Genomic DNA, 57,078 nt, shown 5'->3' with positions numbered 1-57,078 from the left:
CCGCCGGCGCCGTGCGAGGCCTCGCCGCGTGGGCCGCCGAGAGCGGCGCCCTGCTGGTCTCGGACGAGGTGCACGGCGACCTCACCCACCCCGGCCGCACCCACCCCGTCGCCGTCACCACCGCCGATCCGGCGCACCTCCCCCACGTCGTCACCCTCAACTCCGTCGGCAAGACCTTCAACTGCTCCGGCATCCCCAGCAGTTTCGCCCTCGTCCCCGATCCCGGGCTGCGCACCCGGTTCGCCGAGGCGCTCGCCGGCTACGGCCTCTGGGAGGGCGGCCTGCTGGAGCAGACGGTGCAGCACGCGGCACTGGGCGAGGGCGGCCCCTGGCTGGACGCGCTGCTGGCCCACCTGGCCGCCGCCCGCACCCGGCTGACCGCCCGCCTCGGCCCCGCCGTCCGCTCCGACCCGCGCGCCTCCTACCTGCTCTGGCTGGACGCCGCCGCGCTCGGCCTGCCGCCCGCCGACGCCCGCCGGGCGCTGCTGGAGCGCTGCGGCCTGGAGGCCTCCGACGGCGCCGACTTCGGCCCCGCAGGCCGGGGTTCGCTGCGGCTGAACTACGCCCTGCCGGAGCCGGCGCTGGCCGCCGTTCTGGAGCGCCTGGAGCGCCTGTGACCCCGGCACATGCCCCGGCACGGCGCCGCCCCCGGCCCGCCCGCAGGCGGCCCGAAAGCCCCCGTCTCACCCGTTCGCCACACCCCTGACCTGCGGGAACGAACGTTCACACGAATTTTGCGGGGCGCCCCCGCATGCTCCGTAGCAGACTGGGCAAAGTAGACCGGGCCGCAATCGTGATCCCGAGGATGGTGAGTCCGGTGATACCGGTATCCCGCACCACTCCGCCCGAACGGCAGAGCACGCCGGCACCCCCGCCGGGGGTGACCCCGTTGACCGAATCGGGGGCGCGCAGCCACGTGTCGGGCGTCTGCTTCAAGATCGGACCGCCCCGGCTGGTGGGAGTGGAGGTCGAGTGGTTCGTCCATGACGATCGATGTCCTTCCCGGCCCGTACGGCCGGAACTGCTCCACGCCGCACTGGAGTCGCTGCCCCTCGGCGGCCCGGACGGCGTCTCGCTCCCCTCCGGTTCGCGCCTCACGCTCGAACCCGGCGGACAGGTCGAGCTCAGCTCCCCGCCCGCCACCGGCCTCCTGGCCTGCGTCGAGGACACCCGACGCGATCTGACCGCCCTGCGGGCCGCCTTCGCGGCGCAGGGCCTGCGACTCACCGGCACCGGTACGGATCCGCTGGCGCGCCCCCGCCGGATGGTGCTGGACCACCCCCGCTACCTCGCGATGGAGCGCTTCTTCGAATCCGCCGGGCCCTGGGGCCGCGTCATGATGACCGACACCGCGTCGGTGCAGGTGTGCCTGGACGCCGGCGAGGCGGACGGGCCGCACGCGGTGGAGCGCCGCTGGCGACTGGCCCACCTGCTGGGCCCGGTACTGGTCGCCGCGTTCGCCAACTCCCCGACCCTGGACGGGAAGACGACCGGCCACCGGTCCACCCGACAGGCCGTCTGGTCACGGATGGACCCGACCCGCACGCTCGCCCCGGCGCCGGACCACGGCGATCCGCGCGAGGCCTGGGCGCAGTACGTGCTGGACGCCCACGTGCTGTGCGTACGAAGGCCCGAGGGCTTGCCCTGGACGGCCCCGGCCGACCTGACCTTCCGCGACTGGATCCACGGCGCGGGCGAACGCCCGCCCACGCTGGACGACTTGGACTACCACCGCACGACGCTCTTCCCGCCGGTGCGCCCACGCGGCCATCTGGAGCTGCGGATGATCGACGCCCAGCCCGGGGACGGCTGGGTGGTCGTCACCGCACTGGTCACCGCACTGCTGGACGACCCGGTGGCCGCCGACGCCGCGCTGGCCGCCCTGGAGCCGCTGGACGCCGCCGACCGGCGCGCGGGGACGAACGGTCCGCGGCCGCCGCGCAGCGAGGCGTGGCTGCGCGCCGCCACCCTGGCGATGGCCGACCCGGAGCTGCGCCGGGCCGCGCTCACCTGCTTCGCCGCCGCCGACGCCGCACTGGGCCGACTGCCCGGCGCCGGGCGGTTGCGCACCGCCGTCGCCGAGTTCGCCGAGCGCTACCCCGCGCGCGGGCGCTGCCCGGCCGACGACCAGCTGGACGCCCTGCGTTCCGGCGCCCGACGCACTCCCCCGGAGGAGACCGCACCATGACCGACGTCCGTCCCCACGAGGGCACCGGGGCGAGCACGGACCGCACCGCCGACACCGCCACCGCCGACACCACCGCCGCCGCCGCCACCACCGGCACCGCCGCCCGCGGCACCGAGGCGCTGCGCGAGAGCATCGCCGCCGAGCTGCTGGCCGCCCGCGCCCGCACCGCCGCGCTGACCGACTGCGTCGAGGACGCCGACCTCACCGCCCAGCACTCCCCGCTGATGTCCCCCTTGGTCTGGGACCTCGCGCACATCGGCAACCAGGAGGAGCTCTGGCTGCTGCGCAACGTCGGCGGCCGCGACCCGATGCACCCCGAGATCGATCCGCTCTACGACGCCTTCCAGCACCCCCGCGCCGAGCGCCCCGCCCTGCCGCTGCTGCCGCCGACCGAGGCCCGCGCCTACGCCCACGAGGTGCGCGGCCGGGTGCTGGACCTGCTGGCCGCCAGCCCCTTGGAAGGCGCCCCGCTGCTCGACTCCGGGTTCGCCTTCGGGATGATCGCCCAGCACGAGCAGCAGCACGACGAGACGATGCTGATCACCCACCAGCTCCGCCGCGGCGAGCCGGCCCTGGCCGCGCCACCGCCGCCGCCGGCGCCCGCCGACGCGGCCACCCTGCCCGCCGAAGTCCTGATCCCCGCGGGCCCGTTCACGATGGGGACGGACACCGAGCCGTGGGCGCTGGACAACGAGCGCCCGGCGCACGCCGTCGACCTGCCGGCCTTCCTGCTGGACACCACCCCCGTCACCAACGCCGCCTACCAGCGGTTCATCGCGGACGGCGGCTACGACGACCCGCGCTGGTGGACGCCGGAGGGCTGGGAGCACCGCCGGCGCGCCGACCTCACCGCCCCGCTGTTCTGGCGCCACGAGGACGGCCAGTGGCTCCGCCGGCGCTTCGGCACGGTGGCTCCGGTCGAGCCGGACGAGCCCGTCCTGCACGTCAGCTGGTACGAGGCGGACGCCTACGCCCGGTGGGCCGGACGGCGGCTGCCGACCGAGGCGGAGTGGGAGAAGGCGGCCCGCCACGACCCGGCCACCGGCCGCTCCCGCCGCTACCCCTGGGGCGACGGGCCGCCCGGCCCCGAGCACGCCAACCTCGGCCAGCGCCATCTGCGTCCGGCCCCTGCGGGCAGCTACCCGCAGGGCCAGTCCCCGTACGGGGTGCGCCAGTTGATCGGCGACGTGTGGGAGTGGACGGCCAGCGACTTCCGCTCCTACCCGGGCTTCCGGGCGTGGCCGTACCGGGAGTACTCGGAGGTGTTCTTCGGCCCCGAGTACAAGGTGCTGCGCGGCGGCTGCTTCGCGGTGGCGCCGGTCGCCTGCCGGGGCACCTTCCGCAACTGGGACTACCCCATCCGGCGGCAGATCTTCGCCGGGTTCCGCACTGCCCGCGACCTGGAGCACACCTGATGTGCCGTCACCTCGCCTACCTGGGCGAGCCGGTGGCCCCCAGGGAGCTGCTGGTGCACCCGCCGTACGGGCTGTACCGGCAGTCCTGGGCGCCCCGGGCCCAGCAGTACGGCACGGTCAACGCGGACGGCTTCGGGCTCGGCTGGTACGCGGACGGGGACGAGGCGCCCGCCCGCTACCGCCGGACCGGGCCGATCTGGGCGGACGGGACCTTCGCCGACCTCGCCCGGGTGGTGCGCACCCGGGCACTGCTGGCCGCCGTCCGCTCGGCCACCGAGGGCTGCGCACCGGGCGAGGGCGCGGCCGCGCCGTTCGCCGCCGAGCGCTGGCTGTTCAGCCACAACGGCGCGGTGGCCGGCTGGCCCGGCAAGCTGGAGGCGCTGGCCGCCCTGCTGCCCCCGGCCGAGCTGCTGGAGCTGGAGGCGCGCACCGACTCGGCGCTGCTGTGGGCGCTCACCCTGCACCGGCTGCGGGCCGGCGCCGAACCCGGCGAGGCGCTGGCGGGCACCCTGGCGGACGTCACCGCGCACACCACCGGGCGGCTCAACCTGCTGCTGACCGACGGCGCCACGATCGCCGCGACCACCTGGGGCGACACCCTCTACCACCGCACCCTGCCGGGCCTCGGCACGGTGGTGGCCTCCGAACCCTACGACGACGCGCCGGGCTGGAAGCCCGTCCCGGACGGGTCGCTGCTGTCGGCCGACCGCCACGGCGTCACCGTCCGGCTCCTCCCCGGCCGCGACTGAACTCCACTCTCCCTTCATCTTCTGAACAGAGGAACCACCCTGTCATGGACACATTCGATCTCACCCGACTGCTGCCCGCCGACCACTTCAGCACCGCGCTGCGCCACGACGTGCGGCACGGGCTGACCGCGCGGCCCAAGTGGCTGCCGCCGAAGTGGTTCTACGACGCGCGGGGCAGCGAGCTGTTCGAGGAGATCACCCGCCTGCCGGAGTACTACCCGACCCGCGCGGAGCGGGCCATCCTGACCGCCCGGGCCGGCGAGATCGCGGCCTCCACCGGCGCCCGCACCCTGGTCGAGCTGGGCTCCGGCTCCTCCGAGAAGACCCGGCTGCTGCTGGACGCCCTGCGCGCGCTCGACACCCTGGAGACGTACGTCCCGGTGGACGTCAGCGAGAGCGCGCTGACCGCGGCCGGCGCCGCGATCGCCGCCGAGTACCCGGGCCTCGCGGTGCACGGGGTGCTCGCCGACTTCACCGCCCGGCTCGGACTGCCCCCGGAGGGCGGCCCGCGCCTGGTCGCCTTCCTCGGCGGCACCCTCGGCAACCTGCTGCCGCCGGAGCGCGCGGCCTTCCTGCGCGGCCTGCGCGCCGCCCTCGGCCCGGGCGACTTCCTGCTGCTCGGCACCGACCTGGTCAAGGACCCGGCGGTGCTGGTCGCCGCCTACGACGACTCCGCCGGGGTGACGGCCGAGTTCAACCGCAACGTGCTGAACGTGCTCAACCGGGAGCTGGGCGCCGACTTCGACCCGCAGGCCTTCGAGCACGTCGCGCTCTGGGACGCCGAGCAGGAGTGGGTCGAGATGCGGCTGCGCTCGCTGCGCGCGCAGTCCGTGAAGATCCCGGCCCTGGACCTGCCGGTGCACTTCGCCCGGGGCGAGGAGCTTCGCACCGAGGTGTCGGCCAAGTTCCGCCGGGAGGGGGTGGCCGGCGAGCTGGCGGCGGCCGGGCTGCGGTTGAGCCACTGGTGGACCGACCCGGAGGGCCGGTTCGGGCTCTCACTGGCCACGCCGGCCTGACCACCGCCCGCGTAACCCCAATTTGCTTGTTCACCTTACGAATTCTCAGAGCGAAAATTGAGGTTCCCGGTGTACAAGACTTAAACGAATTGGGGTTACGATCTCGGCACCGAGCTCAGCGTTGAGTACCAGGAGTCAGATCGTGAGCGTCACCCAGAAGCCCTCCGGGGCGGTCGAGGCCCCCGTGCCCGGCCGCCTCGGCTTCGTCGTCTTCATCACCGCGGCAGCGGCCCTCGGCGGCTTCCTGTTCGGCTATGACAGCTCCGTGATCAACGGCGCCGTCTCCGGGATCCAGGAGAAGTTCGGCGTCGGCAGCGGCGTGACCGGACTGATCGTCTCTTCCGCCCTGCTGGGCTCGGCGGTCGGCGCCGCGCTCGCCGGGCGGTTCGCCGACCGGTACGGCCGCATCAAGGTCATGAAGGCCGGCGCGCTGCTGTTCGCGGTCAGCGCGGTCGGCTCGATGCTGCCGTTCTCCGCCTGGGACCTCGCCCTGTGGCGGGTCCTCGGCGGCGCGGCCATCGGCATCGCCTCCGTGATCGCCCCGACCTACATCGCCGAGGTCGCCCCGACCAGGTACCGGGGCCGGCTGGCCTCCTTCCAGCAGGCCGCGATCGTGCTCGGCATCGCGATATCCCAGCTGGTCAACTGGATGCTGGCGAAGGCGGCCGGCGGCGAGACCCGCGGTCACCTGCTCGGCCTGGAGGCCTGGCAGTGGATGCTCGGCATCTGCGTCGTCCCGGCCGCCGTCTACTTCGTGCTCGCCTCGGTGATCCCCGAGTCCCCGCGCTACCTGATCCAGGCCGAGCGCCTGGACGACGCCCGCAAGGTGCTCGCCGAGGTCGAGGGCGAGGGCGTGGACACCGATGCCCGGATCGCCGAGATCAAGGCGCTGATCGCCTCCGACCACCGCCCGCGCTTCCGGGACCTGCTCGGCGGCCGCTTCGGCCTGCTCCCGATCGTCTGGGTCGGCATCGGCCTGTCGGTCTTCCAGCAGCTGGTCGGCATCAACGTGATCTTCTACTACTCGTCGATCCTGTGGCAGTCGGTCGGCATCGACCAGAGCAACTCGCTGCTGATCAGCTTCGTCGGCTCGGTGATCAACATCATCGGCACCGTGATCGCGATCCTGCTGGTCGACCGGATCGGCCGCAAGCCGCTCGCCCTGATCGGCTCGGCCGGCATGGCGGTCGCGCTCGGCACGGCCGGCTGGGCCTTCTCCTCGGCCACCGGCAGCGGGGACAACCTCACCCTGCCGGACCTCCAGGGCACCGTGGCCCTCGTCGCCGCCAACGCGTTCGTGCTGTTCTTCGCGATGTCCTGGGGCGTGGTCGTCTGGGTGATGCTCGGCGAGATGTTCCCGAACCGGATCCGCGCCGCCGCGCTCTCCGTCGCCGCCTCCGCGCAGTGGATCGCGAACTGGGCGATCACCGTCTCGTTCCCGTCCATGTCGCGCTGGAACCTGTCGGCGACGTACCTGGTCTACGCCGCCTTCGCCGCGCTCTCCATCCTCTTCGTGGCGAAGTTCATGAAGGAGACCAAGGGCATCCGGCTGGAGGACATGGGCTGATCCGCCCGGTCGGACGCCCGGCCCCCGCACCCCGACGCGCTCGGCGCAGGGGGTGCGGGGGCCGCGTCGTTCCCGCTGGGCCCGCACCGGAGCTGCTCGGAGTCGCCACCGGGCCTTTCGCCGTGGCGGCCGGGGCCGGGGCAGCGCCTCAGGGCCGCTCGGCGAGCCGGGCGTAGCGCAGCGCCAGCCCGTCCAGCAGCGCCTCCAGCCCGGTCTCGAACGCCCCCTCGTCCACCGTCCCCCGGTGCCCGGCCAGCCGGTGGGCCTCGCCGAGGTGCGGGTAGTCGGCGGCGTCGTAGACCTCGGCGTCCGCCGGGAAGCCGGCCGCGAAGGACGCGAGCGCCGAACCGGTGACGAAGTAGCGCATCAGCGCGCCGATCCTGGTCGCCTGACCGCGCGGCCAGCCGGACTCGACCAGGTGCCCGAAGACCGCGTCGGCCAGCCGCAGGGCGTTCGGCCGTCGGCCGGGGCCCTGGGCGAGCACCGGGACGATGTTGGGGTGGGCGGCCAGCGCCGCCCGGTAGGAGCGGGCCCAGTCGCGCAGTGCCTCCGGCCAGGGGCTCCGGCCGGCGCCGTCCGCGCCCACCCCGCCCTCCGCGCCCTCCGCGCCCTCGGCGCCCTCGGCCCCGGGGCCGCCCCGGGCCGCGAACATCGACAGGTCGACCTCGCCGATCACGCTGTCCACCACCGCGTCCAGCAGCTCGTCCTTGGTGGCGAAGTGGTTGTACAGCGAGGGCCCGCTGACCGACAGCTCGGTGGCGAGCCGGCGGGTGGAGAGGGCGTCCAGCCCCTCGTCGTCGATCAGCCGCAGCGCGGCGGCGACGATGCGCTCGCGGCTGAGCAGCGGGGTGCGTGGACGGGCCATCGCGGCGGGTGCCTCCGGTTCCTCCGGTCGGGTGCGTCGGGGACCGATTCTGGCAGGTGCCCCTTCCCAGCGCGGCCCGGCCGGGGCTACAGTCCCCTCATAAAACTTGCAGCGCTAGTTTAACGGGGTCCGCCCGGGCGTCGGGCCCCGGACACCGGATTCGGGAGCCGCCGTGAACCTGGAGTTGTCCGAGGAGCAGAGCGCCGTCCGGGACCTCGCCGCCTCCTTCACCGACCGTGAGATCGTCCCGTACGCCGCCGGGTGGGACCGTGCCGAGTCCGTCGACCGGGCGGTCATCGGCAAGCTGGCGGAGGTCGGCTTCCTCGGGCTGACCCTCCCGGAGGAGTACGGCGGCAGCGGCGGCGACCACCTGGCGTACTGCCTCGTCCTGGAGGAGCTCGGGCGCGGCGACTCGGCCGTGCGCGGGATCGTCTCGGTCTCGCTCGGCCTGGTCGGCAAGTCGGTCAACGCCTTCGGCACCGAGGAGCAGAAGCGGCACTGGCTGCCCCGGCTCACCTCCGGCCAGGCGCTGGGCTGCTTCGCGCTCACCGAGCCGGGCACCGGATCGGACGCCGCCAACCTCACCACCCGGGCCGTCCGGGACGGCGGTGACTGGCTGATCAGCGGTGCCAAGACCTTCATCACCAACGGCACCTGGGCCGACGTCGCCCTGGTCTTCGCCCGCACCGGCGGCGACGGCCCCGAGCAGCGGGGCCACCGCGGGATCACCGCCTTCCTGGTCCCCACCGACCTGCCCGGCTTCACCCGCACCGAGATCCACGGCAAGCTCGGCCTGCGCGGCCAGGCCACCGCGGCCCTCTCCTTCGAGGAGGTCCGGGTGCCGGACAGCGCCCGGCTCGGCGAGGTGGGCAGGGGGTTCACGGTGGCGATGGCCGCACTGGCCAAGGGCCGGATGTCGGTGGCGGCCGGCTGCGTCGGCATCGCCCGGGCCTGCCTGGAGGCCGCCGTCCGCTACGCGGGCGAGCGCGAGCAGTTCGGCCGGCCGATCGCCTCCCGCCAACTCGTCCAGGAGCTGCTGGCCGGCATCGCCGTGGACGTCGAGGCCGCCCGGCTGCTCACCTGGAAGGTCGCCGACCACATCGAGCGCGGCCTGCCGTTCGCCACCGAGTCCTCCGTCGCCAAGCTGTACGCCAGCGAGGCCGCCGTCCGCGCCGCCAACAACGCGCTCCAGGTCTTCGGCGGCTACGGGTTCATCGACGAGTACCCGGTCGGCAAGTACCTGCGCGACGCGCGGGTGATGACCCTCTACGAGGGCACCAGCCAGATCCACCAGTTGCTCATCGGGCGCGCCCTCACCGGCGTCAACGCCTTCTGACGGCGCCGACGCCCGGGCCCGGCCCACCCCGCCCCGCCCCGACACCCGACAAGGAGCCCGACGACGTGCGTCCCGTCTACTTCGCCGCCGCCCGCCGCACACCCATCGGCCGGCTGCGCGGCGTGCTCGCCGCGGTCCGTCCGGACGACCTCTCGGCCACCGTGCTGCGCGCCCTGCTCGCCGACGCGCCCGCGCTCGACCCGGCCCGGATCGACGACGTCTACTGGGGCGCCGCCAACCAGGCCGGCGAGGACAACCGCAACGCCGCCCGGATGGCCGTCCTGCTGGCCGGCCTGCCGGAGACCGTCCCCGGAGCCACCGTCAACCGGCTCTGCGCCTCAGGCCTGGAGGCCGTCACCCTCGCCGCCCGGGCCATCGGCTCCGGCGAGGCGGACGTGGTGCTGGCCGGCGGCTGCGAGTCGATGACCCGCGCCCCCTTCGTCCTGCCCCGCCCCGACGAGGCGCTGCCGCACCGGATGGAGACCTTCGACACCCGGCTCGGCTGGCGGCTCACCAACCCCCGGATGGCCGAGCTGCACGGCGTGCTCAGCATGGGCGAGACCGCCGAGGAGGTGGCCACCCGTTACGGCATCGGCCGGGAGCGCCAGGACGCCTTCGCGCTGCGCAGCCACCGGCTGGCCGGCGCCGCCCGCAAGGACGGGCACTTCGACGCGGAGCTCGTCCCGGTCGAGCGGCCGGACGGGGTGACGGTGAGCCGGGACGAGGGCATCCGCGAGGACACCAGCCTGGCCAAGCTCGCCGGGCTCAAGCCGGTGTTCCGGCCCGGGGGCACCGTCACGGCCGGGAACGCCTCGCCGATGAACGACGGCGCGGCCGGGCTGCTCCTGGTCGGCGAGGAGGCGCTGCGCGACCTCGGGCTCCAGCCGCTCGGCCGGTACGTGGCCGGCGCCTCGGCCGGGGTGCACCCGGACGTGATGGGCATCGGCCCCGTCCCGGCCACGGCGAAGGTGCTCGCGCGGGCCGGCTGGTCGCTCGCCGACCTGGACACCGCCGAGCTGAACGAGGCCTTCGCCGCCCAGGCGCTCGCCTCCGCCGACGGCATCGGGTTCGACCCTGAGCGGGCCGAGGAGGTGGTCAACCCCAGTGGCGGGGCGATCGCGCTCGGCCACCCCCTGGGGGGCTCCGGCGCCCGCATCCTCACCACCCTGCTGCACCGGATGCGCCGTACCGGTGCCCGGCGCGGGCTCGCCACCATGTGCGTGGGCGTGGGGCAGGGTACGGCCGTGCTGGTCGAGAAGGTCTGAACGGCCGACGGACGTCCCGGACGTCGCGGACGTCACCCGTCGGTCCACACTTCGAAGGAGTTCGCATGACGCGGTTCGTGGGGAAGGTCGCCGTGGTCACCGGCGCGGCGCAGGGCATCGGGGCGGCCACCGCCCGCCTGCTGGCGCAGGAGGGCGCGGCGGTCGCCGTCGTCGACCTCACCGCCGAGCGCGCGGCCGGGACGGTCGCGGAGATCACCGCCAAGGGCGGCACCGCCCGGGCGTACGGCTGCGACGTGGCCGACTACGACGCGGTGGAGTCGGTGTTCGCGCAGGTCGCGGCGGAGCTCGGCGGGGTGCACATCCTGGTCAACAACGCCGGGATCACCCGGGACAACCTGTTCTTCAGGATGCCGAAGTCCGACTGGGACGCGGTGCTGACGGTCAACCTGACCAGCGCGTACAACTGCAGCCACGTCGCGCAGAAGTACATGGTGGCGCAGAAGTACGGGAAGATCGTCTCGCTCAGCTCGCGCTCGGCCCTCGGCAACCGGGGCCAGGCCAACTACGCGGCCGCCAAGGCCGGCATCCAGGGCCTCACCGCGACCCTGGCGATCGAGCTCGGGCCGTTCAACATCAACGTCAACGCCGTCGCCCCCGGGTACATCGCCACCGCGATGACCGCGGCCACCGCCGAGCGGGTCGGCAGCAGCCCCGAGGACCACCAGGCCGAGGTCGCCGCCCGCACGCCGCTGCGCCGGGTCGGCCGACCGGAGGAGATCGCCTCGGTCGTCGCCTTCCTGGCCAGCGAGGAGGCCTCCTACGTCAGCGGGCAGACCCTGTACGTCAACGGCGGGGCGCGCTAGCAGGCGGCCTGACGTGCCGTCACCCGGCCGTCCCGGACGGGGGGTTACCTTCCCCTGGGACGGCCTTTACCTTTTCGCGTGGCCGAGCATGACCATCACCTTGATCACATGACCCCACCAAATGACTATGGCATGATCATGCTGTGATCGATGGGATGGCCGGACCGACCCGACCGAACCAGGTCGGGCCCTGCGCCCCAAGGAGTCCCATGGGCAGCCCCGCCACCCTCCGCCGCGCCCTGGCCCTGCTCGCCGTGGGGGCCACCGCCCTCACGGCCGGGACCGTCGCCGTACCGGCCGCCGGCACCGCGATCGCCGCCCCCACGCACGACCTCACCGGCGTCCACGTGCGCCCCGCCTCCTTCGGACAGCACAGCACCCAGGGCCGCCCCGCCCCGCTGAGCACCGCCCAGTGCGTCAGCCAGGTCGGCATCCACTGCTACTCGCCGCTCCAGTACCGGACCGCCTACAACCTGAACCCGCTGTACCAGGAGGGCATCACCGGCAAGGGCCGCACGATCGTCATCGTCGACTCCTTCGGCTCGCCGACCATCCAGCACGACCTGGAGGTCTTCGACAAGCAGTGGGGCATCCCCGACACCAACGTCGAGGTGGTCAAGTGGGGCAACGTCCCCACCTGGGACCCGAAGAACCCCGACCACACCGGCTGGGCCGGCGAGACCACCCTGGACGTCGAGTACGCCCACGCGATCGCCCCCGACGCGCACATCATCCTGGTCGAGACCGGCGTCGCGGAGACCGAGGGCACCACCGGCCTGCCCGAGATGATGGACGCCGAGAAGGCCCTCATCAAGGCCGGGCGCGCCGACGTCATCTCGCAGAGCTTCGGCGCCACCGAGAACACCTTCCCGGGGTACGACAAGGGCGACTTCAAGTCGCTCACCGACCTGCGCTACGCCTTCCAGGCCGCCGCCGAGCACAACGTGACGGTGCTCGCCGCCTCCGGCGACAACGGCGCCACCGACGCCCAGGAGAACGGCTCCGACCTGTACCCGTACAAGGTCAACTCCTGGCCGTCCTCGGACCCGCTGGTCACCTCCATCGGCGGCACCCAGCTCACCCTGGACGACGCCGGCAACCGCACCGCGCCCGACAAGGTGTGGCACGACAAGTCCGGCGCCGGCGGCGGTGGCGTCTCGGGCGTCTTCGAGCGCCCGTGGTACCAGGCAGGTGTCGCCGGCGTGACCGGCAACCACCGCGGCACCCCGGACATCAGCATGAGCGCGGCCGTGGACGGCGCCGCCTGGACCTACGAGTCCTACGACCCGACCTCGGTCGGCTGGCACCTCACCGGCGGCACCAGCGAGGCCACCCCGCTGTTCTCGGGCGTCGTCGCGCTCGCCGACCAGCTCGCCGGGCACCGCCTCGGCCAGCTCAACTGGCGGCTGTACGGCCTGAACCTGCTGCCGGGCAAGTGGAGCGGCATCGTGGACGTGAAGCAGGGCGACAACGGCTGGAACGGCGTCACCGGCTACGACGCGACCGAGGGCTACGACCTCGCCAGCGGCCTGGGCACCATCGACGGCGCGCAGTTCGTGCACGCGATCGCCGGCCGGTGAGCGGGCGGGCTGCGGGGCACGGCCGACAGGCGAGGCGTAACAAGTAACAAGTAACGGACGACAGCGAACAGCTGACAGATGTTGAAATCTGTCAGCTGTTCGCTGTCTGCTGTTCGCTGGCCTCCGACCGCCGGGCGGCCGGGGCCGGTCAGCCCGTGGCGGCCAGCTGGGCGAGGTAGCGCTCGGCGGCCCGGAGCTTGCGGCCGTCGGGGCCCGGCAGGTAGGCGCGCAGCTCGATGATCTCCGGCGCGATCCGGATCGCCTCCGCGCGGTCGGTGATCGCACGCCAGCAGGCCTCGGCGTTGGTGGCCGCCCGCTGGGTCTCCACGTGGTCCGGGCCCTGCGAGCGGAGCAGCGTCAGCGCCACCTCGCGGTAGATGTCCGCGGCCTCGGCCGACCGGCCCGCGAGCCGGCAGACGTGCGCCCGGACCTGCCGGACCTGGAGCACCGGCTCGGAGACGGCGCCGTGCTCGGCGATCGCCTCCAGTTCGAGGGCGAAGGCCAGGTCGGTCGCGGCGGCGTGGTCCCCGGCGTCGGCGCTCCGGACGATCCGTCCGATGACCTCGCGGTAGTCCGCGCGGGGCGGAGCGGCCGCGGCGGCCCCGTCGGCCTCGGCGACGGCGGGAGGCTCGTCGGACGGGGCGGCCGCGGCCGGCGCCTCGCCGACCGGGGCGTCCGCGGCCGGCGCCTCCTCGCGCGGCACGAGGTCGGTCGGCACCTCGGCGGCAGGCTCCTCGCCCGTCGGCGCCTCGGCCGCGGTCGGCTCCTCCGCCGGAACGGCGCCCGCCGGCACCTCGTCCGCGGGCTCCTCGCCCGAAGGCACCCCGTATGCCGGGGCGGCGTCCCCGGGCTCCTCCGCGCCCTCGGGTGCCTCCGCCACGGCCTCCTCGCCCGCGCCCCCGTCCGTCTTCTCCTCCACCCGCGCGGCGGACTCCGCAGCGGCAGCCCCGACACCCTCGGCGGCCTCGGCCGCCCCGACGCCCTCGTCGTCCACCGCGGGCTGCTCCTGCGGGAGTTCGGGCCCGGCGGCGGCATCCTCCGTCGGCTCCGGCCGCCCCTTGCGGAGCGAGACGCCCGCCAAGGGCGCGCCGCCCTCGGGCACGTCGCCCGCCGGAGCGGTCTTGAGCAGGGTCACGCCCGGCGCCTCCTCGCTCCCGCCCGCCTTCAGCAGGCTGACCGGGCGGGCCCGCCGTGGCGTGGCCGGTACGCCCGGCTTGACCAGGCTGACCGGACCGCCCGCGACCACCGGGGGCCCGGCCGGGGCGACGGAGGGGGCCACACCGGCCGGCTCGACCGCCGCCGGGGCCGCCACCGGCCGCTCAGGGACGGCGTCCCGGGGCTCCGCCGGACGCGGCAGCGGCGCCACGGGAGCCGGCGCCGCCTCGGTCGGCGATCCCTCGCCGCGACGGGCGGTGTTGCGGAAGAACGGCCGGTCCGGGGCGTGGGTGGCCAGGATGACCACGTCCGGCCGCAGCACCGAGTACACCTGCTGCCGCAGCTGCTCCGGCGCGAGCACCTCGCCCGCGCCGGGGCGGCCGCCGTGCAGCGCCTCGATCAGGGCGCGGGTGAAGGTGCCGATCTGCTCAGGGTCCGGGCTGACCACCGCCCACAGCGGAATGCCCTCGCTCAGCGGCGAGACGGTGCCCTGGAGGTACGGCCAGGCGTTCTGGTCGGCGCTCAGGTCCGCGATGACGAGGGTCTGCCACTCGGCCGGACGGTGGCTCAGCTCGGCGGCGACGGCCTGCCAGGGGAGGCCGTCCTGCTTGGCGTCGCGCAGGGTCAGCTGGAGCTGGCCGCCGCGCTTGTCGGCGACGATGTGACCGCCCAGGTGGATCAGCAGCGGCCCCGGGTGCCGCGAGGCGGCGCGCAGGTGGGCGAGGACGGTGTGCGGGTCGCCGGCGCCGGGGAGGTGGACGGCGTCCACCGCGTCCGCGGCGAGCAGCACCTGCGGCGAGACGGCGGCGAGCATCGCCGAGAGCACCGGCGCCTGGGCCGGTCCGCCGCGGCCCCAGGTGCGGCGGCCGGAGCTGCCGTACCCGCCCTCGACCACCAGGATCCGACCGCGCGGCGCGGCACCGAGCCCGCCCGCGCCGGCGGCCCCGGGCGCCGCGTTCTGGACCGGGAAGGGCGGCGGGGTCGCCGCGGCCGCGGCCCCGGCGGCGGGCAGCCCGGTGAGGGTCCATCCGGTGGGGGCGACGGGCGGCGCGCTCGGCGGCACGACCGGGGGCGCGGGAGGGGCGGCCGGGGGCGCCGGCGGTTCGTACAGCGCGGCGGGACCGGGCGGGTGCTCCTCGGCCGGGAGGCGCGGGGGCGGCGGTACGGCGTCCCAGGGCCCCCCGTCGGCTACCGGGTCGGGGCCTCCGGAAACCGCTGTCGTCTCCGCCATCTCCTGGTCACCGCCCCGCCCCGCCGCTCCCGCGGCGTCTGATGCCCTTGCCTGCGTGGTGCCTGCCACCACACTCCGTGCGCGCCACCCTACGAGATCCCGGCTCACCCGTTCCAGGCCGGGTGGCCGATCGGCGCGCCACGCCGCCCGCGCGGCCCGTACCGGGCCCGTACCGGGCCGCCGGACCACCCCCTAAGGTGCCGTCATGACCGGTACTGACCGCCCCCTGGTCTTCCTCGACGTGGACGGGCCGCTGATCCCCTTCGGGGACCCTCCGCCGGGCGGCTACCCCGTCCACCGCAGCCCGTACGTGCGGCCCGGCACGGTGCCCGGCGGGAATCCACTGATCACCCGGGTGGACCCGGAGTTGGGGCGGCGGCTGCTCGGCCTGCCCGGCGATCCGGTGTGGGCCACCACCTGGTTCGAGGACGCCAACGAGTGCCTGGCGCCCTGGCTCGGCCTGCCCCGACTGCCGGTCGTGCCCTGGCCGGTGGACGAGCCGGCCCCGGCGGACGGACCGGACGGGCCGACCGGTCGGGCCGGCCTGCACGGGAAGACCCGCGCGCTGGTCGCGTGGGCCGACGGACGGCCGTTCGCCTGGGTGGACGACGAGATCACCGCCGCCGACCGCCGCTGGGTGGCCGCCCACTCCCCCGCCCCCGCCCTGCTGCACCGGGTGGACCACCGACGCGGCCTCACCGAGGCCGACTTCACCGCCCTGGACGCCTGGCTGCGCACGGTCTGACCGACGCCGCGCCGCCCGCGCCGCCCGCTCCACCCGCGGCCCGTCGCCGGCCCGTCGCCGCCGGCCCGTCAACGCCGCTGCCCGGCCGCCCCCGTGGGCGCGGCCGGGCAGTCGGCGGTACGGGTCAGGAGCCCGCGAGCAGGTCCCGCAGCAGGGCGACGGTGTCGGCGTCCAGGTCCCGGCCGGTACGACGGCTGAGCGCGTCCAAGCGGTTGACGGCGCGCAGCAGTTGGTCCCGGGCGCCGGCCGAGGCGTAGGCGTAGAACAGGTCCCGGTGCAGCAGTTCGACGTCCGGGGCGACGGCGAGGCCGCGGAAGACGGCGGCCTCGGCGCTGCGGTGGTCGCCGTACTGGAGGCGGCGGGCGGCGAGTTCGTGGGCCGTGTCGACGATCGCCGCGATCATGTCCTGCCGCTCGGCCTCGGCCCAACCGTACGAGGCCGGCGGGGCCTCGGCGAACGGCGCACCGCGGACCAGCGCCAGGGCGTGGGCGAGGGCCGCGTCGGCGGTGGCGCTGGTGCTGCGCATGCCGCGCCGGTAGAGGCTGCGGAACTCGTCCCAGTCGCAGGTGACCGCCGGGGCGAAGGAGTAGCCCTCGGTGCCCTCGGTCGCCAGGAAGGCGAGGCCCTCCGAGGAGGTGCCGAACCACGCCGCCAGGTCGGCGAGTTTGGCCCGCAGCGGGCTCTCGGTGCCGGCCGTGGTGGGGTGCGGGTCGAGGTGTGCCGCGCCCGGGTGCAGGTCGTGGTCGAGCGCGTGGTGGTCGGCCCCGGGGCGCAGTGCCAGGTAGACGGCCAGCTCGGTGAGCCGGGGCAGCGCTCCGGGTGCGGCGGCGCCGAGGGCGCCCGCGACGTCCACCGGCCCGAGCAGCCGGATCCGGGGCGCGTTGCGGGGCGCGTGCGCCTCCGGGGAGCGGAGGATCGCGAGCAGGTCGTCGCTGTCGCTGCGGCCGGGCGTCGTCCGCGCGACCGGGGCGGCGGCAGGGCCGGGTTCGACGCCGGGCTCGGAGCGCTCCGTGCCGACGGCCTCCTCGGCTCCGACGGGCTCCGCCACCACGGCGGCTCCGGCGGGGCCGGCTCCGGCCGCGGCAGCGACGGCGGGCTCGGGGGCGGCCGCAGCGGCGGGCTCGGCCGACGGCGCCGGGCTCCCGGTCGTCGTCGATCCGTCCGGCTCCGCGACGGCGGGCTCCCCCGGGGCCTGCTGCGGCACGACCGGCTGCGGCACGACCGGCTGGACGGCGAGCACGACCGTCGCCGTGGACTCCGAGGAGCCCTCCCCCGGCTCGGCCGCTCCCTCGCCCTGCGGCCCGCCCGGCCGCCGCAGGTCACGGGTGGTCTCGTCGGTGGCCGCCTGCCGTCCCTGCCCGTTGACGGCGAACCGCGCCGGTCCGGCCGGTACCGGCCCCGAGGCCAGGGTCGGGGTCGGCGCCGACGCCGCGGGCGGCAGCGCGGCCGGGGTGGCCGGGGTGGGCGCGGGGGCGGGCGTCACCGGGTCGGTGCCCGCGAACGGGCTGGCCCCGGTGCCGATCACCCGGGCGAGCAGCCGGGGACCGGCGGCCGCGTCCGAGCCCTCCTCCGCGGCTCCGGCCGACGCGCCACCGGCCGGGGCGCCGTCGGCCGACACACCGCCGGCCGGGGCGCCCCCGGCCAGGGCCCCGACCGCCGCCGACGCCCCGACGGCGGCCAGCACCGGTACGGTGGCGGGCAGTTCGGTGGTGTCGGTGTCGTCCTCCGGCCCGTCCAACGTCCAGGCCGGAGCCGGGTGCTGGGTGGTGTCGTCGGCGACCCGGAGCAGCTCCGCCACCTGGTCGTACTGCCGGCCGGTGAGCCGCTGGAGCTCGACCGTGAGGTGCAGGCCCGGGATGGCGGCCTGGCCGACGGTCGGCAGGGTCCAGCGGGCGACCGGCCCGGTGCCGCGCTCGGGAGCGCGGGTGACGACGGCCACGCAGGTGCGCGGCCGGGCGTCCAGCAGGCGTCCGAGCTCGGCCGGGACGTCCCCGCCGGGCTGGTGAGCGCAGAGCACGATCTCGGGCGTCCAGGACTCGTCGGCCTGGCCCCGGCTGCGGGCCTCGCGCGGGCTGGTCGCCTCGGCCGCGACGAGGGTGGCGCGGGCCTTGGCGGTGCGCGGGCCGAGGGCCGCGAGCGCGGCCTCCAGGGTGGGGTGGCGGTGCACGCGTTCGGCGGCCGGGCCGGTGATCGGCACCTCTTCGGCCAGGTCGACCAGGTGCAGGTGGAGCCGGTCGGCGAGCGGGCTGTGGGCCAGCTCGATGGCGAGGGTGCGCAGCACGTCGCGGGCGTCGTCCGGATGGCCGGACAGGTGCAGCAGCCGGACGGCCTCCAGGTCGGCGAGGACTACCGAGCCGTCCGGCGAGGTGCCGAGGGTGACCAGCGCCGGGTAGGGCGCGGCGGTCTTCCGGGCCTGGGCGGCACCGAGCAGGTCGCCGGAGTCGGCACTGCACCACCACACGTTGGCGGCGTGCGCGGCGCGGAACGGCGCGATCGGGGTGGCCGGGCCGGACAGGTGCAGCTCGATGGTCTGGTCCGGGGTGATCCGGGCGGCGACGATGGCGGGCAGCCGCTTGCCGCCGCGCACGGTGTTGCGGGCCAGGGTGCGCAGGGCGCGGTCCAGCAGCTCCAGTCCGGCCTGGTCCTGCCGGGCCATCAGCTCGTTCTCGAAGGCGGCGGCCTCGGCCTCGGGCATCGCGATCCGGTGCCGGGGGCGGCGGGCGCGCTGCTGGGTGCCGCGCTTGTGGGCGACGGTACCGACCATGATCGCGGCGAGCAGCACACCGACCGTGGAGGCCGAGAGGGCGACGGTGTAGTCGCCGCTGGGGGCCGGGGCGGCGTGCGCGGCGGGGGCGGGCGCGTGGGTCGGCGCGTGCGTGGGCGCGGGCGCCGGGGCCGACTGCGGCGCGCCCGGCGCGGGAGCCCCCGGCGCCGGAGCCTGATCGGCGGGCGCCGGTGCCGGGGCCTGGGCCTGATCGGCGGGCGCGGGCGCGGGCGCCGGGGCCGGGGTCTGATCAGCGGGCGCGGGCGCCGGTGCCGGGGCCTGGTCGGCCGCAGCCGGAGCGGCACCGCCCGTCCCCGGCACCGCGAGCACCATCCCCGGCACGACCACGTCCGGGTCCGTCAGCCGCTCGCCGTCCGGGGCCTGCACCCCCTTGTTCGCCTCGAACAGGGCCGGCCACTGCTCGCCGTCCCCCAGCTCCCGCTGGGCGATCGCCGACAGGCTCTCCCCGGCCTGGACGGTGACGGTCCGCTGCCCGCCCGCACCACCGGGCGCCCCGGCCTCCGTCCCGGCCGGCGGGGCGCTCTGCGGCGCGCCCTGCGCCGTTCCCCCTCCCGGAGCCGGAGCGGGAGCCGGTGCCGGTGCACCCGCGTCGTCCGGCTTGGCGTCCGCCGGCATCAGCAGCTCCCAGCCGGGCTGGATCGGCCGGTCGGCGTCGAAGCGGATGCCCGAATCGCCCATCACCCGGCCGTCGTTGAGCTTGGCGATCTCCACCCACCGCTCCCCCGAGCCCAGTTGGCGCTCGGCGATGGACCACAGGCTGTCGGCCGGGCGGGAGTCCCGCACCGTGTACGTGGGCTGCTGCTGCTCGGCGGCCGGGGTCAGGGCCGGTGCGGCAGGCGCGGCAGGCAGCGCGGCGCGCTGCACGCCCGACGTCAACTGCGCCTGGGCCACGGCGGCGTGGGACAGTTCGGGGACGGCCGCGAACGCCGAGCCGGCCACCGGGAGCAGCGCCAGCACCGAGCCGACCAGCCCGGCCGCGAGCCGCTGGCTCCAGCCGAAGGCCGGGATGCGGCGGGCGATCCGGCCGCGCAGCTGGGCGGGGACCTCCAGCAGGACGGACAGCGCGAAGCAGGCCCAGGCGAGCCAGCCGACCACCACCAGCGCCCACAGGAACAGGCTTCCGTCGTCCGGACCGGTGAGCGCCTCGCCCACCCCGCCCGAGGCGACCTCGCCCATCCCGGCGACCGCGTCGGTGCCGTAGAGCAGCAGCGCGGGGACGCCGAACAGCAGGGCGACCAGGGCGACCAGCGCGCCGAGCGCGGTGATCACGGCGCGGCCGCGGCCGCGGGGTGGTCGGGGCGCCGGGGCGGCGGGCCTCCGGGCGCCGCCGGCGCGGTGGGACGTCCCGGCCCGGCCGCTCGGGGCCTGGGCGGTACGGGCCTGGTCCTTGGCACGTGGCGCGGCCATCAGTCGGTCTCCGCTTTCTCGACTCCGTGGACGAGGGTCGCACTGCCCTTGCCCGTTACCTTCCGTTCCCCGAGGGCGCCCAGCAGCACCGGGCGGTAGTCGGCCTGCACGGTGACGGTGACGACCTTGCCGTCACCGGAGAAGGCGACGTCGCCCGCCCGCAGGCCGTACAGGGCGAGGTAGGCGTCGGCGGCGTCCCGGACGTACTTCTCCTGGACCTTGAAGCCCTGGCCCTGCAGGACGGCGGCCCGGTCGAGTTGCTGCCCGCCGACCCGCGCGGCCTCCAGGGCGTAGGCGTCGGTCCGCTCGGCGACCCGCAGCCGGCCGCCGGCGTCGATCACCAGGGCGATGACGAGCACGACGAAGGCCGCGCAGATCGCCACGAAGAGGGCCACCGCGCCCCGGTCGGACCGGCGCGCCGACAGCCGTCGCCGCAGACGGCTCACCACTTCCGTCCCCTCCCCCCACTTCGCACGACGCTCTCCCCACCGGCCCCCACCGGGCGCCGCTCGGTACCGTTGTGTCATCCCCCGAGCGCTCTCCGCTTGCGTCTCCCCCGCACGGGCCGTCTCCAATCCCCCGTCTTGCGGGGGACGGCACCGCGCGCCGTCACGTGCCCCGGTAACGGTCCACCACCGAGGTGAACTCGCCGACGAGGTGCTTCGTCACGGGCACCCCGGACGGCCCGCCCAGCAGGTCGGCGAGTTCCACGTCGCAGACCACCCTGACCGTCACGGTGGTGACCGGTCCGCCCGGCAGCTCCAGCTCCCCCCGGGCCACCCGCACCTCCCCGTCGCGGCAGGACACTCCCTGCTGGCGCAGCGTCGCGAGGGCGGACTCCCTGGCCGGCTGGTCCATCCCGTCCACGCTGCGCTGGAGCGAGGCCGTCCTGGCCGCGGCCCGCGCGGCGGCCTCCACGGTGCCGGCCGTGCTCTGCACCCGTCCGGCGGCGACGGCCAGCAGGACCAGCCCGACCACCCCCGGCACCACGATCGCCGCCTCGATGGCGATCCCGCCGCGGTCCCGCCGGCGCCGCCACGGCCGGAGCCGGTGGCCCGCCGACCGCGCCGTGCCCGTCACGGCTTCACCACCGGCGGGACGAAGCGCTCGCGCGGTGCCTCCGCGAACTGGGTGATGTCGGGCGCCTTGAGCCCGGGTATCAGCAGCGGCGGGGCCAGCCGCACGGTGACCCGGATGGTCTGCGCCGTGCTGCCGTCGGTCCGCACCGTGTACCCGTGCACCCCCTGCCGGTCGAGGAAGTCGCGGGCCTGCCGCTGGGCCGCCTCGTTCTTCTCGCCATCCGTCGCGCTGCCCTGCACCCGTCCCGCGTCCACGCCCTCGCGGGCGGCGGTGAGCGCGACCTGCCGGTCGTACCACCACAGCGCGGCCTGGACGACGAGCATCAGGAGCACCAGGACGACCGGGAAGACGATGGCGAGGCTCACGCTCATCGACCCCCGGTCGCCCCTGCGGCGCAGAGCGGCACGCATCACGGGGTGGCGCCGCCCGCGCCCGCGCCCGGCATGTTCGGGTCCTGCTCGACCTTCTTGACGACCTTCTCCTTCAGCAGGTACAGCGCGCCCGCCACGGCACCCGCGACGAAGACCAACGCGATGATGGCGAGGGCGAGTTCGATGCTGATCGCGCCGCGGTCACCGCGTGCCCGGGCGGCCCGCAGCCGGCCGACCCGGAAGGTGAACATCAGCAGCGCGAACTGCACGGGTAGCAGGAGGGGGCGCAGCGCCCGGCCCGCCAGCTGGACGAGTCGTACGGTCATCGGGTTCTCCCGGGGGGTGTCACGGTGTGGTGTGGTGTGCTGTGGTGCCGACTGCTCCGGTACGGAGGCCGGACGGGCGGGCGGACGCGGTCAGTTGAGCATCTGGTGCAGCGCGGGGAAGACGATCAGGACGGTCATCAGCAGGGTCAACGCGGCCCCGGGCGCGACCATCCGCTCGCTGTCGGCGTTCGCCCGGGCGAGGTCCTCGGCGAGGAGTTCCCCGCGCAGGCTCCTGGCACGGGCCCGCAGGGTGTCGTACACGGCGGCGCCGTCGGTGCCGGACAGCCGCATGATGTCCGCCACGTCCTGGAGCGGGCTGAGCCCCAACTCCTCGGCCAGCGCGTCGAGTCCGGCCCACGGCGGGAGCCGGTCGGTGGCCGCGCGCTCCAGGGCGTCGCGGATCCGCCGGAACACCGCGCCCTGCCCCACGGCGGCGGCCCGGCGCAGCGCCTCGGCGGGGCCGCAGTCGGCGGCCCGCTCCATCGCGACGAGCTCCAGGTAGGCGGCGATGCCGTGCAGGTACTCGGTGCGCGCCTCCTTGGCCTCGCCGCGCACGATGGCGTCCGGCACGAACCAGAGCAGTCCGGCCAGCAGCGGCCCGGCGACCAGCGGCAGGGCGAACGGCAGTCCGACGTCCATCAGCGCGGCCATCGCGCCCAGGTAGGCGGGCAGCACCAGGCCGAGCGCGGCGAACAGCAGCTTGTGCACCATGAACCGGGCCGGGGTGCGGCCGATCAGGGCGAGTTCGCGGCGCGGGACGGTGACCCAGCGCAGGTGGGCGGACCGCTCGCCGATCCGGTCGTACCAGCGGGGCCGCTCGTCCGGGTCCTGTTCGCGGTCGGCGGGGGTGGCGTGCAGCCGGTCCAGCGCCTGGCGCAGGTCCGGCGGGGCGGGCCGCAGTTCGGCGACCAGCAGGGCGAGGCCGCCGGCCGCTGCGGCTCCGGCCAGCACGGACCAGGGGGAGATCACCGGACCTCCCCGAGCTGCTCGGCCGGCTCCGGCCGGGCGGCCGGCTCCGGCCGGGCGGCCGGCGCGGCGCTCCGCCGTCCGCTCCTGCTGCGCCGGTCGGGCGTCAGCAGCCGGGGCACCAGCGGGTGCGAGGCCAGCGCCCGCATCCAGGCGATGATCGCCACGAACAGCAGGGCGACCACGGCGAGCACCACCTGGCCGAGGAGCGTCCCGTACGGCCGGGTGTACTCGGTGTTGAAGGAGCCGACCGTGACGACCAGCACGATGATGCCGACCAGCCAGCGGATGGTGGTCCGGTGCTTGGCCCGGTCGGCCTCGATGGCGCGGCGCTGACGGACCTCCTCGCGGACCGAGTCGGCCATGTCGGAGAGCGTGCGGGCCAGGCCGGGGCCGCTGTCGCCGGCCCGCAGCACCAGCGCGGCGAGCACCTTGTCGGCGGTGGCGTCGGCGAGGCTGTCGGCGAAGGAGCGCAGCGCCTCCTCGGGCCGCCAGCGGGCCTGCAACCGGGCGGCCAGCTCGCCGATCTCGTCCTCCAGGGCGGCCGGGGCGGTGCGGCGGCTGGTGACGATGGCCTGGTTGAGGCCGACGCCGAGCAGCAGCACGTCGGCGATCCGCTGGGTCCACTCGGAGAGCGCCTCCAGCCGCTCGATCCGGTGGGTGTCGGGGCGGGTGGTGTCGAACAGCCAGGGCAGGCCGAAGACGGCCAGCGGCACCAGCAGCGCGGTCAGCGGGATGCCGGTGAACAGCCAGGCCAGCGGCGCGCCGACGAGCGCGGCCGGCAGCTGGACGCGGCGCAGCCGCACCATCCGGTGGGCGGCCGTCCCGGGGGCGCCGTACCAGAACACGTGGATCCGGCCGGCCAGCGGGTTCTCCGCCCGCTCGGCCGCGTCCTCGTCGCCGGGCCCGCTGCCGCGCGCCCAGGCCACCAGGGCGACCAGGCCGCCCGCGACGGCCAGCCCGCACAGGGCGAAGAGCAGCATCACCGCGTGCCACCGCCGATCCGCAGCTGGAGCGGGCCGGCCCAACTCCCGTACCGGGAGCCGAGCAGCGAGGCGTCGAAGCCGGCCCGGCGCAGGTCGTCCAGGCACTGCGGCGGGGTGTGCGGGACGGCGCGCGGCTCACCGAGGTCCGGCCGGGGGCCGAAGACGGTGTTCATCGCGGGCCGCCCGCTCTCCCCGAGGCCGGTGACCTCCAGGACGTGGGAGACGAAGCGGTGCCGGCGGCCGCCGACGGCGGTCTCGTCGACCATGGTGACGTGCACGATGAGGTCCAGGGCGTTGGCGGTGAGCCGGTAGGCGAGCGAGTCGGTCATGTGGGAGCCGTACTCCAGGCAGAGCTCGGCGATGCGGTCGACGACCATGTGCGGGCCGCGGGCGTGCAGGGTGCACATCGAGCCGCCCTCGCCGTTGGTCATCACCCGCAGCATCGGGACGACCTCGCCGGAGCGGACCTCCCCGACGATGATCCGGGAGAGCGTCATGCGCAGCGCGGCCGGGATGAGGTCGCCGATGCTCAACTCCCCGGCCAGGCGGCCCTCGACGCGCTCGCCGTTGCCCTCGCGGGCCTCCATCGGGACGACCTGGCGCAGGTGGCCGAGGGTGTGCAGCCAGAGCTCGAACTCCGACTCCAGGGTGCCGATCCGTTCGTCCGGCGGGATCTCGGCGGCCATCGCGCGCAGCAGGCTGGTCTTGCCGACGCCCTGGGTGCCCGTGATCATCACGTTCTTCCGGGCCCGGATGGCGGCGGCCAGGAAGGCGGCCAGGGTGGCGTCCAGGGTGCCGAGTTCCACCATCTCGGGCAGCGTCGCCGAGGCCACCCGGTGGCGCCGGATCGCCACGTACGGGCGGGGCGTCACCTCGGTGAGCGCCTGGAGGCGCATGCCGCCCTCCAGGCGCAGCGCGAGGGTCGGGCTGGCGGTGGACAGGCTGCGCTCGCCGCCGCCGTGCTGGCGGGCCAGGTCCTGGAGCAGCTCGACGAGTTCGGCGTCACTGTCGGCCACCGGCGGTACCTGGCGCAGGGGTTGGTGCACCTTGGAGACCCAGACGTCGTCGCAGCCGTTGATCAGGATGTTCTCGATCTCGGGGTCGTCCAGGTACGGCTGGAGCCGCCCGGCCCGGAACAGCAGGTCGAAGACGGCCTCGGCGAGGGCGCGGTCCTGCTCGCGGGTGGGCGGGATGCCGTGGGTCTGCGCGTAGGCGTCGGACCACCGGGCCACCGCTTCCTCGATCAGCGCCCGGCCGCGCTGGCGGCGGGTGGCGCGGTCGGGATCGGTGCCGGAGGACGCCGTCAACCGGATGATCTGCTGGTGCAGTTCGGCCGCGACCTGGCGCTTGAGCTCGCGGGCGACCTGCGGGTCGACGGCGGGCCGGGTGGCGGCGCCGCGCAGGTCCAGCGAGGGCAGCTGGGAGGGTACGGCGGTCGGCCCGGCCGCGCCGGGCGGGCCGGGCTGGGGCGCGGCGGGCTGCGCGGCGGCGGGCTGGGGTGCGACCGGGCCGGGCCGGTACCCGTGCGGCGGAGCGACCGGGCCGGGCGCCGCTGCGGGTGCGGGCGCGGGTGCGGCCCACGGCAGCGCGGCCGGGTCGGCGGAAGGACGCTGGTGCAGGGGGCTACCGCGCACGGAGCACCTCCCCGGGATCGTGCGGGAACGGTCCGCCGGGGTCGTCCCGGCGTTCCGTCACCACCGGTTGCTGGAGCCGGTACTGGTCGTCCTGCTCGCCGTACGGAGCGTGCTGGACGTGTGCCGGGAACGGCGCCGGCGCGGCCGGCTGCGGTGCCAGCCCGGCCAGCGGCGCCACCGGCCCGGTGGTGATCACCGGTGGGACGGGCTGCGGCGGGGCGTACGAGGGCGGCTCGCCCTCGGGCACCGGGTGGCCGGACCGGCCGGGCGGGTACGGGTCCTGGAGCTGACCGCCCTGGCCGTACCCCGCAGCAGGGGCGTACCCCGGTGTGCCGTACCCGTGCGGGCCGTGCCCCGGCCGCCCGTACGGCCCCGGAACGGACACCGGCGGCTGCGCCTGCTGCGGCGACTGCGAGGGCTGCGCTGCCATCGGCACGGGCGGGGCCGGTACCGGCGGGGCGGCCGCCGCCGGCGCCGCCTCCCGCACCGCACCCGGCGCGAGCCGTTGGCGCCGCCGGCGGACCAGCAGTTGTACCTCGTCCGCCGCCGACCGCGCCGTGCGCATCAGCTCCGAGCGGATGAACCGCCGGTCGGTGGTGTCCCCGCCGTCGGAGAGCACCCTCGCCGTCCGGGGGGCGTGCGGCAGCACCGCGAGCACCGGTAGCCCGAGCTCGCGGGACACCTCCGCCCGGGTGTACGGCCCCTCGGCGACCAGCAGCAGGCCGAGCGCGTCGGCCCCGGTGCCGGCGGCGGCCAGGTCCTCGGCCAGGGCGGCGAGCCGGGGCCGGACGGAGCTCAGCCCGCGCAGCGTGGTCCGCACCGTCGCCACCACCGCGTCGGCGCGGCGGGCCAGCACCGCGCTGTGGCCGCCGGCACCGGAGCGGCCGAGGTCCACGATGACGTCGTAGCCCTGCTGTTCGATGCCGTGCAGCAGCTCGGCGAGCGGCTCCCAGGTGTAGGCCAGGCCGGGCGCCTGGGTCGGGTCGGTCAGCCCGGGCAGCAGCAGCCGCTCGGCATTGCCCTCGGGCGAGAGGTCGATCAGCTGCTCCCAGATGGTCTGCGCGAGCAGCCCGCGCCGGTCGGCGACGGCCAGGTTGCGCAGCCCGTACACCGCCTCGACCCGGCCCTCCAGGGCGCCGGCGAGCACCGCGCCGCCGTCCGGGTCGGCCTCGACCAGCAGGATCCGCCGGCCGGGCGGCAGCGGCCAGGACAGCAGCAGTGCCAGGGCGGTGGTGGTCGCCCCCGGTGCTCCCGGGCCGCCGACCACCGCGATCACGGCCATCAGGCGCCGCCCGTCGCGGGCGGCGTCCCGGGGGCGGCACCGCCCGGCGTGGCAGCGCCCGGCGTGCCCGCGCCGGGGGCGGGAGCGGCCGAGGGCGCTCCGCTCGGCGCCGGAGCCGGTGCGGCGCCGCCGGCCGCCCCGCCGCGCGGCGCGAGCAGCACCTGGATCCGCCCGCTCGCCACCCACTGGGCCAGCCGGGGCCCGTCCGCGGTGCCGACCGCCACGTCGACCACCTGGCTGCCGTCGGTGTCCACCCGGCCGACGGTGATCACCGTGGCGGGCAGCGAGTCGGCCCGGCCGTTGTCGGGGGTGAAGACGATGACCAGCTGCACCCCGGGCTGGAGCCGGCTGGCCGGCAGCTGGCTGCGCTTGGCCGACACCCCGACCACGATCTGCCCGGGCTGCACCGACAGGCCCTGCGCGAGGTCGGAGCCGGTCAGCATCGCGCCGCGCTTGAGGTCGGTGGCGGCCCGCATGCCGACCGCCCTGGCGCGGTCCTGGGCCGACACCGGGTGCAGCGCCGGGTCCCCCGCGATCCGGGCGACCACCAGGTCGTCCTCGGTGATCACCTGGCCCCACGGCACGTCCCGGGCCAGCGCCAGCACCGCGACCCGCTGGCCGGTGCTGTTGTAGAGCACGGCACCGCCCAGCCCCCCGGCCGCGATCAGCGCGACCGCCATCGCCAGCACCGCCGGACGGCGCCGCCGCGCCCGCATGGTCCGCCCGGGGGCGTGCGGCACCGCCCGGCCCCGGCCCTGGCCGCCGCCCTGCTCCGGCTGCTCCGGGAGCGCCACGGACGCCGCCGCGCCCGCGGAGGTGCCGGATCCCGGCGTCGCGAACGTACGGTTCTCCACCGGGTTCCGCCCTTCCCTCGATCGTCTCTGGCTCGTCTGGTGGCTCGTCTGGCTGGTCAGTGTGCGCGTCGCCCTGCCGGGGCGCTCAGTTGAGCACCTGCATCTCGGCGACCTTGAGCTCGAAGGGCTTGCTGCTCTGGTTGATGCCGCGGATCGTGAAGGTGCGCGGGTTCGGCCCGCCGGTGACCACCACGGTGGCCTCCCAGTTCATCGTCACCGTGGCGCTGAAGACGCCGTTCTTCTCGCGGGCCGAGCTGGTCCTGAACTCGTAGCCGCAGTCGGGGGACTTCGCGTCGCCGTAGGCGGCGTCGTAGGGCGTGCCGGGGGTGGTGCAGGAGGTCTGGAGGCCGGCGCCGAAGCTCCAGTCCGCCCTGACCAGCCGGGGCGTGACGGTGACCGCGATGCCCGCGACCTCCGCGTGGCCGACGGCGGGCAGCGCGGCGTCGTCCGCCCAGAGCCAGACCGGGGCGTTGACCACCGCCGTGTTCCGGGGCGCGGCCCGGCCCACCGGAGGCCGGAAGCGCACCTGGTCGTAGGCCTTCTGGATGACCATGGCCTCCACGTTGACGTTCTGCCCGCCCGGCTGGGTCTCCTCGAAGACGATCTCCGCACCGCTCATCCCGCCGTCGCTCTGCGGGCAGACCTTGGTGTACAGCGAGCCCTTCGCGGGGTCGTTGCCGCCCCACTTCTCGTCCCCCGCGGGCGGCGGGTTGTCCAGCGGGCGGTAGTAGCAGCCCTTCTCGTTGCTGAACCAGCCCCGCTCGGGGTCGTGGCAGGCCCACTGGACGTCGTGGTAGCCGCACAGCTGCGGGCCGGCGTCCGAGCCGCCGCCACCGCCGGGCTGGGCGCCGCCGGGCTTCGGCTTGGAACCGCCGGAATTGACGTCTATGCAGATGACGTTCGGGTAGCACTGTTCGGCACCGCCGCCGGACGGTTCGTCCGCGCTCGCACCCGCCCCCGAGGACAGCAGCAACCCGGCGGACATCGACGCGGCGAGCGCGATTCGCCGGGCCGGTTTCCGTGCGTTCAGCATGTCCGGTCCACCTCCCGCTTGAAGTCGTGGATCAACCAATGTGCTTGGAACCAGCGCAGGGAGGCGGTTCCGACGTACCGGTCCAGGCGCGACCCCGGATCCTTGGCGGCCCCGGTGACGGCGTCGACGCGGTGCCAGGCCGACAGGTCGACGCAGTCCTCGATCACGGCGGTCTGCGGATCGGCTTCCAGGTCGACGGCCTTGACCACCGGGGAGTTGCGCGGCGTCCCGGTCATCACCACGTGGGCGTCGCGCAGTTGCCGGAGGCTGACCAGGCCGTCGGACAGCGCCCGCCCGGAGGCGTACTGCTCGAGTGCGTAACCGTCCGAATCCGAACGCCCGAAGACCTGGGCCTGGGCCTGCCACCAGTCCTGATAGGTCTTCACGGCCAGCCGTCCCATGGCCCCTTCCGACCCGCTGGTCGGCGCGATCGAGCCGTTTGCCGAACCACCCGAAGGAGTGAGCGGGTTCACTCCCGCGACGGTGGGCGCGGCCGACCCGAGGCGATCGACGGAACCGCCCGCACCACCGCCCGCACAGCCGCCGAGCAGCAACACCAGAACCGCCCCGCAGACCCCAACCGCCCCAGGGCGCAACACATTTCCGCGCTGCCGCATGGCCCCACCTCGTTGCGACCGACCTGATCCGTGATCCACGGCCGCCAGGAGAATTCCGCCGTCCCACCGGTGTTTCCGCTGGGGATCGATTCTTCGCCAACCCACCCCATCACGGCAACACCTCAGGCCCCCTGACCTTACGCGGAAGGCGGTTCCGTCGGGGCACTTTCCCGCCACAGAACGGCCAACAGTTCCTCGGAAAGCGACAATCCGGCCAATGCGCCCCGAACCGCGGCCCGATTGCGCATCAGGAGCCGCCCGGCGTGCGGCGGAACGAGCAGGCGCGCGCCGGGCGCACCCGAACTACCGACCGGGTCTCCACCACCCGTCAGCGCGGCCACCGCCGGCTGGAGATCGAGCGGGGCGACGGCCGCGGGGGCACCCGGGACACCCTGGCTCAGGACGGTGGTCAGGGCCCGGCTGAACGAGCCCTCCCCGCCCGGCAGGACGGCGTCCCGGCCGCGTCTGCCCGGAGCGTGGCGGTTCCCCGGGACGTAGCGGCTCCCCGGGGCGTAGCGGCCGATCCGGCCCCACAGCGGGACCCTGGAGTAGCTCAGCAGTTCGCCCGCGCCGTCCTCGCCGCGCTCCAGCGCCGCCCAGGTGTCCCGGTCGGCCGCCGCGTCGACCAGCAGCAGCGCCTCCTCCTGGTCCCCGTGCACCATCGCGCTGACCACCCAGTCCCAGGCCAGGCCCCGGCGGTAGGCGTTGTCGGCGGTGCTTCCCGCCGTGACCAGGGCGAGCCGGCGGCCGCGCGGATCCGCCACCAGCTGGCCGACCAGGCAGACCAGCAGCCAGCGTCCGGGGTGCTGGGCGGCGGCCCGGACGGCGGTGAGCATCGCGTTGGCGTCCGCCTCCGGCGGGACGACGGTGACCCGGCAGCCGGCCGCGCCGGTGTCGAAGCACATCCCGGGCAGCACGTCGGCGAGCAGCCGGGCGCCGTCCGGTGCGAGCGCCGCACCGCCGAAGGCCCGGTCGGGGCCGCCGTCCGCCCCGATCACCACCAGATCGACCCCGCCCGCCATCCGGTCGTCCCCCTCCTGCACCGTTTCTCCACCCGCCGGGCAGGCTACCGCTCCGGACGGACGCCGACGGGGCTCCCGGCCCGTCCGCTCAGGGACCATGGGCCCTATCGGCGCGCGCACCGACCGAGGACGATCGGACGCATGGAGCGTGAGGACCGTGTGGAGACCCTGAGCGAGGCCGAGTGCCTGCGGCTGCTCAGCACCGTGCCCGTCGGGCGCGTGGTGTACACCGAGCACGCGCTGCCGGCCGTCCTGCCGGTCTCCTTCGAGGTCCTGGACGGGCGGCTGGTGCTCGCCGTACGCCGGGGAAGTGCCACCGCGCGCGGGCTCGACGGCACGGTGGTGGCCTTCCAGGCGGATCTGCTGGACCCGGTCACCCGCACCGGGTGGAGCGTCCTGGTGCACGGGCGGGCCGACGTGGTGAGCGACCCGGAGCAGGTCCGGCGGGTGCTGCGCTCCGGCCTGCGGCCCTGGGTGGGCGATCCGGAGCCGCTGTTCGTCGCGCTGGTGCCGGAGCTGGTGAGCGGCCGCAGGCTGTTCCCGACCGGGCCCGGCGCCGCGGCGCGCCGGCCGTGGCGGCCGACGGGTGCCGGCTCCGTGAACACCGGCTCCCTGAACACCGGTTTTCCGTTCGGCTCCTGACAGACACCGAGGGGTAGGCATACGCTTCCGGCGTCCTGATCCCTCCGGGCCCGGCCCCCACCAGGAGCGCACCGTGACGACCTTCGCCTCCCTCGCCGAACTGACCGCCGCCGTCGGCACCGAGCTGGGCACCAGCCGGTGGCACACCGTCGAGCAGCGGCAGATCGACCTGTTCGCCGAGGCCACCGGCGACCACCAGTGGATCCACGTGGACCCGGAGCGGGCGAAGGAGAGCCAGTTCGGCTCGACCATCGCGCACGGCTACCTGACCCAGTCGATGATCCCGGTGTTCGCGAAGGAGTGCTACGCCGTCGAGGGCGTGCGGATGGCGCTCAACTACGGCTCCGACAAGGTCCGCTTCCCGGCGCCGGTGCCGGTGGGGACGGCGATCCGGGCCACCGCCGAGCTGCTCTCGGCCACCGAGGTGCCGGGCGGCGTCCAGGCGGTGGTGCGGTTCACGGTGACCAGCGAGCGGAGCGCCAAGCCGCACTGCGTCGCGGAGACGATCACCCGCTTCTACGCCTGACGGGGAGCACGCGGGGGCCGCACGCCCGCGCCCGGTCCCACGGGTGCGACTGCCGGGGTATGCCTGCCCGGGTACGCCTGCCCGGGTACGCCGATTGGACCGCACCGGGCCCTCCACCAGGTCCGGACGGCCCGTGGCGAGTAATCTCCGACGAGATGGTTGTCGTATCGCAGCAGCCCCATCCGTCGCTGCGGCGCGCGCCCCGGCCCGCCCGGTAGCCGTGACCGTCCCTGGAGGAGCCGTGCCCCGCCCCGCCCCGTGGTTCTCCCGCCTCGCCGGTCTGTCCTCGCAGCTCGCCCCGCCGGCTGCCGGTCCTGGCGCCGGGCCGGGCACCGAGCGCGCCGTCCCCGGCCTGGCCGGGCTGCCCCGGTCCGCCTGGCACCGGATCCGGACCGACGCCTTCGGCGCCGAGCCCAGGGGCGAGCGGCTGGCCCGCATCCGCCGCTCCCCGCAGTTCGCCGACGGCGCCTTCCGCAACGCGGTGCCGACCCGCCGCCTGGTGTACGAGCGCAGCCCGCTGGAGATCACCCGCGCCCAGCTGACCGGGGACAAGGCCCGCCGGACGCCGAGCGCCGCGGTACCGGTGCACCGGCTGCTGCCGGTCGACCTGGCCGCGCCGCCGGAGTCCGGACTGCGGCTGACCTGGCTGGGGCACGCCACCGTCCTGGCCGAGATCGGCGGACGGCGGGTGCTGATCGACCCGGTCTGGGGCGAGCGCTGCTCCCCCTTCTCCTGGACCGGGCCCAAGCGGCTGCACCCGGTGCCGCTGCCGCTGTCCGAACTCGGGGCGGTGGACGTGGTCGTGGTCTCCCACGACCACTACGACCACCTCGACATGGGGACCGTCCGGGCGCTGCTCGGGACGGACGCGGTGTTCGCCGTCCCGCTCGGGGTCGGGGCCCACCTGGAGCACTGGGGGGTGCCGACCGGGCGGATCGTCGAACTGGACTGGTGGGAGTCGGCCGAGGTCGCCGGGCTGACCCTGACCGCCACGCCGGCCCGGCACTACTGCAGCCGCGGGCCGCGCACCAGCGCGCTGTTCCTGTGGGCGTCCTGGGTGGTGGCCGGCGGCGGGCAGCGGATCTTCCACAGCGGGGACACCGGCTACTTCCCCGGCTTCGCCGAGATCGGCCGCCGGCTCGGGCCGTTCGACGCGACGATGATGCAGGTCGGCGCGTACAGCGACTTCTGGCCCCAGGTGCACATGACGCCTGAGGAGGGCGTACGGGCGCACCTGGACCTGGGCGGCGACCTGCTGCTGCCGATCCACTGGTGCACCTTCAACCTCGCGCCGCACCCCTGGGAGGAGCCCGCCGAGCGGGTGGTCGCCGCCGCGCAGGCGCTCGGCGCCCGGCTGGCGGTGCCCCGCCCCGGCAAGCCCTTCGAGCCCGCCTCCCCACCTGCCCTGCGGCTGTGGTGGCGCGCCGTCGCCGGCGCCCCGCGCGGCAGCACGCCGTCGACCGACGGGCAGCCGGGCACCGTGGGGGCCGCGGCGGCGACCGCGGGGGCATCTGGGGCATCTGGGGCATCTGGGGCAGCGGGGACCGCCGCGGAACGGACGGGGGCGGGCGAACAGACGACGACTTTCAGCGAACAGATTTCAAAATCTGTTCGCTGAAATCTGTTCGCTGAAAGTCGTGCGCTGAAAGTCGTGCGCTGAAGTCTGTTCGCTGAAAGCCGTCAGCTGACCCCTGTCCGCCGCCCGCCGACCGCCCCCACCCGTCCGCGCCGGCGCCGGATCAACGCCCAGGCCCCCTGCTGGACCGTCAGCGTCAACACCCCGGCCAGCACGATCCCCAGCAGGTTCAGCAGCAGTTGGACACTGGAACCCCAGAACTGCCGGACGTCGCCGTAGCCGAGGGCGACGGCCGCGTTGGCCGCCGCCGGAACGGTGGTGACCGAGATCGCCACGCCGACCAGCGTCCCGGCCTTCGAGGAGGTGAGCGAGAGCAGCCCCGCGATCCCCGCCAGGAAGGCGACCACGAACGAGGTCGCGTCGGGCTGCCAGATGAAGGAGGTGTTGGGCCGGGCCGCGTCGAACTGCGCCTCGCTGAACAACCCGAGACCGTCCATCAGCACGCCGAAGCAGACGGTCAGCCCCATGGCCACCACGAACCCCGTCACCAGCGCGTTCAACGAGCGCAGCGCAGGGCGCAGCCGCCGCTGGACGACCGCCACGCAGAGCCCCGCCAGCGGCCCGAACTCCGGCCCGACGGCCATCGCGCCGACGACCAGGATCGCGCTGTCCAGCACCGCGCCGCAGGCCGCGAGCATGGTGGCGACGGTCAGGAAGGCCAGGAACACCCAGGTGAGCGTGGACTCCTCGTGGGTGATCTCGGAGACCGACTCCCACACCAGCGCGTCGGCCCCCTCCCCGGGGGCCGACCGCTCGGCCTCGTCGGCGGCCGCCGAGAGGGTCAGCTCGACCGAGGAGACGTCGATCGCCCCGCGCTCGGCCAGCCCCGTGCCGCGCAGCACGCCCAGGACCTCGTCCGCCGCCTCCCGGGCCACGTCGCAGAGCACCACGTCCCCGGCGGGGCGGACGGCCGCGTCCGGGAGCAGGACGACGTGCGTCACTCCGACGGCCTCGTCCAGACACTCCAGGACGGCCGCCCGCAGGTCGGGCGGGACGATCAGGCGAAGGTGCAGCACGGGCACTCCGGTGGGGCAGGGCGGGCGGGATTCCCGCCCACCCTAGGCACTCCCGCCCGACCGGCGCCCCGCCCCCCGGCCCCTCACCGCTCCGGCCCTGCCCTCACCGCCCCGATCCCCACCCCCTCAACCCGCGAGGACGTCCCGCAGCGCGCGGGCCTCCTTGACCACCCGGCCCGCGCCGCCACGCCCGGCCACGGACGTGACCTCGGCGATCGCCCCGCGGGCCCCGGTGCGCCGGGCGCAGTCGGCGGCCAGCGCGACGAGGTCGCCCAGCCCGCGCGTCGCCGGGGCCTCGCCCAGCAGGCCCGGCAGGGCCGCCGCCAGCACCGGCCAGACCGTCGCCCGGGCCCCGGCCTCCGCCGCCAGGGTGAGCGACGCCGCCAGCCGGCCGACCGCCACCGTGCCGCAGTCCACCAGCGCGCCGAGCTCGCGGCCGAGCAGCGCGCCGTCCAGGTCCCCGCGCGCGGCGAGCACCAGCAGCGCGTCCACCGCCGCCGTCCGGTCCTCGGCGTGCCGGGCGCCCAGTCCGTACGCCAGCGCCAGGTGCAGCGCGAGCCCGGCCGGCCCGCCGGCCTCGGCGAGCAGCGGGAGGCGGCGGACGGCGCCGCGCTCGTCCCGGTCGGCGCACTCGGCGAAGGCGTCGAGCCAGCGCGCGGCGAGTTCCTCCCGGTGCCAGGGCAGCATCGCGAACCAGTGCCCGACGGGCCGGCGGCTCCAGCCGTACACCGCCCGGGCCCGGTCGACGCTGGGCCCGGTGGCGTCCAGCAGCGCCCGCAGCTCGGACGCGAGCCGCTGCCCGCCCGGCCCCTTCGGCCCGCCGCCGAGGCCCGGCTGGGCGACGGCGATCCGCTCGACCTCCTCCCACCAGCGGTTCCCGTCCGCGTTGACGCGCCGCAGTCCCTCGCCGGGGGCGAACAGCACCCGCTCGGAGGGCTGCCCCGGCAGGCCGCCGGTGCGCAGCCAGTGCGCCACCCAGCGCCCGGCCGGGGAGCCGAGCGCCTCGGCCGCGCGCAGCACCGCCGCGTCCGCGGGGCCGACCCGCAGCAGGGCCTGGGACAGGTCGGCCTTCCCCGGCTTGGCGCCCACCGCCTCGTACCCGGCGATCCGCTCGACCAGCACGCCGGCGTCCAGGGCGCCGGTGGCGTCGCTCGGGGTGGCCAGCAGGTACGGCAGCCGGGCGTGGAACACCTCCCGGGCCGCCTCCTCCAGCCGGGCGGCGAGGACGGCCCCGGGCACGCTGGTCCGCGGGCCGCGCAGGGCGGAGCGGCCCATCCGGGTGAGGTAGTCCCAGATCTTCCACGGCGGCGTCCCGCCGTCCACCGCGGACACCACGTAGAGCACCTCCCGGGGCGTGCAGTCCCCCCGGTTCGTGATGCCGCTCCACCGGTGCACCCGGCGGACCGGCTCCAGTGCCTCGGCCAGCGCCCTCCGGTCCCGGTGGGTCAGCCGGACGATCCCGTCCAGCACCCGTTCGAAGTCCGCCACGCCCGGCTCGTCCGCGGCGAGCAGGGCGGACAGCTCCTCGGCGAGTTCGCCCGCCGAGCCGATCGGCGCGCCGAGCCGGCGCGGTTCGGGGGCCGGCGGGAGGCACCCGTCCCCCTCGGCGCCCGGGCCGTCCCCGCCGCCGACCGGCGCGCCGAGCAGCTCGCCGGCGCGCTGGCGGTGGGCCGGGTCGAGCGCCGCGGCGGCGGCCCGCAGGTCCGCGACCACCGCCTCGCCCGCCGCTGCCAGATGACGGGCCACCACGTTCAGCGCCCGCTCCTGGAGGGCCGCGTCCGGGTGCCCGAAGGCCCCGGCGGCGGCCAGCACCACCGGGCCGGAGCGCTCGGGCGCGCGCCGGGCCGCCCGGTCCAGCCAGGTCAGCTGGGCGCGGACCAGCTTCTTCTCGGCCCGGAAGAGCACCACCGCCGAGGCCTCGGCGAGCACCCCGGGCTCGATCAGCCCGGCCTCGTCCAGCCCGGCGAGCACCTCCTGGGCGTGCCCGGCGAGCACCGACGGGCCGTCCAGCAGGGCGATGACGTCGCGCACCCGGGCCGCGTACTCCCCGGGCGTCGGGGCGAGCCCCCGCAGCACCGCCAGGAACGCCCGCTGGTCGGCCGCCCTGCCACCGCGCAGCAGCCGGGCCAGGCAGCGGCCGAGCACGTCGGCCCGGTCCACCACCCCGGCCGCGGCCAGTTCGCCGATCGCCTCCGTCCAGACGTCGCCGGGGCGCGGGCTGAGCCGGAAGGTCAGCGGCCAGCCGACGTCCGCGAGGTCGAACAGCTCGGGCAGCAGCAGCGGGGTGAAGGCGTCCTCGCGCAGCGTCTCGGCCAGCGTCCGACGCGGGCCGCCGACCTGGTTCGTCCGGTCCATCCAGCCCCGGACGAAGGACTCGCCGCGCGGCACCTCGCAGCCGGTGCTCCGGACCACGGCCTCGACCACCGGGTACGTCGACGAGCCCCAGGAGCGGCTCGGCCGGGCGGCGAGCCGGGTGGCCACCTCGACCTGCCACTCCACCGGCTGCGCCCGGATGACCTGGTGCAGCACCGAGTTCGGCACCCACTGGCCGCTGCCCCCGAAGTCGCCGCCGGCCAGCCAGGTGGCGGCGCCCGCCGGACCGGTGTGGCAGCCGGCCCCGGCGGCCAGCAGCCGCTCCCTGGTCTCGGCGGCCTCCCGCGACCAGTCCGCGCGCAGTTCCCGGCGCAGCTCCTTGAGGACGGCCAGGGCCGCCCGCCGCTGGGCCGCGTCCAGTGCGGCCAGCAGCTCCGGTATCCGGGCCAGCCGGCCGGACCGGACGGCCGTCAGGAGTTCGTCCACCGGCCCCTGCCGGTCGGCACCCGCCGTGCTGCTCACGCTCCGGCCCCCTTCTCCACTGCGGCCCTCTCCACTGCGGCCCTCTCCACCGCGGCCGCGGCAGCCGCCCCGGCCACCCCGGCCGCGTCCGCCGGCTCCCGCACCATGGCGACCGCCAGCGCGTGCTTGCACGGCCCGCGCCCGCCCCGGTACCTGGCCCACCACAGGCAGGTGCAGCTCAGCCGCCCCGACGCGTCCGACCGCACCCGCTGGAGGTGGTCGTCCACCGTGACGACGGCCGTCGCCCCGCCCGCCTCCAGCCGCACCGCGCCCGCCTCGACCAGCGCCCGGGCGGCCCGCAGCCGGGGGTTGGCCGCCTCGGCCCGCCCGGAGTCGTACGGGAGCTGCCGGTGGAAGTGGGCGGCCTCGGCGGTGTCGTAGCCGATCTGCCCGGCGGTGCCCAGCCGGGTGAGCGCGGCGCGCACCCGCTCGGGGCTCAGCCCCGAGTCGGCGGCGAGGTCCCCGACCTCGATCCGGGGCTCCCAGGCGAGCAGCACCGCGACCAGCTCGGCGTCCCGCTCGGCCGTGCCGGTGGCGAGCGCGTCGAGCACCCCGCCCTCACCGGAGAAGCCCCGGGAGGCGTCCGGCGACAGCGTCAGTGTCAGCCGCATGCCGGGCAGCACCACCTCCCAGGCGGAGGCGGTCGGCTCCCCGGCCGCGACCGGCCCGTACACCCGCAGGGCGAGCGCGTGCCGCAGCACCCGCTGGAGCGCCACCAGCCGCTCGGGCCCGGGCAGGCACACGGCGCCCGGGGCCGGACGGGTGGTCGGCCGCAGGGCCTTCCCGGCCGGGACGACCCAGCCGACGCCGCCCCGCCCGCCCCGCGGCAGCGAGCGCAGGAACCGGACCGCCTCGGCGGCGGGCAGCTCGGCGCGCGGCTCGAAGCCGGCGGCGACGACCTGGGTCTCGGCGAAGCCGCGCAGCCAGCGCTCCGGCAGCGGGACCTTCTTCTCGACCAGCGGGCCGTCGAAGGTGGTGACCTCCAGCGCGTCCGGCCCGACCGCGAGGTGCAGCGGATCGGCCGGGCCGATCCTGGTCAGCGCCTCGCGCTGCGGGTTGTTGACGTCCACGTTGGTGGTGCCGTGGCCGATCTCGTCCCCGTCCAGCCCGGCCCCGAGCACGTCGAGCCGGGCGTAGACGCCGCAGCAGCCCGAGAAGGACTCGAAGCGCAGCCGGTCCCCGTTGGCCGTGACCACCGGATCGAGCGAGGCGCGCAGCCGGGGCTGGTGGTAGCGCGCGGCGGCGACGTCCGCGACGGCGAGCAGCGCGGCGGCGGCCGGGGCCGGATCGGCCAGGAAGCCCGCGAAGAAGCGCGGGTTGGCGGCGGCGCCGAGCGGGGTGGCGCCGCCGGAGGTGGCCAGCGCGAGGCGCCGGCCGTCGGCGCCGTCCAGGACGGCCGACGGGCGCAGATAGGCGTACGCGTGGGCGGATTGCGTCATGCCGGGCACGCTAGGTGAGGGCACTGACACTCCGTCCGCCCGGCGCCGCCCGGGGCCCGGACTGGAACGTGTTCTACGGCCTCGGCGCTGCCCGGGACGGCGTTACCCAGGTCACACCGCGGCGCGGTCGGCTTCTGCCACTATGGCCTCGTGACCGACCTCACCGAACCGCACGTCCGGGCCGACCGGCGCGCCCGGCCGACCGCCCCGTTCGCCGGACTGCTGGCGATCGAACGCCTGGATGAGAACACGTTCCGCGGCCACTGCCACGCCGGCGCCCCGATGCGCGCCTTCGGCGGCCACCTCGCCGCGCAGGCGCTCGTCGCCGCCGGGCGGACCAGCGAGGACCGGCGGCCGGTGCACTCGCTGCACGGCTACTTCCTGCTGCCGGGCTCCCCGGCCCGCCCGATCGACTACCTCGTCGACCGGGTCCGCGAGGGCATGTCGTACACCACCCGCCGGGTGACGGCGGTCCAGAACGGGAACGAGATCTTCACCCTCTCGGTCTCCTTCAAGCACCCGGAGCCGGCGCCCGACCGCCAGCGCCGGATCCCGCAGCTGCCGCCCCCGGAGTCCCTGCCGAACGCCGTCGCCCAGCTGCCCGAGGAGGTCCGCCGGGCGTTCGCCGCGGCCGGCGGCTTCCGCGACCTGGACGTGCGGTTCGTCCCGGCGGACGCCCCGGGACTGCCGCCGACCGCGCCCGGGCTGCTCCAGCAGTTCGTCTGGATGCGCACCGCCTCCCCGCTGCCGGACGGGGACCCGCTGCTGCACGCCGGCGCCCTCACCTACCTGTCCGACCTCACCCTGGCCTCCACCGCCGGGCTGAACGTGCAGCCGAACTTCTTCCAGCGCACCGAGCCGCCCCGGCTGCTGATGGCCTCGCTGGACCACGCGATGTGGTTCCACCGCCCGTTCCGGGCCGACCGGTGGCTGCTGTTCGCCCAGCGCAGCCCGTCCTCCTCGGACGGCCGGGGCCTGGCGCTCGGCGAGTTCTACGACCTGGACGGCCGGCTGGTCGCCTCCGCCGTGCAGGAGGCGCTGATCCGCGACCCCTCGTGAGGCCACCGCGCGCCCGCCGCCCGCCCGGTCCGCCCTGCCCGCCCTGCCCGCCCGCGGCACCACCCGGCCCCCACCCGACCACCTCCGGCACCCCGGTGACCACCGGACGAACGGAAGGGGGCCGGACGGCGTCATACTCCTGAGCGGTCCCGGCCCGTATCATGGTGCGGGTGACCAAGGTTGACCTGTCACCACGGCCGGTGGAGGCGATGTCTCCGCGTCAGCTCGAACGCCGCGAGGGCCTGATCGCGGCCGCGCTCGCCCTGGTGAACGAGATCGGCGTCGAGCGGATGCAGATGAAACAGGTCTGTGAGCGGTCCGGAGTCGCCCTGGGGACGGCGTACCGCTACTTCTCCTCCAAGGACCACCTCCTGGCCGCCGCGATCGCCGAATGGCACCGCAGGCTGCTGGCCGATCTGGTGGCCGAGCTGCGCGGGCCGCGGGCCGGCCCGGGCGCCACCGACCGGGCGGTCCGGTTCGTCCGGGGCGGGATGCGCGCCTACCAGCGGCAGCCCGAGCTCGCCCGGCTGCGGGTGGCGGTGGCCGCCTCCACGGACCCGTTCGCCAGCGAGGCCCTCCAGGGCATGGCCCGGGCCGACAGCACCGCCCTTCAGGCGGTGACGGCCGAGGTGCCGGCCGCCGCGAGCGACCTGGTGCGGCACATCGTGGCGCACGCCTGGCAGGGCGAGCTGACCGCCTGGGTGACCGGCCGCACCACCCTCGGGGACGCCCGGCGCCGGCTGGAGGACGTGGTGCGGCTGGTGCTGACCCCGTACGAGACCCGGTACCCGGCCCCGTACGAGGTCCAGTCCACCGGCTGAGCCGTGCCCCGCGCCGCCGGGCCGGACCACGACGCGGTGCGTCCGCGACCCGGCCCGGTCCGGACCGGTTCGGGCCCGGTTCCGGACCGGCTCCGCTCAGACCACCGTCACCGGGTGGGCCACCACGGCACCGAACAGGTAGCCCTCCCGGTTGAACACCGCCCGTTCCGGCTGGGTGTTGCCCCGGCGGTCCGTCGCGCGGGCGCGCAGCTCGTACGGGCCGGGCCGCTCGGGGCGCCAGTCGAGGCTCCAGCGCGTCCAGCCGTCGGCCCGCGGCTCGTCGCGCAGGTCGGCCTGCCGCCAGCTCCGGCCGCCGTCGGTGCTCACCTCGACCCGGCGCACCGCGGCCGCGCCGGACCACGAGCGCCCGTGCAGCCGGTGCCGGCGGCCCGCGGCCAGCCGGGCTCCGACGGCCAGTTCGAAGGCGCTCTTGACCACCTGGGTGGTCAGCGGGTCGCCGCCGCCGGGCGGGTAGTCCGGGCCGAACATCCGGTAGAAGTCGGTGTTCCACGGCGAGTGCAGCGGGTGGTCGGCGACCTCCACGCTGCCCACCCACTTGATCGAGGCGATGCCCACCCAGCCGGGCACCACCAGCCGGGCCGGGGCGCCGTGGTCCGGGGTCAGCGGCTCGCCGTTCATCTCGTACGCGAGCAGCACGTCGTCCAGCGCCTTGGCGATCGGCAGCGGCCGGCGCACCGGGCCGTAGTTGGTGCCGTCGACGACGTAGTCCGGGTCCAGGCCGGTGGGCAGCACGTCCACCGCCGCGCCGGTCAGCCCCGCGGCCCGCAGCACCTCGGCCAGCCGGACGCCGCGCCAGCTCGCCGAGCCGACGCCGCCGAGCGTCCACGGCGTGCCCGGGACCGGCTGGCCCTGCTGGCCGGAGTAGTAGCTGCGGGCGTTGCCGGCGCACTCGATCAGCGCACTGATCCGGGTGGACGGCAGGGCCCGCAGGTCGTCCAGGCCGAACTCGACCGGGTGCTCGGCCGTCGGGGCACCGCGCAGCCCGCTGCCGAAGAGCCTGAGGCTCCAGGTGGCCGGGTCGATCAGCGGGGTGCTGGTGTGGTTGCGGACGAAGAACCGCTCGACCGGTACGTGCCGGCCGACGGTGGCGCCGCCGTCGGCGTCACGGAAGGCGTCCCAGCGGGTCTCGGCGTTGGTGCCGCGCGGCACGAACCACTCGGCGGGCAGCGGCTTGACGATCCCGGGCGAGAGCGGGAGCGAGGGCGAGGGCACGGGGGAGGGCGCGGAAACCGGCCCGGGCGCGGGCGCGAGCACCGGCGCGGGCACCTCTTCGGCGGCCGCCCGGCCCGCGGCCGGCAGCGGGACGCCCGGCACCGGCGCGGCGAGCACCCCGGCGGCGGAGACCGCCCTCAGCAGCGTCCGGCGGTTCACGCCGCCGGTGCGGGCGCCCTTCCGCGCAGCGTTCCGGGCGGCCCTCCAGGCGGCCCCCGGCGGGACGGCTTCGTTCGGGGTGCGGACCTCGTCGTCCATGAACGGCGTTCCTTCCGTGTCAGCGTGGGCGGTTCGGCGCTGCGCGCGACCGCGGCCGGGCCCGGGAGCCGCCCTGGGGCGGCCTCCCGCTCCCCCGTCCCGACCTTCTCACCAGTGGGGCTCCTACCGTTCCCCGGCGCGGCGAAACCCCGGCCCGCAGCGGAGCGATCCGTGTCAGCCACCCCGGCCGCGGCCGCCCGCCCGCCCCGGTGCCCGGCCGGCCGAACTGCGTGCCGCCGCCGTGGTGTTCCCCGCCGGCCGAGCCCACCGGGGGATCGCCGCCGAGGGAACACCCCGCTCCGCAGGGGCGTTGGCCCGGTCATGCTGATCGGAGAACTCGCCCGCCTGACCGGGGTGTCCACCCGTCTGCTCCGTTACTACGAGGAGCAGGGCCTGCTGCGACCGGACCGCACGACGGCCGGCTACCGCGCGTACGGCGAGGAGGACACCGTCCGGGTGTGGCAGATCCGCAGCCTGCTCGCGGCCGGTCTGAGCACCCGGGTCATCGCCGAGCTGCTGCCCTGCGCCACCGGCCCCGTCCCCGCCCTGGAGGCCTGCCCGCACCTCGTCGCCACCCTGCGCGACGAACTCGCCGACCTGGACTCCCGGATCGAGGACCTCACCCGCAGCCGCCGGGCACTCGCCCACTACCTCGCCTCCGCGCACGACTCCGGGCCCGACTCCGGGCCCGACTCCGTGCGGGACCACGGGCAGGCCCACGGGCACGAGTACAGCGAGGGGCGCGCGGCCTGACGGGACGTAGGTCCCGACCCGGCGCCTCTCCGGCGCGGCGTACCGCCACTCGCGGAGCGTTCTGGACATAGTGCGACATACAGCCTGACGCCGAGCGCTCCGACGCGCGCCGAGTATGTCGAGAGGTCCATCCGATGAGCAGCCAGCCGCCCCCGCCCGAGCACCCCGTGGAGGAGCCCGACGAACCCGCCGTGACCCTTCCGGCCGACCGGGCGGTGTTCGGCATCGGCGCCGTCGTGGTGCTGGCGGTGGTCGCCTGGGGCGTGTTCGCCGAGGACTCGCTCGGCCGGACGTCGAGCACCGCGCTCGGCTGGGTCCTGCACAACTTCGGCTGGCTGTTCGTGGTGGCCGGCGACGTCTTCCTGGTCGTCGCGCTGCTGCTCGCCTTCAGCCGCTTCGGCCGGATCAGACTCGGCCGCGACGAGGACGAGCCCGAGTTCTCCACCCTCGCCTGGGTCGCCATGATGTTCAGCGCGGGCATGGGCATCGGCCTGATGTTCTACGGCGTCGGCGAGCCGCTCCAGCTCTTCGCCACCCCGCAGCCCGGCTCCGGCCTGGCGCCGCAGAGCGCGGCCGCCGCCCAGCAGGCCCTGGAGTTCTCGCTCTTCCACTGGACCCTGCACCCGTGGGCGATCTACGCGATCGGCGGCCTGGCCCTCGCCTACACCACCTTCCGCAAGGGCCGGGGCAACCGGATCTCCGCCGCCTTCGTCCCGCTGATCGGGCAGCGCGGCGCGGACGGCTGGGCCGGGCGGACGATCGACCTGCTGGCCGTCTTCGCCACCGTGTTCGGCTCCGCCACCAGCCTCGGCCTCGGTGCGCTCCAGGTCGCCGACGGGCTGGGCTACATCTCCTCCCTCCGCAACACCCAGAGCGCCCAGCTGATCATCATCGGCTCGCTGACCGCCGCGTTCGTGGTCTCGGCGTTCTCCGGCGTCCACAAGGGCGTGAAGTGGCTCTCCACCGCGAACGTCGTGATGGCCTCGCTGATCATGGTCTTCGTCTTCGTGGTCGGGCCGACGGTGTTCGCCCTGGACGCGATCCCCTCCTCGGTCGGCGGCTACCTCTCCGACCTGCTCGCGCTGTCCACCCAGACCGGCGCCTTCACCGACGAGGGCTGGCTCGGTTCCTGGACGATCTTCTACTGGGCCTGGTGGCTCTCCTGGGCACCCTTCGTCGGCACCTTCATCGCACGGATCTCGCGCGGCCGCACCGTCCGCCAGTTCCTGCTCGGCGTGCTGCTGGTGCCCAGCGGGGCGACGGTCGTCTGGTTCTGCGTGATGGGCGGCACCGCGATCCGGCTGGTCACCACCGGCGCGGCCGACCTGGTGGCGACCATCCCGCAGGGCCCGGAGGCCTCGCTGTTCGAGATGCTGCGCTCGCTGCCGCTCGGCTCGGTGACCAGCGTGGTCGCGGTGCTGCTGGTGATGACCTTCTTCATCACCAGCGCCGACTCGGCCTCGCTGGTGCTCGGCTCGCTCTCCAGCCGGGGATCACTGCACCCGCGCACCTGGCTGGTGGTGGTCTGGGGCGTGCTGATGGGCGGGGTCGCGGCGGCCCTGCTGCTGGCCGGCGGGCTCACCGCGCTCCAGAACGCCACGATCCTGGTCGCGCTGCCCTTCGTCGTGGTGATGCTGCTGCTGTGCGTCTCGCTGGTGAAGGAGCTCCGCGAGGACCCGGCTGCCGCGCCCGCCCGGTTCCACCCGCGGCACGGCCTGCGGGACGCCGTCCGGGAGACCGTCGGCGAGCCGGGCACACGCCGCTGACCAGCGCGTACGCCCCACCCCGTGACGGGTGGGGCGTATGCGGCCAACCGACGCCCAACCCCCGTCCGGACTTCACCCGCGCGTACCGACCGTTCACGCCGCCCTGGAAACCTCCCGGTCATGAACGCCAACCCTCAGGCGCCCTACCAGGACCCGCGCTTCCCCCTGCCCCAACGGCACCGCCGGCTGCTCGCCGTCACAGCCGTCCTCGCCTCCATCGCCCTCGGCACCCTGGGCGTCGGCGCCACCGTGGAAACCGTCGCACACGGACCCCTCACGAGCGCCTCCGCCGGCAAGTAACGCCCGCCCGCCCCGGCACCGCGGTCCGCCACCGGACGCGGTGCTTCTTGCTGTTCCCCTCCACGGCGGCGGGCCGAGCCGGAGCGGGCGCCCCGGCCCCGCACGCTGTCCGGCGCGAGGGCCGGCCGGAAACGGGCCCCGCAGGCCGAGGCCGCCCGGGCCCGCACCGGAGCCGCCGCACCGACGACACACGCCGTCCGGCACAGGGCCACCGGAGGCCGCCCCGACAGGCCACGGCCGAACGGGCCGCCCACCGACCGCCCACGCTGTTCCGCGCGACGGGGCAACCGGAGGCGGGATCAGCAGACCGAGGCCGCCCCGCGCCGACTACGCCCGCTGCCCCGTGCGGGGCCCGGCCGGGGGCGGGATCAGCGGGCCGGGGCGGGAGTGGCGGCCGGTGCCGGGGGTGGGGTGGAGGTCGGGGGCCGGGGCGTAGCGGGCGGCCGGGGGGCGCAGGCGCCAGGCCGGCGGGCGGGTCGGGTGGGGGGTGGGGGTGATCAGGGCGAGGCGCTGGAGCAGGTCGAGGGCGTCGCGCCGCAGGGCGGTGCGGTCGGCGAGGTAGCGGGCGGGCAGCCCGTACTCGTCCGCGATGTCGCCGAGGACGCCGTCTATCAGCGCGTCGGCGATCGGGACGTCGCCGTCCACCGGCTCGCCCGGCAGCGGACGGACCTCTTCGACCAGGCGCTCGACCAGCAGCTGGGCGGCCTGCGCGAGGGTGCCCGTGCCGGGCAGGGCGACGTCGGTGAGTTCGGCGGCCGGATCGAGCAGGGCGACGCCCTCGGCCCGCAGCTCCGCCTCCAGACCGAGGAACTCGGCGAGCGCCGCCGGGCCGCTGAGCCGGTGTTCCCGCAGCCAGGCGCGGTGGTCCTCGGGGAGGTCGGCGGCCAGGACGACGGGCGTCTCGGCGAGCAGGCGGCGCACGGCGGTGGCGGGCTCGGCCTCGGCGGCGCGGCGGATCAGGTCGGCGGCGTCGTCGGCGAGGGCCGGCGGGCCGGCCGGGACGGCCCGGGCGAGCTCGCGGTCCACGGTCAGCACGAAGGAGTCGTCGGCCGGTTCGGCCGGCAGCTCCCCGAGCACCTGCCAGCCCGCCAGCGCGGCCAGCGCCATGGCGAGGTCGGCCGGTTCGGCGGCGAGTTCGGGGGCGGCGGCGTCCATCGCGTCGAGCAGCCTGCGGTAGCCCAGCTCTTCCGGTGCGTCGACCAACAGGGCCAGTGCAAGGGCGAGTTGGGCATACCCGGCGGGAGTGAACGGCTCGCCGGTGACGGGGTGTTCGAGGCGGCGCGCGGCGTCGGGGCCGAGGCCCGCCTTGCAGAGCCGGGCGTGCCAGGGGCCGACCACGAGGCGGTAGCCGAGCAGGGTGTCGAAGCGCTCGGCCAGCCAGTCGCGGTGACGGCGGATCAGCGGGAAGCCGTCGGCGTGCGGGCCGGAGGCGGTGACCAGCGGGTGGGCGAGCAGCAGCCGGGCGGCGATCCGGCGCTCGGCGGCCGGGAGCTCCTCGCCGGACCGGTCCGGTGCGATGACGGCGGGCGGTGCCACCCGGGTGCGCTCGGGCCTGCGGTGCCGCCCCGGCCTGCCCGGCTTGGCGCCTGACCGGACGACGGGCAGCGCGGCGTCGTCGCGCCGGGCGCGGCGCAGCCCGCCCTCGCCGCGGCCCTCGCGGGGGCGTAGGGCCGCGGCGGAGTGCGCGGTGGGGCCGTGCCACCAGCTGACGTCGGGGTCGGCGGCGGGCTCGGCGGCGGTGCCGAGGTGGCGGGCGGGGTAGAGGCCGAAGGAGGCGGTGCAGAGGTCGTCGGCGGTGCCGGGGGTGGCGGCGGCGAACCAGTGCGCCAGGCGCAGCAGGCCCGGGTCGGGCGAGAGCGTCACGGCGGAACGGCCCGGTTCCTGCGGGTCGTCAGCACCGCGTGCCGCGGCAGCCCCAGGTGCCCTGTCAGCGGGGCCGCTTCCGCAGCCCCCGGCGGGGTCGGCGTCGGCGGCGGCACCGTGACCGGCAGCCTGACCGGCACCGTGCCCGGCTTCGCGTACGGCGAGGACGGCGTCGGCGGTTCCCCGTCCTGCCCCGCCCGTTCGCCCGTCCGGCCTGCCGGCGGCCACCCGGGTGGCGCCGACCGCGTAGTCCTGCTGATCCATGTCGGAGTCCAGACTAGACGGTGCCCGGGCCACCCGACGGCAGCAACCGCCCTCCCGGGGAACTCTCCGCAGGAGCCCTCGAAGCGGGCGCCGGCGCTCCGCTCGGCGGCCGCCCCGTCGTCCGCCGCTCCCTGACGGGGTTACGCGCCGGTAACCCACCCTTCCGCCGCCGGTCCGGCTCCTCTAGGGTCGGTCCGAAGCAGCGGATTACCGGGAGGCGCACGCATGACTGTCCGTACCACCACCCGCGTCGGCCTCGGGGCACGCCTGCGCTCGGCCACCGGTCTGCTGGGCGGCTTCGCGGCCACCTCGGCGGCGCACCTGGGTGCGATCGCCGCCGGCTCCTCAGTGCTCCGCAACGCCACCAAGCCGGCCCTGATGCCGCTGCTGGCCGCGCACAGCGTGGCCGCCGCCGCGCAGGCCGGGCGGGAGGCGCCGAGGCTGCTGGCGCCGGCGCTGCTGCTGAGCGCGGGCGGGGACGTGCTGCTCCAGCTGAAGAACGACCCCGCGTTCCTCGCGGGCATGGGCTCGTTCGCGGCGGCGCACGTCTGCTACGTGACGATGTTCGTCCAGCGTGGTGCACTTTCCGACCGCCGCCGGGCCCTGCTGGTCGCGGCCGCGTACGCGTCGGCCTGGGTGGCCCTGGTCGGGCAGCTCTGGCCGGACCTCGGGGACCTGCGCGCCCCGGTGGCCGGCTACAGCCTGCTGCTCGCCTCGACGGCCGTCACCTCGGCCGGGCTGGGCTGGCGGACGGGGCTGGGCGGGGCGCTGTTCCTGCTCTCCGACACGCTGATCGCCACCCAGCTGGCCGAGTGGCGGGAGCTGCCGGGCCATCAGTTCTGGATCATGGCCACCTATGTGCTGGCCCAGTACCTGCTGGCCGACGGCACGCTCCGGCACCAGCAGCGGCTCGACCGCGAGGGCACCGGGCCGCTGACGGCCTGACGGCCCCACCACCGGCCCCCGAGGACACCAGGCCGCGAGGACACCGGCCCGCGAGGACACCGAGCCGCTGACCGCCGGACACGCCGCCGCACCGCCGGCCCCGTCGGGATCCGGCGGCACGGAACGGGCGCGCGCGGGGGCCCTCAGGCACCGCGCCTGCGCAGCAGCCAGAAGCCGCCGAGGCCCCCCGCGACGAGCGCGAGGCCACCGGCCAGCTCCGCCGGATCGGCCGCGACCGAGCCGCCGAGACCGGTCTGCACGGACCCGTGCGGGGCGACCTGCTGGCCGCCGGCGCCGGACTGCCCGAGCGAACCGGCCCACTCCCCCGCGGCCTCGCCCCACTCGCCGAGGCCCTTGCCGGGGTTCTTCTGGGGGTTGTGGTCGGGGGCGGTGTCGGCCACGGTGGCGACCGTGACGGTGGTCGAGAAGGAGCCGCCGTCCGGGCAGGTGCCGTCGACCTTGCTGTCCCCGGCGTGCTGGCCGGCCAGCCGGGCCGAGCCGCTGTGCCTGCCGTCGGGGCCCAGGGTGAGGGTCGCCGGACCGCCCTCGAAGGCGGCGGAGCGGGCGGTGATGGTCTTGGCGTCGGGCTTGTCCGACTTCTCGCAGGAGACCGTGACCGTCACGGTCTGGCCCGGTGCGGCCTGGGACGGGCTGACCGTGGCGGAGCCGTCCCGGGCGGATGCCAGGGGGGCCGTCAGACCGGTCAGCGCCGTGGCGCCGATCAGGGCGGCGGCGGCCGTACGCGTGGGGCGCATGCCGGAACCTCCGGGATTCTCGGGCGCGGCCGGGGGACTCCATGTCCACGTGGTCGATCAACCGCACCCGGTCACTCACCGACGGTAGGCACCCGCCCCCCGCACGGCCAGCGCTCACGACCGTTCGGGTTACCACCCGTGACCCGCCGTGACGCCCGTCGGGCGGCTCAGCGGTCCCCGGAGGCCGTCGTCGCAGGTCCTCGGAGGCCCCCGGCGGTCCTCAGAGGTCGAGGTCCACCACGACCGGCGCGTGGTCCGAGGTGCCCTTGCCCTTGCGGGCCTCCCGGTCGACGTAGCTGTCCGTGACGGCGTCGACGAAGGGCTTGTTGGCGTAGGTGAGGTCGATCCGCATGCCCCGGTTCTTGGGGAAGGCCAGCTGGCGGTAGTCCCAGTAGGTGTACGGCCGGTCGTACTTGAGCGGGCGGGGCAGCACGTCCTGGAGCCCGATCTCGCCGAGGGCCGCCAGCGCGGCGCGCTCGGCCGGGGTGACGTGGGTCAGGCCCTCGAAGGCCGCGACGTCGAAGACGTCCTCGTCGCTCGGGGCGATGTTGAAGTCCCCGAGGACGGCGAACGGGCGGGTGCCGGCCGCGTCCTCGGTGGCGGCCTTGCGCAGCGCCTCCAGCCACTCCAGCTTGTACCGGTAGTGCGCGTGGTCCACCTCACGGCCGTTGGGGACGTAGACCGACCAGACCCGGACCGGGCCGCAGGTGGCGGCGACGGCGCGCGGCTCGACCTCGGGCAGCAGGGCGCCGTCGGCGAGGTAGCCGGGCTGGTCGGGAAGGCCCCGCACGACGTCCTCCAGCCCGAGCCGGGAGACGATCGCGACGCCGTTCCAGCGGCCGTTGCCGTGAGCGGCGGTCTCGTAGCCGAGCTCGCGGACCGCCTCGTACGGGAACGCGTCGGCCGCGCACTTGAGCTCCTGGAGGCAGAGCACGTCGGGCTTGGCGCTCTCCAGCCACTCCAGGAGCTTGGGCAGCCGCGCGGTGACGGAGTTGATGTTCCAGGTGGCGATGCGGACGGTCACGGCGGGCGGCCTTCCCGGTGGTTCGGTGCGGACGGGCATGCGGACGGGGTGGGCCGCCCCGCGAGGCAGGCCCACCCCGAACATACCGCCCGGCACCGACAGGCCGGGTCCGCTTGGCGCGCGGGACGCCGGCGGTCAGCGCGCCGGGCGCACCACCGCGGCCGAGCCGCCGCCGCGCCGCACCGGCTCCGCCGCGGCCACCCAGCGGCCGTCCGGCAGCCGTTCCACCCCGGTGGCGGCGCCGATCTCGCCGCCGTTGACGAAGCGCTGGCCGAGCCCCTCCAGCGCGGTCCGCTCGGGCAGGGCAAGGAAGCCCGGCTCGGCCTGGGTCGTGACGCTGTTGCGCTGGCTGGCGCGCGGCGCGGCGATGGCCTGCTCCAGGCTCAGGCCGCGGTCGAGCCGGCCGAGCAGCACCTGGAGGGTGGTGGTGATGATGGTCGCGCCGCCGGGGCTGCCGGTGGCGAGCAGCGGCTCGCCGTCGCGCAGCACGACGGTCGGGGACATCGAGGAGCGCGGCCGCTTGCCGGGGCCCGGGAGGTTCGGGTCGGGGACGCCGGGGGCGAGCGGGGCGAAGTCGAAGTCGGTCAGCTCGTTGTTGAGCAGGAAGCCCCGGCCGGGGACGGTGATGCCGCTGCCGCCGGTCTGCTCGATGGTCAGGGTGTAGGAGACGACGTTGCCCCAGCGGTCCGCGACCGTCAGGTGGGTGGTGTTCGGCCCCTCGTACGGCTCGGGGGCGGCCTGGCCGGTGTCCGCGCAGTCCGCCGGGTGGCGCGGGTCGCCGGGGGCGAGCGGGCTGGTGAGCGCGTGGTCCGGGCTGATCAGGCAGGCCCGGGAGGCGGCGTAGCGCTCGGAGAGCAGCTGCCGGGTGGGGACGTCGCTGAAGGCCGGGTCGCCGACCCAGCGGTTGCGGTCGGCGAAGGAGATCCGGGAGGCCTCCAGGAAGTGGTGGTAGTACTGGGTGCTGCTGTAGGCCGAGACGTCGCCGCCGTCCTCCAGGATGTTGAGCGCCTCGCCGACGGTGGTGCCGCCGGAGCTGGAGGGGGCCATCGAGTAGACGTCGTAGGCGCCGTGCGAGACGTGGGTGGGCGCCTGGTCGCGGACCCGGTAGTCGGCGAGGTCGGTGGTGTCGACCCTGCCCGGGCGGGCGTTGCGGCCGGAGGCCGGGTCGACCGGCGGGTGCTGCACGGTGTTGGCGATGTCCCCGGCCAACTCGCCCTGGTAGAAGGCCTTGACGCCCTCCTTGGCGAGCAGCCGGTAGGTGGCGGCGAGGTCCGGGTTGCGCAGCACGCTGCCGGTCTCCGGGGGCTTGCCGTTCGGCAGGTAGAGCTCGGCGGTGGCCGGGAAGTCCTTGAACCGGGCGTAGTTGTCGGCGGTCTGGTTGCGGAAGGTGTCGTCGACGACGAAGCCGTGGTCGGCGATCCGCTCGGCCGGTTCGAGGTTCCGGGCGAGCGAGCGGGTGCCCCAGCGGCGCAGCGCGGCGTCCCAGGTGGCGGGGGTGCCGGGGACGCCGACGGACAGTCCGCTGGTGACGGCGTCGGCGAAGGCCAGCGGCTTGCCGTCCTCCAGGAACAGGCCGGCGTCGGCGGTGCGGCCGGCCGTCTCGCGGCCGTCGAGGGTGTGCACCCGGCCGGTGGCGTGGTCGTAGTAGACGAAGTACCCGCCGCCGCCGATGCCGGCCGAGTACGGCTCGGTGACGCCGAGCGCCGCGGCGGCGGCCACGGCCGCGTCCACCGCGTTGCCGCCCTTGCGGAGCACCTCGATGCCGGCGGCGGTGGCGTCGGCGTCGACGGTGGCCACCGCACCGCCCAGGCCCACCGCCTCCGGCACCTTCGACGGCGGGGCGGCGGCGCCGGCCGGCCCCGCGCCGGACCAGACCAGCGCGGTGGTGAGTAACAGCGACGGCGCGAGACGGGTCAGAGCCCTCATCCGAGTCCTCCTGGGTCGACGTCAACCCATCAGTTGTTCCACAGGAGGCATCATCAGACAACCACACCGCGCCGCTACCAACCGGTAGTTGACGGGGCGGAGGGGAGCGCTCCCCTCCGCCCCTCCCCCGCTACAGCGCGCTGCGCTCGACCCGGCGCCGCTTGATCGTGCGGAAGCGCCGCGCCACCTGCCGGGCCAGGTCGGCGGCGCCGACCAGGCCGGCCTCGTTGCCGAGGGCGGCGTGCACGATGGTGGCCTCGGGGCGGAAGCCGCGCCCGGTGAGGGTGCGGCGGAAGGCGGCCCGGGCCGGGCCGAGCAGCAGGTCGCCGGCCTCGGAGACGCCGCCGCCGATCACGAAGCGGCCCGGGTCCAGCGCGGCGGCCAGGTTGGCGATGCCGACGCCGAGCCAGGTGCCGACCTCGTAGAGCAGCTCGGTCGCGGTCGGGTCGCCGGCCTGGGCGGCCTCGGTGACCAGCGGGCCGGTGATGCCCTCGACGGTGCCGCCGGCCCGGGCCAGCAGCGGCTGGACCACCGGCGACTCCTCGGCGACCAGCTCGCGCGCGTCGCGCACCAGGGCGTTGCCGGAGGAGTACTGCTCCCAGCAGCCCCGGTTGCCGCACGGGCAGCGGTGGCCGCCGGGCAGCACCTGCATGTGCCCGAACTCGCCCGCCAGCCCGTACTTGCCGCGGTCCACGTAGCCGTCCCGGACCACCGCGCCGCCGATGCCGGTGCCCAGGGTGAGCATCACCATGTGGTCCTCGCCGCGCCCGGCGCCGAAGCGCCACTCCGCCCAGGCGGCCGCGTTGGCGTCGTTCTCCACGATCACCGGGAACCGCAGCCGCCGGCTGAGCGCCTCCTGGAGCGGTTCGTTGCGCCAGTTGAGGTGCGGGGCGAACAGCACCGTGGAGCGCTCGGCGTCGACCCAGCCGGCCGCTCCGATGCCGACGGCGTGGACGTCGTGCCGGTCGGCGAGTTCGAGCACCAGCTCGACGATGACGTCCTCGACCACCTTGGCGCTCTTGCTCTTGTGCGGCGTGTCCGTGCGCAGCTTCTCCAGCACCTTGCCCTCGCCGTCCACCACCCCGGCGACCACCTTGGTGCCGCCGATGTCGACGCCGATGGTGGGCAGCCGCAGTATCCCGGCGGGCAGGGCGCGGCGGCGGCGCTCGGCGCGCGGGCCGAGGCCGAGCAGGGTGGGCAGGACGGGCGGCCGGGTGCTGCCCTGGGAGCCGGTCACGGCTGCGGACGCTCCTCACGGGGGTCGGAGTCCCCGGTGCCGGGGACGCTGGGGTCGGACGCGGTGGGCCGGGCGAGCTCGTGCGAGAGCTCGGCGAGGTCGGAGCCGCCGGCCATCTCGGTGGTGAGCTGTTCGAGGCTGATCTCGGCACGCGGATGGCTGCCCGCCATCCGGCCCCGCTTGAGCAGCGTGAAGTGGTCGCCCACCAGGTACGCGTGGTGCGGGTTGTGGGTGATCAGCACGACCCCGAGCCCGGCGTCGCGGGCGGCGGTGACGTACTTGAGCACCACTCCGGACTGCTTGACGCCGAGTGCGGCGGTGGGCTCGTCCAGGATCAGCACCCGGGCGCCGAAGTGGACCGCACGGGCGATCGCCACGCACTGGCGCTGCCCGCCGGAGAGGGTGCCGATCGGCCGGTCGACGTCGTGCAGGTCGATGCCCATCCGCGCGAGCGCCTCCCGGGTGGTGGCGCGCATCCCGTCGGCGTCCAGCCGCAGGCCGCCCCAGCGGCGCAGGCCCCGCTCGGAGCCGAGGAAGAAGTTGCGCCAGACCGGCATCAGCGGGACGACCGCGAGGTCCTGGTAGACGGTGGCGATGCCGAGGTCCAGGGCCTGGCGCGGGGAAGCGAAGCGCACCACCTCGCCGCCGACGGTGACGGTGCCCTCGTCGTGCTGGTGCAGACCGGAGATGATCTTGATCAGGGTGGACTTGCCGGCCCCGTTGTCGCCGAGCACGCAGCTGATCTCGCCGGACCGCAGGGTCAGCGAGACGTCCTGGAGCGCCCGGACGGTGCCGTAGCTCTTGCCGACCCCGTCGAGGGAGAGCAGTTCGGTGCCCATCGCGTCCTCGCTCATCGCGGCCCCCGTTCGGCCCGGCGCTTGACGTAGGCGTTCAGCAGCGCGGCCAGCAGCAGCATCGCGCCGAGGAAGAACTTGAACCAGTCCGGGTTCCACTGGGCGTAGATGATCCCCTTGCTGGCCATGCCGAAGATCAGCGCGCCGAGCGCGGAGCCGGCCACCGAGCCGTAGCCGCCGGTGATCAGGCAGCCGCCGATGACCGCCGCGACGATGTAGATCAGCTCGTTGCCGACGCCCTCGCCGGACTGCACGGTGTCGAAGGAGAACAGCAGGTGCTGGCCGAGCACCCAGGCGCCGAAGCCGACGCCCAGGTAGAGCACGGTCTTCGTCCGGGCGACCGGCACGCCGACCGCGCGGGCCGCGTCCGCGTCGCCGCCGACCGCGAAGATCCAGTTGCCGAAGCGGGTGCGCAGCAGCACCCAGCTGCCGACCAGGAGCAGGCCCAGCCACCACCAGACGGTGGCCTTGATCGTCAGCCCGCCGACGGTCACCTCGGAGGCGAACAGCCAGCGGCAGGAGGCGAAGCCCTCCATGTCGGCGATCGACTTGGTGGAGACGGTGCCGGAGACGGCCTTGGTGACGCCCAGGTTGGCGCCGGTCAGCATCAGGAAGGTGCCGAGCGTGACGATGAAGCTGGGCAGCCGGGTGCGTCCGAGCATCCAGCCGTTGAACCAGCCGACGGCCAGCGTGGTCGCCAGCGAGACCAGCGCGCCGACCCAGGTCACGGCGGTGAACTGGTACGAGACCATCGAGGAGGTCAGCGCGGCGGTGGTGACCAGCACGCCGGCCGAGAGGTCGAACTCGCCGCCGATCATCAGCAGCGAGACCGGCACGGCCATGATCCCGATGGTGGAGGCCGCGTACAGCACGGTGCCCAGCGAGGAGACCCGCAGGAAGGGTTCGGCGGCGGCGGCGAAGACCGCGAAGACCGCGACGGCGGCGATCAGCGAGCCCAGCTCCGGCCGGGCGAGGAGCCGCCGCAGGGCCGCCGGGCGGCCGTCGGCCGGGCCGTCCTGGACGAGGAGGTCGGGGGTGCTCACCTGGTCCCCCTCGCGACGTACTCGGCGAGCGCGTCGGCGTTGTCCCTGGTCAGGATCTGCGGACCGGTCTCGACGGGCCTGCCGCCGCCGAGCATGTTCAGGTTGTACCTGTACAGCCAGAGCAGGTCGACGCCCGTGTAGCCCTGGAGGTACGGCTGCTGGTCCACGGCGAAGCCGACGCTGCCGGACTTGAGGCCGGACACCACCTGGGTGCCCAGGTCGAAGGTGTCCAGCTCGACGCTGCGGTGGGCGTCCTGGACGGCCTGGAGGCCGGTGGCGGCCATCGGGCCGGAGAGGGTGAGCACGGTGTCGATGGCCTGGTCGGCCTGGAGCTTGGCGGAGATCGCGGCGCGGGCGTCGGGCATGTCGACGCCGTTGACGTAGAGCACCTGGAAGGCTCCGCCGGACGTGGACTGGGCGCCGGAGCAGCGCTGCTCCTGGCCGACGTTGCCCTGCTCGTGGATCACGCAGAGCACGTTCCTGCGGCCGCGCGAGGCCAGCTCGGCACCGGCCGCCCGGCCGGCGGTCGCCTCGTCCTGGCCGACGTGGGTGAGCGCGCCGAACTTCTGCGAGAACTCCTGGCCGGAGTTGATGGTGATCACGGGGATGCCGGCGGCCTTGGCCTTGGCCAGGACGCCGGCCATGGCCTCGCCCTTGGCGAGGGTGACCAGCAGCCCGTCGACCTTCTGGTCGATGGCGGCCTGGACGAGCTGGACCTGGTTCTGGGTCTGCGCGTCGTTGGAGTACAGGAAGGTGATGTTGTCCTTGGCGGCGGCCTGCTCGGCGCCCTTGCGCACAGTGTCCCAGAAGGCGTCGCCGGCTCCGGCGTGGGTCACCATGGCGACCTTCCAGCGCGGGGTGGTGACGGCACTGCCGCCGGTGGCCGCGGCCTTGGCGCGGGCCTCCTCGGCGCGTCTGCCTCCGGTACTGCTGCAACCGGCCGCGGTGACCGCGAGCGCCAGGAGGGCACACACGGGCCAGAAGCGGCGGGACGGGCGAAAGCGGGTGATGCTCATCCCCATAGTCTCCCTGCCCGGGCGCTGCGGGATCGCACCGCCTCGCCCGGCGGCGCGAACGGCCTGGGAGGTAGAGTGCCCCGGGGGACCTTTCCTGGTAGTTCGCTGGGCATCTGGGTCCGGGCGGCTTCCGTCCGGGTGGCAGACTAGGCGCCGATCCGAAGAAGGTTCATCACGAGAACGTGATGTTCCTCTCAGGTTCCGCACAGATTCGGACGGCAACCGATCATCGGTCCATCGCCGTCTGATGCCATTGACGTGCGTTCGGGCGAGTCGGCCCCGGGCGGCGTGCGACCCGGATACGAGAGCTCGATGGAACTGACAGGTACACCGTTCTTCCTCCTCACCGTCATTCTGGTGCCGGTGTCCATCGCGGTGGCACTGCTGTTCTGGGGGAAGGTCGGCGGCCCGAAGCCGGTGCGCCACCTCACCCGCATCATCATGATCATGTTCTGCCAGGTCACCGCCGTCCTGATGGTCTTCGTGATGGTCAACAACGCGAACCTGATCTACGGCAACTGGGACGACCTGCTCGGCACCGGCAACCACGTGCGCGCGGTGCCGGTGGTGGCACCGGTCGACCCGAACGCCACCGCCCCGGCCCACGCCGGCGACGCCGCCAAGGAGCCGCCGAAGGCCAAGCAGAGCTTCAGCGGCGTCGACGACCCGCTGGTGCCGAAGGACGTGCAGCGGACCGAGCTCAAGGGCCAGGTCTCCGGCGTCGACGGCGAGGTGCTGGTCTGGCTGCCGCCGCAGTACGACGACCCGGCGTACAAGGACAAGAAGTTCCCCGTGGTCGAGCTGATCCCGGGCTTCCCCGGCTCCTCCTCGACCTGGTACGGCACCCTCAAGGTCTCCGACCAGCTCAAGCCGCTGATGCAGCAGGGCAAGGTCGCGCCGTTCATCCTGGTCTCGCCCCGCACCAAGCTGCTGAACCAGGACGCGGGCTGCACCGACATCCCCGGCAAGGTCAACGCCGACGCGTGGGTCACCCGTGACGTCCCGCAGATGGTGCTGGACAACTTCCGCGCGGACCCGTCCGCGGACCGCTGGGCGATCGCCGGGTACTCGGCCGGCGCGCACTGCGCGGCCAAGGTGTCGCTGTCCCACCCCAACCGGTACCGGGCCGCCATCGCGATGTCCGGCTACAACGACCCGGCCCAGGAGCCGGACTCGCTGGTCGGCAAGGACCCCAAGCTGCGCGAGGCCAACAACCCGGTCAACATCCTGAAGGCCGCCCCGCAGCCGCCGAAGGTCGCGCTGCTGGTCAGCGGCTCCAAGGGGGACGGCTTCGAGGACGGCGAGGCGATCCGCGCCGCGGCCAAGGCCCCGACCACCGTCCAGGTCGAGGAGGGCACCGGCCCGCACACCACCGAGCAGTGGAAGAAGATGGTCCCCAGCGCCTTCCAGTGGCTGACCTCGATCATCCCGGCCCCGTAGCCGGACCGGCCCCCGGGGCCCCCCCCCCCCCCCGGGGGCGGGGGGGCCCCCGGGGGGGGCCGGGGGGGGGGGGGGCGGGGGGGGCCCCCCCCCCCCGGGGGGGGGGGGGGGGGGCGGGGCGGCGCCCC

Annotated in this window: 48 protein-coding genes (1 of these 48 cut by a window edge); 21 read left to right on the top strand and 27 right to left on the bottom strand. The window is 75.6% G+C overall.

Features of this window, described 5'->3' with window-relative positions:
* The 6 genes from ACH5AR_RS02110 to ACH5AR_RS02085 all read left to right on the top strand — a co-directional run.
* Positions 1-617: the final stretch of an aminotransferase class I/II-fold pyridoxal phosphate-dependent enzyme gene (locus tag ACH5AR_RS02110; protein ID WP_396299426.1), read on the top strand. The gene continues 646 nt to the left of window position 1, outside the view; 617 of the gene's 1,263 nt are visible here — the last part of the coding sequence; the start codon falls outside the window, past its left edge; it ends in the stop codon at positions 615-617.
* A 263-nt stretch (positions 618-880) separates the two neighbouring features.
* A complete protein-coding gene (gene egtA / locus ACH5AR_RS02105; RefSeq protein ID WP_396299425.1) occupies positions 881-2,188 on the top strand; it encodes an ergothioneine biosynthesis glutamate--cysteine ligase EgtA in 1,308 nt (435 codons plus the stop codon).
* Positions 2,185-3,603, top strand: a complete 1,419-nt coding sequence (gene egtB / locus ACH5AR_RS02100) for an ergothioneine biosynthesis protein EgtB (protein WP_396299424.1) — start codon at positions 2,185-2,187, stop codon at positions 3,601-3,603. The genes egtA and egtB overlap by 4 nt, the downstream gene beginning before the upstream one ends.
* Positions 3,603-4,352, top strand: coding sequence for an ergothioneine biosynthesis protein EgtC (egtC, locus tag ACH5AR_RS02095; protein WP_396299423.1), 750 nt, complete (start codon positions 3,603-3,605; stop codon positions 4,350-4,352). The genes egtB and egtC overlap by 1 nt, the downstream gene beginning before the upstream one ends.
* A gap of 44 nt (positions 4,353-4,396) precedes the next feature.
* Entirely contained in the window at positions 4,397-5,368 is a 972-nt protein-coding gene (egtD, locus tag ACH5AR_RS02090) for an L-histidine N(alpha)-methyltransferase (protein WP_396299422.1), read from the top strand.
* A gap of 139 nt (positions 5,369-5,507) precedes the next feature.
* Positions 5,508-6,935 carry a sugar porter family MFS transporter gene (locus ACH5AR_RS02085; RefSeq protein ID WP_396299535.1) on the top strand — a complete coding sequence of 476 codons (1,428 nt, stop codon included), beginning with the start codon at positions 5,508-5,510 and terminating at the stop codon, positions 6,933-6,935.
* 148 nt (positions 6,936-7,083) lie between these two features.
* Here ACH5AR_RS02085 and ACH5AR_RS02080 read toward each other — a convergent pair whose 3' ends face one another.
* Positions 7,084-7,800 carry a TetR/AcrR family transcriptional regulator gene (locus ACH5AR_RS02080; protein ID WP_396299421.1) on the bottom strand — a complete coding sequence of 239 codons (717 nt, stop codon included), beginning with the start codon at positions 7,798-7,800 and terminating at the stop codon, positions 7,084-7,086.
* 172 nt (positions 7,801-7,972) lie between these two features.
* On the opposite strand from ACH5AR_RS02080, the gene ACH5AR_RS02075 reads away from it, so the two are divergent.
* The 4 genes from ACH5AR_RS02075 (at position 7,973) to ACH5AR_RS02060 (ending at position 12,805) form a co-directional block, all read left to right on the top strand.
* A complete protein-coding gene (locus tag ACH5AR_RS02075; protein ID WP_396299420.1) occupies positions 7,973-9,136 on the top strand; it encodes an acyl-CoA dehydrogenase family protein in 1,164 nt (387 codons plus the stop codon).
* 65 nt (positions 9,137-9,201) lie between these two features.
* Positions 9,202-10,401, top strand: a complete 1,200-nt coding sequence (locus ACH5AR_RS02070) for a thiolase family protein (protein ID WP_396299419.1) — start codon at positions 9,202-9,204, stop codon at positions 10,399-10,401.
* 65 nt (positions 10,402-10,466) lie between these two features.
* A complete protein-coding gene (gene fabG, locus ACH5AR_RS02065; RefSeq protein WP_396299418.1) occupies positions 10,467-11,225 on the top strand; it encodes a 3-oxoacyl-ACP reductase FabG in 759 nt (252 codons plus the stop codon).
* Positions 11,226-11,434: 209 nt separating this feature from the next.
* Positions 11,435-12,805, top strand: coding sequence for a S8 family serine peptidase (locus ACH5AR_RS02060; protein WP_396299417.1), 1,371 nt, complete (start codon positions 11,435-11,437; stop codon positions 12,803-12,805).
* Positions 12,806-12,953: 148 nt separating this feature from the next.
* Here ACH5AR_RS02060 and ACH5AR_RS02055 read toward each other — a convergent pair whose 3' ends face one another.
* The gene (locus ACH5AR_RS02055; RefSeq protein WP_396299416.1) at positions 12,954-15,023 is read right to left on the bottom strand and encodes a hypothetical protein; all 2,070 of its coding nucleotides are present in this window, start codon (positions 15,021-15,023) and stop codon (positions 12,954-12,956) included.
* A gap of 373 nt (positions 15,024-15,396) precedes the next feature.
* Here ACH5AR_RS02055 and ACH5AR_RS02050 point away from each other — a divergent pair, with 373 nt between their 5' ends.
* Positions 15,397-15,936, top strand: a complete 540-nt coding sequence (locus tag ACH5AR_RS02050; protein ID WP_396299415.1) for a hypothetical protein — start codon at positions 15,397-15,399, stop codon at positions 15,934-15,936.
* 124 nt (positions 15,937-16,060) lie between these two features.
* Here ACH5AR_RS02050 and ACH5AR_RS02045 read toward each other — a convergent pair whose 3' ends face one another.
* The 13 genes from ACH5AR_RS02045 to ACH5AR_RS01985 all read right to left on the bottom strand — a co-directional run bounded on the left by ACH5AR_RS02045 (position 16,061) and on the right by ACH5AR_RS01985 (position 30,320).
* A complete protein-coding gene (locus ACH5AR_RS02045; RefSeq protein WP_396299414.1) occupies positions 16,061-20,128 on the bottom strand; it encodes a LysM peptidoglycan-binding domain-containing protein in 4,068 nt (1,355 codons plus the stop codon).
* Positions 20,128-20,577 (bottom strand): hypothetical protein, encoded by a 450-nt coding sequence (locus tag ACH5AR_RS02040; RefSeq protein ID WP_396299413.1) that lies wholly within the window; start codon positions 20,575-20,577, stop codon positions 20,128-20,130. Before ACH5AR_RS02040 ends, ACH5AR_RS02045 begins: the two co-directional genes overlap by 1 nt.
* Positions 20,578-20,737: 160 nt before the next feature.
* Entirely contained in the window at positions 20,738-21,208 is a 471-nt protein-coding gene (locus ACH5AR_RS02035; RefSeq protein WP_396299412.1) for a TadE/TadG family type IV pilus assembly protein, read from the bottom strand.
* A complete protein-coding gene (locus ACH5AR_RS02030) occupies positions 21,205-21,579 on the bottom strand; it encodes a TadE/TadG family type IV pilus assembly protein (protein WP_396299411.1) in 375 nt (124 codons plus the stop codon). Before ACH5AR_RS02030 ends, ACH5AR_RS02035 begins: the two co-directional genes overlap by 4 nt.
* A gap of 38 nt (positions 21,580-21,617) precedes the next feature.
* Entirely contained in the window at positions 21,618-21,905 is a 288-nt protein-coding gene (locus ACH5AR_RS02025) for a hypothetical protein (protein WP_396299410.1), read from the bottom strand.
* Between the two features lie 90 nt (positions 21,906-21,995).
* Positions 21,996-22,874 (bottom strand): type II secretion system F family protein, encoded by an 879-nt coding sequence (locus ACH5AR_RS02020; RefSeq protein WP_396299409.1) that lies wholly within the window; start codon positions 22,872-22,874, stop codon positions 21,996-21,998.
* Positions 22,871-23,854 (bottom strand): type II secretion system F family protein, encoded by a 984-nt coding sequence (locus ACH5AR_RS02015; RefSeq protein ID WP_396299408.1) that lies wholly within the window; start codon positions 23,852-23,854, stop codon positions 22,871-22,873. Before ACH5AR_RS02015 ends, ACH5AR_RS02020 begins: the two co-directional genes overlap by 4 nt.
* The gene (locus ACH5AR_RS02010; RefSeq protein ID WP_396299407.1) at positions 23,854-25,491 is read right to left on the bottom strand and encodes a CpaF family protein; all 1,638 of its coding nucleotides are present in this window, start codon (positions 25,489-25,491) and stop codon (positions 23,854-23,856) included. Before ACH5AR_RS02010 ends, ACH5AR_RS02015 begins: the two co-directional genes overlap by 1 nt.
* Positions 25,481-26,773, bottom strand: a complete 1,293-nt coding sequence (locus tag ACH5AR_RS02005; protein WP_396299406.1) for a hypothetical protein — start codon at positions 26,771-26,773, stop codon at positions 25,481-25,483. The genes ACH5AR_RS02010 and ACH5AR_RS02005 overlap by 11 nt, the downstream gene beginning before the upstream one ends.
* Positions 26,773-27,627, bottom strand: coding sequence for an SAF domain-containing protein (locus ACH5AR_RS02000; protein WP_396299405.1), 855 nt, complete (start codon positions 27,625-27,627; stop codon positions 26,773-26,775). The genes ACH5AR_RS02005 and ACH5AR_RS02000 overlap by 1 nt, the downstream gene beginning before the upstream one ends.
* An 85-nt stretch (positions 27,628-27,712) precedes the next feature.
* The gene (locus ACH5AR_RS01995) at positions 27,713-28,660 is read right to left on the bottom strand and encodes a hypothetical protein (RefSeq protein WP_396299404.1); all 948 of its coding nucleotides are present in this window, start codon (positions 28,658-28,660) and stop codon (positions 27,713-27,715) included.
* Complete coding sequence (locus tag ACH5AR_RS01990) at positions 28,654-29,217, bottom strand: hypothetical protein (RefSeq protein WP_396299403.1); 564 nt, start codon at positions 29,215-29,217, stop codon at positions 28,654-28,656. Before ACH5AR_RS01990 ends, ACH5AR_RS01995 begins: the two co-directional genes overlap by 7 nt.
* 197 nt (positions 29,218-29,414) lie before the next feature.
* A complete protein-coding gene (locus tag ACH5AR_RS01985) occupies positions 29,415-30,320 on the bottom strand; it encodes a hypothetical protein (protein WP_396299402.1) in 906 nt (301 codons plus the stop codon).
* A gap of 120 nt (positions 30,321-30,440) precedes the next feature.
* On the opposite strand from ACH5AR_RS01985, the gene ACH5AR_RS01980 reads away from it, so the two are divergent.
* From ACH5AR_RS01980 to ACH5AR_RS01970, 3 genes are all read left to right on the top strand, one after another.
* Entirely contained in the window at positions 30,441-30,941 is a 501-nt protein-coding gene (locus tag ACH5AR_RS01980) for a pyridoxamine 5'-phosphate oxidase family protein (protein ID WP_396299401.1), read from the top strand.
* Positions 30,942-31,014: 73 nt separating this feature from the next.
* Entirely contained in the window at positions 31,015-31,467 is a 453-nt protein-coding gene (locus ACH5AR_RS01975) for a MaoC family dehydratase (protein ID WP_396299400.1), read from the top strand.
* 352 nt (positions 31,468-31,819) lie between these two features.
* Entirely contained in the window at positions 31,820-33,085 is a 1,266-nt protein-coding gene (locus ACH5AR_RS01970) for an MBL fold metallo-hydrolase (RefSeq protein WP_396299534.1), read from the top strand.
* A 62-nt stretch (positions 33,086-33,147) separates the two neighbouring features.
* On the opposite strand, the gene ACH5AR_RS01965 is transcribed toward ACH5AR_RS01970, so the two are convergent.
* The 3 genes from ACH5AR_RS01965 to ACH5AR_RS01955 all read right to left on the bottom strand — a co-directional run bounded on the left by ACH5AR_RS01965 (position 33,148) and on the right by ACH5AR_RS01955 (position 38,393).
* Positions 33,148-34,119 carry a DUF389 domain-containing protein gene (locus tag ACH5AR_RS01965; RefSeq protein ID WP_396299399.1) on the bottom strand — a complete coding sequence of 324 codons (972 nt, stop codon included), beginning with the start codon at positions 34,117-34,119 and terminating at the stop codon, positions 33,148-33,150.
* Positions 34,120-34,245: 126 nt separating this feature from the next.
* Positions 34,246-36,954, bottom strand: a complete 2,709-nt coding sequence (locus tag ACH5AR_RS01960; RefSeq protein WP_396299398.1) for a DUF6493 family protein — start codon at positions 36,952-36,954, stop codon at positions 34,246-34,248.
* Complete coding sequence (locus ACH5AR_RS01955) at positions 36,951-38,393, bottom strand: SWIM zinc finger family protein (protein ID WP_396299397.1); 1,443 nt, start codon at positions 38,391-38,393, stop codon at positions 36,951-36,953. The genes ACH5AR_RS01960 and ACH5AR_RS01955 overlap by 4 nt, the downstream gene beginning before the upstream one ends.
* Positions 38,394-38,543: 150 nt before the next feature.
* Between ACH5AR_RS01955 and ACH5AR_RS01950 the strand changes: the two genes are divergently transcribed.
* Together ACH5AR_RS01950 and ACH5AR_RS01945 are read left to right on the top strand one after the other, a co-directional pair.
* The gene (locus ACH5AR_RS01950; protein WP_396299396.1) at positions 38,544-39,452 is read left to right on the top strand and encodes an acyl-CoA thioesterase; all 909 of its coding nucleotides are present in this window, start codon (positions 38,544-38,546) and stop codon (positions 39,450-39,452) included.
* Positions 39,453-39,622: 170 nt separating this feature from the next.
* The gene (locus ACH5AR_RS01945) at positions 39,623-40,273 is read left to right on the top strand and encodes a TetR/AcrR family transcriptional regulator (protein WP_396299395.1); all 651 of its coding nucleotides are present in this window, start codon (positions 39,623-39,625) and stop codon (positions 40,271-40,273) included.
* Between the two features lie 96 nt (positions 40,274-40,369).
* Here ACH5AR_RS01945 and ACH5AR_RS01940 read toward each other — a convergent pair whose 3' ends face one another.
* A complete protein-coding gene (locus ACH5AR_RS01940) occupies positions 40,370-41,764 on the bottom strand; it encodes a sulfite oxidase (RefSeq protein WP_396299394.1) in 1,395 nt (464 codons plus the stop codon).
* A gap of 321 nt (positions 41,765-42,085) precedes the next feature.
* On the opposite strand from ACH5AR_RS01940, the gene ACH5AR_RS01935 reads away from it, so the two are divergent.
* From ACH5AR_RS01935 to ACH5AR_RS01925, 3 genes are all read left to right on the top strand, one after another.
* The gene (locus ACH5AR_RS01935) at positions 42,086-42,517 is read left to right on the top strand and encodes a MerR family transcriptional regulator (RefSeq protein WP_396299393.1); all 432 of its coding nucleotides are present in this window, start codon (positions 42,086-42,088) and stop codon (positions 42,515-42,517) included.
* Positions 42,518-42,651: 134 nt separating this feature from the next.
* Positions 42,652-44,283: a BCCT family transporter gene (locus ACH5AR_RS01930; protein WP_396299392.1), complete on the top strand. Its 1,632-nt coding sequence runs from the start codon at positions 42,652-42,654 to the stop codon at positions 44,281-44,283.
* Between the two features lie 120 nt (positions 44,284-44,403).
* The gene (locus tag ACH5AR_RS01925) at positions 44,404-44,583 is read left to right on the top strand and encodes a hypothetical protein (protein ID WP_396299391.1); all 180 of its coding nucleotides are present in this window, start codon (positions 44,404-44,406) and stop codon (positions 44,581-44,583) included.
* Positions 44,584-44,910: 327 nt separating this feature from the next.
* Here the strand turns inward: ACH5AR_RS01925 and ACH5AR_RS01920 are convergent, their stop codons facing one another.
* The gene (locus ACH5AR_RS01920; RefSeq protein ID WP_396299390.1) at positions 44,911-46,446 is read right to left on the bottom strand and encodes a DUF2398 family protein; all 1,536 of its coding nucleotides are present in this window, start codon (positions 46,444-46,446) and stop codon (positions 44,911-44,913) included.
* A gap of 489 nt (positions 46,447-46,935) precedes the next feature.
* Between ACH5AR_RS01920 and ACH5AR_RS01915 the strand changes: the two genes are divergently transcribed.
* A complete protein-coding gene (locus ACH5AR_RS01915) occupies positions 46,936-47,655 on the top strand; it encodes a lysoplasmalogenase (RefSeq protein ID WP_396299389.1) in 720 nt (239 codons plus the stop codon).
* Between the two features lie 143 nt (positions 47,656-47,798).
* Here ACH5AR_RS01915 and ACH5AR_RS01910 read toward each other — a convergent pair whose 3' ends face one another.
* From ACH5AR_RS01910 to ACH5AR_RS01880, 7 genes are all read right to left on the bottom strand, one after another.
* On the bottom strand, positions 47,799-48,410 hold the full coding sequence (locus ACH5AR_RS01910) for a hypothetical protein (RefSeq protein WP_396299388.1): 612 nt from the start codon (positions 48,408-48,410) through the stop codon (positions 47,799-47,801).
* 220 nt (positions 48,411-48,630) lie between these two features.
* Positions 48,631-49,473 carry an exodeoxyribonuclease III gene (locus ACH5AR_RS01905; RefSeq protein ID WP_396299387.1) on the bottom strand — a complete coding sequence of 281 codons (843 nt, stop codon included), beginning with the start codon at positions 49,471-49,473 and terminating at the stop codon, positions 48,631-48,633.
* Positions 49,474-49,569: 96 nt separating this feature from the next.
* Positions 49,570-51,360, bottom strand: coding sequence for a gamma-glutamyltransferase (gene ggt / locus ACH5AR_RS01900; RefSeq protein ID WP_396299386.1), 1,791 nt, complete (start codon positions 51,358-51,360; stop codon positions 49,570-49,572).
* 130 nt (positions 51,361-51,490) lie between these two features.
* The gene (locus ACH5AR_RS01895; RefSeq protein ID WP_396299385.1) at positions 51,491-52,597 is read right to left on the bottom strand and encodes an ROK family glucokinase; all 1,107 of its coding nucleotides are present in this window, start codon (positions 52,595-52,597) and stop codon (positions 51,491-51,493) included.
* Positions 52,594-53,451, bottom strand: coding sequence for an ATP-binding cassette domain-containing protein (locus ACH5AR_RS01890; protein WP_396299384.1), 858 nt, complete (start codon positions 53,449-53,451; stop codon positions 52,594-52,596). The genes ACH5AR_RS01895 and ACH5AR_RS01890 overlap by 4 nt, the downstream gene beginning before the upstream one ends.
* Positions 53,448-54,494 (bottom strand): ABC transporter permease, encoded by a 1,047-nt coding sequence (locus ACH5AR_RS01885; protein ID WP_396299383.1) that lies wholly within the window; start codon positions 54,492-54,494, stop codon positions 53,448-53,450. The genes ACH5AR_RS01890 and ACH5AR_RS01885 overlap by 4 nt, the downstream gene beginning before the upstream one ends.
* Positions 54,491-55,510: a substrate-binding domain-containing protein gene (locus tag ACH5AR_RS01880; protein WP_396299382.1), complete on the bottom strand. Its 1,020-nt coding sequence runs from the start codon at positions 55,508-55,510 to the stop codon at positions 54,491-54,493. The genes ACH5AR_RS01885 and ACH5AR_RS01880 overlap by 4 nt, the downstream gene beginning before the upstream one ends.
* Before the next feature lie 312 nt (positions 55,511-55,822).
* Here ACH5AR_RS01880 and ACH5AR_RS01875 point away from each other — a divergent pair, with 312 nt between their 5' ends.
* Positions 55,823-56,950 carry an alpha/beta hydrolase gene (locus tag ACH5AR_RS01875; protein ID WP_396299381.1) on the top strand — a complete coding sequence of 376 codons (1,128 nt, stop codon included), beginning with the start codon at positions 55,823-55,825 and terminating at the stop codon, positions 56,948-56,950.
* Positions 56,951-57,078: the final 128 nt, after the last annotated feature.

The sequence above is a fragment of the Kitasatospora sp. NPDC018619 genome (genome assembly GCF_044391605.1).
Classification (GTDB): Bacteria; Actinomycetota; Actinomycetes; order Streptomycetales; family Streptomycetaceae; genus Kitasatospora.
Note: the sequence above shows the minus strand (reverse complement) of the source record. Positions and strands in the feature narration are given on the sequence as shown.

Bases quoted from the DNA above. Each gene is read 5' to 3' on its own strand.
- egtB (WP_396299424.1), top strand. From the start codon at position 2,185: ATGACCGACGTCCGTCCCCACGAGGGCACCGGGGCGAGCACGGACCGC.
- egtC (WP_396299423.1), top strand. From the start codon at position 3,603: ATGTGCCGTCACCTCGCCTACCTGGGCGAGCCGGTGGCCCCCAGGGAG.
- egtD (WP_396299422.1), top strand. From the start codon at position 4,397: ATGGACACATTCGATCTCACCCGACTGCTGCCCGCCGACCACTTCAGC.
- ACH5AR_RS02080 (WP_396299421.1), bottom strand. From the start codon at position 7,800: ATGGCCCGTCCACGCACCCCGCTGCTCAGCCGCGAGCGCATCGTCGCC.
- fabG (WP_396299418.1), top strand. From the start codon at position 10,467: ATGACGCGGTTCGTGGGGAAGGTCGCCGTGGTCACCGGCGCGGCGCAG.
- ACH5AR_RS02060 (WP_396299417.1), top strand. From the start codon at position 11,435: ATGGGCAGCCCCGCCACCCTCCGCCGCGCCCTGGCCCTGCTCGCCGTG.
- ACH5AR_RS02050 (WP_396299415.1), top strand. From the start codon at position 15,397: ATGACCGGTACTGACCGCCCCCTGGTCTTCCTCGACGTGGACGGGCCG.
- ACH5AR_RS02045 (WP_396299414.1), bottom strand. From the start codon at position 20,128: ATGGCCGCGCCACGTGCCAAGGACCAGGCCCGTACCGCCCAGGCCCCG.
- ACH5AR_RS02030 (WP_396299411.1), bottom strand. From the start codon at position 21,579: ATGAGCGTGAGCCTCGCCATCGTCTTCCCGGTCGTCCTGGTGCTCCTG.
- ACH5AR_RS02025 (WP_396299410.1), bottom strand. From the start codon at position 21,905: ATGACCGTACGACTCGTCCAGCTGGCGGGCCGGGCGCTGCGCCCCCTC.
- ACH5AR_RS02015 (WP_396299408.1), bottom strand. From the start codon at position 23,854: ATGCTGCTCTTCGCCCTGTGCGGGCTGGCCGTCGCGGGCGGCCTGGTC.
- ACH5AR_RS02005 (WP_396299406.1), bottom strand. From the start codon at position 26,773: ATGGCCGTGATCGCGGTGGTCGGCGGCCCGGGAGCACCGGGGGCGACC.
- ACH5AR_RS01995 (WP_396299404.1), bottom strand. From the start codon at position 28,660: ATGCTGAACGCACGGAAACCGGCCCGGCGAATCGCGCTCGCCGCGTCG.
- ACH5AR_RS01980 (WP_396299401.1), top strand. From the start codon at position 30,441: ATGGAGCGTGAGGACCGTGTGGAGACCCTGAGCGAGGCCGAGTGCCTG.
- ACH5AR_RS01955 (WP_396299397.1), bottom strand. From the start codon at position 38,393: ATGACGCAATCCGCCCACGCGTACGCCTATCTGCGCCCGTCGGCCGTC.
- ACH5AR_RS01940 (WP_396299394.1), bottom strand. From the start codon at position 41,764: ATGGACGACGAGGTCCGCACCCCGAACGAAGCCGTCCCGCCGGGGGCC.
- ACH5AR_RS01935 (WP_396299393.1), top strand. From the start codon at position 42,086: ATGCTGATCGGAGAACTCGCCCGCCTGACCGGGGTGTCCACCCGTCTG.
- ACH5AR_RS01930 (WP_396299392.1), top strand. From the start codon at position 42,652: ATGAGCAGCCAGCCGCCCCCGCCCGAGCACCCCGTGGAGGAGCCCGAC.
- ACH5AR_RS01925 (WP_396299391.1), top strand. From the start codon at position 44,404: ATGAACGCCAACCCTCAGGCGCCCTACCAGGACCCGCGCTTCCCCCTG.
- ACH5AR_RS01915 (WP_396299389.1), top strand. From the start codon at position 46,936: ATGACTGTCCGTACCACCACCCGCGTCGGCCTCGGGGCACGCCTGCGC.
- ACH5AR_RS01910 (WP_396299388.1), bottom strand. From the start codon at position 48,410: ATGCGCCCCACGCGTACGGCCGCCGCCGCCCTGATCGGCGCCACGGCG.
- ACH5AR_RS01905 (WP_396299387.1), bottom strand. From the start codon at position 49,473: ATGCCCGTCCGCACCGAACCACCGGGAAGGCCGCCCGCCGTGACCGTC.
- ggt (WP_396299386.1), bottom strand. From the start codon at position 51,360: ATGAGGGCTCTGACCCGTCTCGCGCCGTCGCTGTTACTCACCACCGCG.
- ACH5AR_RS01890 (WP_396299384.1), bottom strand. From the start codon at position 53,451: ATGAGCGAGGACGCGATGGGCACCGAACTGCTCTCCCTCGACGGGGTC.
- ACH5AR_RS01880 (WP_396299382.1), bottom strand. From the start codon at position 55,510: ATGAGCATCACCCGCTTTCGCCCGTCCCGCCGCTTCTGGCCCGTGTGT.
- ACH5AR_RS01875 (WP_396299381.1), top strand. From the start codon at position 55,823: ATGGAACTGACAGGTACACCGTTCTTCCTCCTCACCGTCATTCTGGTG.